This window comes from Serratia sp. AXJ-M, assembly GCF_046531865.1.
Lineage (GTDB): Bacteria > Pseudomonadota > Gammaproteobacteria > Enterobacterales > Enterobacteriaceae > Serratia > Serratia liquefaciens.
The window spans coordinates 115,343-173,013 of record NZ_CP059394.1 but is presented as its reverse complement, the minus strand read 5'-3'; the positions used below and the strand labels follow the sequence as shown (position 1 = coordinate 173,013).

The following is a 57,671-nucleotide window of genomic DNA, read 5'->3' as shown; positions in this document are numbered from 1 at the left end:
TCGTTATTGTTTTAATGAAAATAGCGTAAAACCTCTCCCGCCGCGTTGGCGGACACCAGCTTGTGATGGGACGATCTTACGGTGAGAAAAACGTCGTTAAGCGCTATCACGTTTTGCGCCAACGCTCAGGGATAATTTCCGGGCGGTATCGTTTCGCATTTTGCCGCTATAAGCAAACCGCAATTTAAAACTTTATGGAATAAATACAGGTGAGTTTATGGGCTGAGGTTATAGGGGTGCTGACGAATACGCCATAAAGCAGGTTATTTGAACAATTGGTTGCATCGGGGCGGGATCCTCCGCCCCAACGCAGAGATCACATCTTACCGCGGTAATAGTAGCCGACAAACTTCAGCAGTTTAAGTTGGCGCCCCAGGCGGCTCGGTTGGCTTAGCAGCCGATACAACCACTCCAGACCGAGGTTCTGCCAAATCTTTGGCGCACGCTTCACGTGCCCGGTGAACACGTCGTAAGTACCGCCTACGCCCATATAGAGCGCCTGCGGATGCACTTTACGGCAGTCACGCATCAGGATTTCCTGTTTCGGCGATCCCATGGCCACCGTCACAATGGCGGCACCGCTGCCGCGAATGCGTTCGAACAGCGCATCCCGCTGTTCAGGCTTGAAATAACCGTCCTGGCTGCCCACCAGGTTTACATTCCACTGGCTACGCAGCTTCTGTTCGGTTTCCGCCAGCACCGAGGGTTTGCCGCCAATCAGGAAGACCGGCGTACCCTCGCGTCCGGCGCGCTGCATCAACGCTTCCCACAGGTCGGCTCCCGCGACGCGCGATACCTCTGCCCGCGGGTATTTACGGCGGATTGAACGTACCATGCTGATCCCGTCCGCATACTTGTATTCGGCTTCATCCAGCAAGGCGTGCAGCGCAGTATCTTCTTCCGCCTTGAGGATCTTTTCGGCATTCATCGCGACCAGCGTGCCCTGCTTTACCCGGCCGCCATCAAACAGAAAATCCAGGCATTGCGCCATATCGCGAAATCCCCACAGGCTGAAACCGCGCAGCTCATATTGGGGAACCGAAATCTTTGCTTCCATCGTTATTATTACCCTTACAGAAGGCCGTCGACCCGAACGGATGATGGCGTCGATGCCAGCGTACGCGTACGCCGCACCCGTGCCTTAATCAACCCGGCAGTGTCAAACAGCCAGTACAACAACTTAGCCATCAGCAGGCAGGCGCCAAAAATAAGGCAGAAGAACACCACTCGCGAGACAAAGGAATCTACCCCTTCGCGCGCCAACACGATGATGTTGAAAACCGCACCGAAGCAGAAACTTTGCAATATCGCGGCCTTATACCGGTTAGGTTCGCTTTTGCCCATCTCATACAGCCAGTCGAACCACTTGATGATCATCCCGACCAGTACCGCGCCAACGGGAATAAACACCGCACCGCCCATCACCACCAGTGAGCCGATAAGCGTGGGTGATATCGCCAGGCCGGAATGGTTATTCAACACTTCCCAGGTGAAATAGTTGGCGCTATTGAGCACCGTGTCCGGTCGCCCCGGCCACAGCCAGGCCGGAATGAACACGTAGAAATCGCGCACTATCGGTGCCAGGCCCTGGAAGTCAATCTTGTCGTAGTTTTGCAGCAACAGCGCCAGGTTTTCCCATGGCGAGAAGGTATCGCGCGTCAGGTAAAGGAAGGTATAGAACGCTTCGGGACCGCTGACGTCCAGGCTGTAGCGCTTTAACGCCAGCCAGAACATGCCGACGATACCAAACACGCCGGCGGCCACCAGCATCCACAACGAGATCCAGCCGCGCACGATGCCGATAAACAGAAACAGCGAGAAGGCAATAATGATATTGGCGCGGGTACCGCCAACTATCACGTAAGTCAGGATGCCAAAGGCCACCGTCGCCGCCAGGAAAAAGAACCAGGCGCGCAGATCTTGCTTCAGGAAATACACCACCAGCATCGCCGGGATGAAGAAATAGAAGAACCGCTTGAGCGCCACCCCGGAGACATCACTGGAGAAAATTTGGCTGTAAGAGTTGAGCTTGAACAGCAGGAAACCGTTTTGCATGAAGAAAATGCCGACGGTCGCCATCGCCACCAGCGCCAGCAGCATCCAGGTCAGATGGGTTTCCACCCGGTTCATGGTGAACACCGGCTTACGCGGTTGCACGCTGCGCTTTCGCAGCCGGGTTTTATAGCTGACGTAATAAATCGCATAAAACGCAGTAGCGGAGAGGATCGCATAGAGTAAAAACTCTACCGGTACCACCTCGACGTCAAACTGAAACACCAGCAGACAGGTCAGCGGGAAACCGAAGTAAAACGTCAGCAAATACAGTAGCGTAAAGAAGACGTTAAAATTGAAACGAACGCGCCTAAACTCCTGGTAAGCCAGCGTCAGAATAAACAGCACGCTCACCAGATAAACGATAAACAACCCGCCAAATTGCGCCAGCGTCATACGTTGTCCCCTGCCGCCAGGGTTAATGCCTGCTGCCAACCATCAACGTAGTTAGGGTTGAAGAAAGCGATGGCCTGTTTATCGACGGATGCCAGTTGGCGTTGCGCTTCACGCACGACCGCCTCATCCAGCGAATCGCCATAGAACAGCACAGGCAGATGTTGCTCCGCCAGATCCTGCCAGAACGGGTTCTGTCGGCTCAGCACAAAGGGCACGCCAAACTGGATCAGAAGACACAGCGTGCCTATGCCCTGCTGGCGGTTAAAAATAAAGTAACCGAGATCGCACTCGCGCAGGATATTCAGATAATCGTCGAACGCCACCTGCTGCGTCAGCACCTGCAGGTTCCTGGCGCTGAACAGCTTTAGCCCGGCGCTGCGCACCTGTTCAATATAGGCGTCGTTATTGGCCGGGTAGCCCATCGGCAGGATCACCCGCACCTCGGCGCCAAACTGCTGATGAATCGCTTTCAACGCCTCAATATGACGGTTGGTACGATCGCCAGAGTTCCCCACCAGAATGGTCATCGGTCCGGCCAGGTTTTTCTCTACCTCAATGCCGGTTAACGCCGGATCCATCCGCGTCGGGAAATACAACAGAGAGGCCGGTACGCGGGCATGGCGCTGCTGGTAATGAATAATATCACCGCGGGTCGCGAACACGTGTCTCACTCTGCCCTGCGCAATACGGCGCAGCAAATAGAATAGACGGAATTTCCAACTGGTGGCGTTTTCATACAAATCAGCGCCCCAGATATGCCAACTCACCTGATCGGCCTTGATTTTACCGCTCAGCAACGCCAGCCACAGCGTAGGGTTAAACTGGCCGTGCAGGAAGAAACGCTGATTGCGATCGGCCTGCGCGCGGGCGATGACCGCCATCGCCAGACTTTTCTTGTCCGGATGGCATTCAATGCTCAGCTCGGGGAACCCCCCTAACGCAGCGGCATCTTTGGCAGCCACCATAAAATGACGCGTCTGTTCGGACGGCAGGCGTTTCGCCAACACATCGTTGAAGAAACGCAGCACCGTCTGATTGTGATGCGGGATGTCAGATCCCAATACGTGAATCAGTGTCGTCATACTCGTCTACGGTAAAGAATAAATACGCAGCTACAGAGCGTGAAGTACACGATGTAGGTTGCCATGTAGGCCTGTGCCGCTCCCAGCGCACCATGCAGCGGTATCAACCAATGCGAGAACAGCGTTAACAGCAGGAACTGACTGACTTCGGTCAGGATATAAAAACGCAGCGACGCCTTGGCAATCACCAGATAGCCGAACACATAGGCGCCCACTTTCAGTACGTCCCCTACCAGTTGCCAGGCAAACAGATCGCGCATCGCGACGAATTTGTCCGTGAACAGCAACCAGATGGCGAAGTCGCGCAGTAACCAGACCGTGAAACTCGCCGCCGCTACTGCGGGCAGTACAAATTTTAAGGAGCGCACAATCTCTTGAGAGATGGCGCTTTTTTCCTTCAATCGCGACAGCGTTGGCAGCAGATAAACGGTAAACGAGGCGGTGATAAACTGCAGGTAAGCGTCGGAAATACTGCTGACGCCCTGCCAAATCCCGACCTCATCCCAACTGTAATGGCTGGCCAGCAGGTTACGCATCATCACATAGGCTACCGGCAGCGTCACTGATGTGATCAATGCCATGATGGTGAACTTGCCAAGATGGCTGGCTAACGCCTTGTCCCATGCCAATGCCAAATAGCGCAGCGGCAAGGTTTTGCGCCGCCAAAGGATAAAACCTGCGGGCAACACCACCAAGGCCGGCACCAGTGCCAACCCCGCCAGCGCGCCTTCGTAGCCGTCCAGCTTAAAGCACAGGTAGTAAGCCACCACGCCAATCAGGCTACCGCCAATCACCGCCAGCGCGTTGCCCATCGCATCGCGGTAGCCTTTCAGCACCGCCATAAACAGGTTGGCATAGGCGATACCCATCTGAATAAAGGCTACCGCCCGCACCACGCCGACATAGTCAGCATGGCCGAACAACCCGATACTGATAGGCTCCGCCGCAAACAGAAAAACCAGCGCCAACAGCGTGGAAAAGCCCAGCACGATGCTTGACGCCGTTCCAACAGCCAGCCGTAACCGCTGCGGATCCTGATGATATTCAGCTACGTACTTGGTGATGCCGTTAAAAATCCCGGCACCGGACAGCACGCCCAGCACGGTAATCAGCTGACGGAAGTTGCCCGCCTGCCCAACCCCGCTGGGGCCAAAGGCCACCGCCAGCAGTTTCACCACCAACAGCCCCACGCCAATCTTGATCAGCGTGGAGCCCGCGGTCCAAATTGATGCTTTTGCCAACGACATATCAGGCGCAGAAGCTAAGAATGGTATTGATCACCGTACGTTGAGTGACATCAGACATATTGTAGAACAACGGCAGACGCACCAGACGCGCACTTTCCTGGCTGGTGAAGCGGTCTTCGCCGGAAAAACGGCCAAAACGATCGCCCGCCGGGCAGTCGTGCAGCGCGATGTAATGGAACACCGCCATGATTTCCGCTTCTTTCAGATAATCGATAAAGGCCGTGCGATCTTCAATATCACGCAGTTTGATATAGAACATGTGCGCATTATGCACGCAGTCCGCCGGGATGGTCGGCAGCACAATACGGCCGGCGTTTGCCAACGGCAGCAGGCTGTCATAATAGGTCTGCCACAGTGCCAGACGACGCTGGTTGATGCGGTCAGCCGCTTCGAGCTGGCCCCAGAGATAGGCAGCCTGCAAATCTGACATCAGATAGCTGGAACCGATATCGCGCCAGGTATACTTGTCCACCTGCCCACGGAAGAACTGGCTGCGGTTGGTGCCTTTCTCACGAATGACTTCTGCCCGGTCGATCAGCGCCGGATCGTTGATCAGCGTTGCGCCGCCCTCACCGCCGGCAGTGTAGTTTTTGGTTTCGTGGAAGCTAAAACAGCCAATATGACCAATGGTACCGAGCGCTTTGCCCTTGTAAGTGGACATCACACCCTGCGCGGCGTCTTCTACCACCCGCAGGTTATATTTTTTCGCCAGCGCCATGATGGTGTCCATCTCGCAGGCCACCCCGGCGTAATGCACCGGCACGATAGCGCGTGTCTTATCGGTGATAGCCGCTTCGATTTTAGTCTCATCGATGTTCATGGTATCCGGACGCAGATCGACAAACACCACGGTGGCCCCGCGCAGCACGAAGGCATTGGCGGTTGAAACAAAGGTGAAGCTCGGCATGATCACTTCATCACCCGGCTGAATATCCAGCAGGATAGCCGCCATCTCCAGCGACGCGGTACAGGACGGCGTCAACAGCACCTTCGGGCTGCCAAAACGCTGTTCCATCCACTGTTGGCAACGGCGAGTAAAACCACCATCTCCGCACAGCTTGCCGCTGTCCATCGCAGCCTGCATATAGTCAAGTTCAGTGCCAACAACCGGCGGAGCGTTAAATGGGATCATGTTTTCCTCTGTATAACCAATACGAGGTGCTTTCAATAACAGCACCCTGTCGTTGATAGAGCCGTAGTGCGGCGATATTGCCGAGCTGTGTCGCCACCCGCAGACGCATCCGCGAGTCTTTCCGACACTCTGCAATGGCCGCCGCCATTAATCGCGCACCAATACCTTTACCTGACGCGCCGGGGAAAGCTGCCAGCAGGCCGATTCTAACCTCTTGGCCGCCGATATCACGCAGGCTGACAAATCCCTCCGGCTGACCGGCTTCGTCCAGTGCCAACAGGCATTGGTGATCGAAGGTTCCCAGTACCGCTTTTTCGATCCAGGCGGCATAGAAACGCCCGCTATCCTGAACGTCGTACCAAGGGGCCCGAAAACGGCTGGCGGTGAACACATTGGCCGCTGCCGCACGCAATACTGGAATATCCTCCGGCACTGCCAGGCGAATCGCTGGCGGTAGCGCACTCTGCGACGATGCACATTCCGTGCCGATATTCAGCAACAGATCGACCTCAGCCTCAACCAGTTGGAAACCCAGACCCGACAATGCGTCCGCCCAGGCGGTTTGGTGCGCCGGGATTTTAGCTTGCACCAAGGCGTAGGCTGCCAGACCGGCCTCGGTCAACGCCGGGGCCGTGGTGGAAAAGTTGAGCCTGGCGCTGCCAAGAGCGAAAAATTCGCTTTCCCAGGCTAAGGGCTCAATATTGGCGTGGACGCGCATGCAATAAATCCAGCAGATACTTGCCGTAGCCGGTTTTGACCAGCGCCTGTGCGGCACGCTTCACACCGTCATCATCCAGCCAACCGTTGCGCCAGGCGATCTCTTCCAGGCAGGCAATTTTAAAGCCCTGGCGTTTTTCCACCGTCTGCACGAAGCTGCTGGCTTCCAGCAGGCTGTCATGAGTACCGGTATCCAGCCAGGCGAAACCGCGACCCAGCAGTTCAACGGTCAGTTCGCCACGCTCCAGATACATCTGGTTAATGCTGGTAATTTCCAGCTCGCCACGGGAGGAAGGCTTGACCTGTTTGGCAAACTCCACCACCTGACTGTCGTAGAAGTACAGGCCGGTCACCGCCCAGTTGGACTTGGGCTCGGCAGGCTTTTCTTCGATCGATAAAGCGCGGAAGTTATCGTCAAACTCCACCACCCCAAAACGTTCGGGATCCATCACCTGGTAGCCGAACACGGTAGCGCCCTGGGTACGTGCAGCGACCGTTTTTAGTTTCGGGCTAAACCCTTGACCAAAATAGATATTGTCGCCTAACACCAGACAGCTCGGCTCGCCGGCCAGGAACTCTTCACCGATCAGAAACGCCTGAGCCAGACCATCGGGGCTGGGTTGTTCGGCATAGCTGAGATTAATGCCAAACTCTTCGCCGTTACCCAACAGACGTCTGAATGAAGGGAGGTCTTCCGGTGTGGAAATAATCAGAATGTCGCGGATCCCGGCTAACATCAGCACCGACAGCGGATAGTAAATCATCGGCTTGTCGTAGATCGGGAGCAACTGCTTGGATACGCCGCGAGTAATTGGATGCAAACGTGTACCGGATCCACCCGCCAGAATAATACCTTTCATACTCACTCCAGAATCCACTGGGCCACCACTCAGGCAGCCCGGGTAAACTTAGTCGGATAAACCTAAACGCTCACCCGCATAGGAACCATCCTGAACGCGACGCCACCAGGTTTCATTGTTCAGGTACCAGGAAACCGTTTTGCGAATGCCGCTTTCAAAGGTTTCTTGCGGGTGCCAGCCCAGCTCCCGGTCAATTTTCCCGGCGTCGATCGCATAGCGCATATCATGGCCCGGGCGATCCTTGACGTAAGTGATCAGATCGCGGTATTGCGCCACGCCCTGCGGTTTGTTCGGCGCCAGTTCTTCCAGCAGATCGCAAATGGTATGCACTACTTCAATATTCTTGCGCTCGTTGTGACCACCGATATTGTAGGTTTCCCCTACCACACCTTCGGTAACGACCTGATACAACGCGCGCGCATGGTCTTCGACATACAGCCAGTCACGCACCTGCGCACCGTTGCCATACACCGGCAACGGTTTGCCGGCAACGGCATTGAGGATCACCAGCGGGATAAGTTTTTCCGGGAAGTGGTACGGGCCGTAGTTGTTGGAACAGTTGGTGACCAACGTCGGCAAGCCATAGGTCCGCAGCCAGGCGCGGACCAGATGGTCGCTGGACGCCTTGGAGGCCGAATACGGGCTGCTTGGCGAGTAAGGCGTGGTTTCGGTGAACAAGTCATCCGTACCGTGCAAGTCGCCATACACTTCGTCGGTGGAGATATGGTGGAAACGGAAGCTCTGCTTCTTCTCCGCATCCAGCGGCTGCCAGTAATGCCGTGCCGCCTCCAGCAGGGTGTAGGTTCCCACCACGTTGGTTTCGATAAAGGCCGCCGGGCCATCAATCGAACGGTCGACATGGCTTTCCGCCGCCAGGTGCATGACCACATCCGGCTGATATTGGGCAAACACCCGATCCAATGCCGCGCGATCGCAGATATCCACCTGCTCGAACGAATAGCGTTCGCTATCAGCAATCACCGCAAGCGATTCCAGGTTGCCGGCGTAAGTCAGCTTATCCACCACCACCACGCTGTCCCGCGTGGCTTCAATAATATGCCTGACGACCGCGGAACCGATAAAACCGGCGCCCCCAGTGACTAAAATACGTTTCAACGCCATACCCCTTTGGTATCTACTACCCAGGATTGCGTGATCTCTTCCGGCCTGATTGCCTTGAATTGCTTATGATCGACCAACATCACGATCACGTCCGCCTGCTGCAACGCGTCGGCCATCGCTTTCAGCGTCACATGGCCCGCCAGCGATTTCGGCAGTTGCTCAACGTTCGGCTCCACCACCAGGGTTTCACCCACGTGCCAATCAGCAATTAAATGCGCCACTTCCACCGCCGGGCTTTCGCGCAGGTCGTCGATATTCGGCTTGAATGCCAGGCCGAAGCAGGCAATTTTCACTTCCGACGCACGCTTATCGGTGGCAGCCAGACAATCAGCCACTGCGGCTTTCACACGATCAACCACCCACAGCGGTTTTCCGTCATTCACCAGGCGCGCGGTATGAATCAAACGCGCCTGCTGCGGATTTTGCGAGACAATAAACCAAGGATCGACCGCAATACAGTGGCCGCCGACGCCGGGACCAGGCTGCAAAATATTGACCCGCGGATGGCGATTCGCCAGGCGGATAAGCTCCCAGACATTGATGCCCTGATCGGCACAAATCAACGACAGCTCATTGGCAAAGGCGATATTCACATCGCGGAAGCTATTTTCGGTCAGCTTGCACATCTCAGCGGTGCGTGAATTGGTAATCACACACTCGCCCTCGAGGAAAATCTTGTACAGCTCGCTGGCGCGCTCCGAGCATTTTGGCGTCATACCGCCAATCACCCGATCGTTTTGAATCAGCTCAACCATCACCTGCCCCGGCAGCACGCGCTCCGGACAGTAGGCAATGTTCACATCAGCGGCCTCACCGGCCTGCTGCGGGAAACTGAGATCGCTACGCGCTTCTGCCAGCCACTGCGCCATCTGTTCGGTCGCGCCCACCGGCGAGGTGGACTCCAGGATCACCAGATCGCCTTTTTTCAGCACCGGCGCCAAAGATTTGGCGGCGGCCTCGACATACGCCAGATCCGGCTCATGGTCGCCTTTAAACGGCGTCGGTACCGCAATCAGGAAAGCATCCGCTGCCAGAGGTTTGGTCACCGCCTGCAGATAGCCGCCGTCGACCGCGTCTTTCACCACTCTATCCAGGTCGGGTTCAACGATATGGATCGCACCACGGTTAATGGTATCCACCGCATGTTGGTTAACATCTACGCCCACCACTTTTTTCTTGCGGGAGGCAAACGCCGCCGCCGTTGGCAGACCGATATAACCCAGGCCGATAACCGAAATAGTGTTAAAACTCATAGTGTCACCTGATGATTCTTCAAAGCTTCCAGAATACGCTGGCAGGCATGCCCGTCACCGTAAGGGTTATGCGCCCGGCTCATGGCGTGATATTCGTTTTCGTCCGTCAGCAGCCGGTTAACCGCATCAACAATTTTTGCTACGTCGGTACCCACCAGCCGCACCGTGCCAGAATCTACCGCCTCCGGCCGCTCGGTGGTGTCACGCATCACCAGCACCGGCTTACCTAATGATGGTGCCTCCTCCTGAATGCCGCCAGAGTCGGTCAGGATCATATATGACTTGGCCATCAGATAGACAAAGGGCAAATAATCCTGGGGATCTATCAGGATGATATTATCAATCCCTTTCAGAATGCGGTTGACCGGCTCGCTGACGTTGGGGTTGAGATGCACCGGATACACCACCTGCACTTCAGGATGAGTACGGGCAATTTCTGCCAGCGCGCTGCAAATTCGCTCGAACCCACCGCCAAAGCTTTCGCGGCGATGCCCAGTTACCAGAATCAACTTTTTGTTGTCGGCATCCAGGAACGGGTAGCGTTGAGCCAGGCTGTCATGCAAGGCCGCATCACCCATCACCCGATCGCGTACCCAGAACAACGCGTCGATTACCGTGTTGCCTGTGACGAAGATATGATCGTCCGGTAACAGTTCGCGCAACAGGTTCTGTCGCGAGTTTTCCGTCGGGGCAAAATGGTACATCGCCAGATGGCCGGTCAGCTTGCGGTTAGCCTCTTCCGGCCACGGGGAGTAAAGGTCGCCGGTACGCAGGCCCGCCTCTACATGCCCTACCGGGATACGCTGATAAAATGCCGCCAGGCTGGTGGCCAGCGTGGTGGTGGTATCGCCATGAACCAACACCACATCCGGTTTGAATTCCTCAAGAACGCCTTTCAGGCCTTCAAGGATGCGGCAGGTGATCTCACTTAATCCCTGGCCGGGTTTCATGATGTTCAGATCGTAATCAGGCACTATCTCAAATAACCGCAATACCTGATCCAACATCTCACGATGCTGTGCCGTCACGCAGACTCTTGATTCAAAGGCTTCATCCTGAGCCAGGGCATGTACCAGCGGTGCCATTTTGATGGCTTCAGGTCTGGTGCCGAAAACAGTCAACACTTTCACAGCGAATCTCTTTTGGTCGGTTAACCGCAGGCGAACCTGCGAATTGGGCGCTCTCACGCCCATCAGCGAATTATTATATTATTTTTATTTACGCGGCCGACGCACCAGGGCAACACCTGCGCCAACCAAAGCGCCCATCGCGCCCCACATGATCAACCAGAATACACGACGTGGGCTGTCACGTTTTACCGGCTCTTCCGGGGTCCGCAAATAGCGGTAAGTCTGAAATTTCTCGTCCAGCGTTGGGCCAACGTTCAGGGTCGCCAGCATCGCGCGATTTTGGTCGTAGTCCAAATCAAAGGTTGGGCCCGAAGCCTGTAATCCTTCCAGACGCGCCTGCAGCATAGGCTTGCCCAGCAGGAACAAATCGGAGTCTGGCAGCTGTTCTGCCGGGGTATCGGTCTGAGTCCGGCTAATGCCCTGCGTCTCGGCAATTTTTAACGCCTGTTGGATGGTGTTCAGCTCACGCTTGTACACGGCCTCTGCCACCGCTTCCTGGCGCTTAACCTGCGCCTTCATCGACGTGGTACGAGCCGCCCAGGCACCCTGGATCTCTTCGTTTAAATGCTGAGCCGCGCGGTGGCTGGCAAACGCTACGTACTGACGCAGCAGGCGATTGGCATCTACCGCCGTTTCCGCCGTCAGTTTCACACCGTCGTTCGGCACTTTTTTGTCGTCACGCGGCGTAAACTGGATATTGTTAATCAGCTCGTCGAGCAAGGCCGCATCGGCGCCAGCGTCGCCTTCCTGGCGCTGTTTGTAATAATCGCTCTGCAGCCAGAAATCTCGGCGCGTATCGTAAGCCGCCAGCTGCATAATAAATTCATTATAGGCTTCGTCAGCGATGCCCGGTTGCTCGGTAGCCGCCGCCGGCAGAGTGCGCACATCCAGATTACGCAGGAACTGTTGCTGGGAATAATACCCCCCCAACGCATTCACCGTTGGCCGATCGGTAATCGCCGCCGCGCTCCACTCCTGTTTCACCAGGTAGGACACCACCAGCGCCACTACGGCGAACAGTACCGCAATACCGATAATCCATGACTTACCGCGCCACAGGGTACAGCACAGGCCGCGAATATCGAGTTCGTTATCCACTGCCGGGATAGTCTTGTCAGACGTTGTTTCTGGATTCATCACTGCCCAAAAGCCTCTGGTTAGGATTCTTGCTTATTGTCGTTCGAACGGCGCAGGCGCCGTTTGATACGCTTAATGTAACGTGCAACACGCCAGGCGCGCTTAATGCAGTAATCGTACAAGAAGAAGGCAAGCAAAAATAATGCCAACATTACCCATTCAGGGATAAAAGTAAGACGTTCGCCGATCACGCCGATGGCCGCCAACAGCGCCGCCGCCAGGGTAATCAGCACGAAGGCCTGCCGTGGCGTAAAGCCAGCGCGCATAATCAGATGGTGAATGTGTTGACGGTCTGGGGAGAAGGGGCTCATCCCTTTGCGTAAGCGTCGATACATGATCGCAATCATGTCCATCAATGGAATAGCGATAATCCACAGGGCGGTAACAGGATTGATGGAATGGGCTTTACCCTGTGAACTTTGCAGCAGCAGCCAAATTGCGGTGAAACCGATCAGCGTACTGCCGGCATCCCCCATAAACACCTTGTAACGTCGGCCAAGAATACCGAGGTTAAGCAGGATATAAGGAACGATAGCGGCAATCATCGCGAAGCACCAGAAGGCCAAATCGGAGTGGCCGCTCAGGTACAACAGCACGCCCAGCGCACCGAAAGAAACGCACGAAAGCCCGCCCAGCAGGCCATCAATGCCGTCTACCATGTTAAAGGCGTTGATAGCCGCCCAAACGGCAAACAGCGTGACCAGATAGCCGAACGGCCCCAGTTGCATTTCCCAGTCGCCAAGCACATGACCAAAACTTCGCAGGTAGAGCCCGGCAAACACCATCATCGCAATGCCGACCAATGCCTGGACCAGCGCACGAATTTTAACGCTGATATCGAAACGATCGTCGAGAGCACCAACAAACACTAATAACCCCGCACAGGCGAGGTAGAGTTTTCCGTGCGCAATCGTTTGGTCAGAGATCAAGAAAGCAAAGCACAGCCCGGCGTAAACAGAAATACCTCCGACAAGCGGGATTAACCCCTGATGACGTTTGCGGTAATTAGGTTTATCAACCAGTCCAATACGTTTTGCTGCTTTGCGAGCAACAAAGAGAAAAGCCAAGGAAAACAGGAAAACAAATAGAATTTCAGTACTCATAGTGAGTAAGTTCACAGTTAACAAGATCTCTGTAGAAGATAAGGCAGCTTAACACGGGCGACAGGTCGCGCCATGAGGTCCCGCTACCTTTCAGTCATTTCCTATGACAACAGCCATTCATTCTTATTCCAACGCTTCTGTCTGCCGTTTAAACAGTAACAATGTGCGAACGACGAAACGCCGACCGCAAATAAGATGAATTCTCAGTAAGCCATGAAAATAACTTACGTTTCCATTTCTGTTACTTATCGTATCTGCCAAAAGCAAAAAACGCCACGACTAGGCGTGGCGTTCTCTGAATTTTTTACTCAATTATGAGCGCATCGTCATTTATGAGCGCTTCATCATATCGAAGAATTCATCGTTGGTTTTGGTCATGGCCAACTTGTTAATGAGGAATTCCATTGCGTCAATTTCGCCCATTGGGTGAATAATTTTACGCAGGATCCACATTTTCTGCAGTTCTTCAGACGTGGTGAGTAATTCTTCTTTACGGGTACCGGAGCGGTTGTAGTCAATCGCAGGGAATACGCGCTTCTCGGCGATTTTACGCGCCAGATGCAATTCCATGTTGCCGGTACCTTTAAACTCTTCGTAGATAACCTCGTCCATTTTCGACCCGGTGTCGACCAGCGCGGTAGCGATGATGGTCAGGCTGCCGCCTTCCTCAACGTTACGTGCCGCACCGAAGAAACGCTTGGGACGATGCAGGGCGTTGGCATCCACACCACCGGTCAACACTTTACCGGAAGCCGGTACTACGGTGTTGTAGGCACGCGCCAGGCGAGTGATGGAGTCGAGCAGGATGATAACGTCTTTCTTGTGCTCAACCAGGCGCTTGGCCTTCTCGATCACCATTTCTGCAACTTGGACATGGCGGGAAGCCGGCTCGTCAAAGGTAGAAGCGATAACTTCGCCCTTCACCAGACGCTGCATCTCGGTAACTTCTTCCGGACGTTCGTCAATCAGCAGAACCATCAACACGCAGTCTGGATGGTTGTAAGCGATGCTTTGTGCAATGTTCTGCAGCAGCATGGTTTTACCTGCTTTCGGCGGAGCAACAATCAGACCACGCTGACCACGGCCAATCGGCGAGGCCAGATCCAGCACGCGAGCCGTCAGGTCTTCGGTTGAACCGTTACCGCGTTCCATCCGCAGACGGGAGTTGGCATGCAGTGGGGTTAAGTTCTCGAACAGGATCTTGCTGCGGGCGTTTTCCGGTTTGTCGTAGTTAACTTCGTTAACTTTCAACAGGGCAAAGTAGCGCTCGCCTTCTTTTGGCGGACGAATCTTACCGGAAACGGAGTCACCTGTACGGAGGTTAAAACGGCGGATTTGGCTGGGGGATACGTAGATGTCGTCGGGGCCTGCAAGGTAGGAGCTGTCTCCAGAGCGGAGGAAACCAAATCCATCCTGCAATATCTCCAACACGCCATCGCCGAAGATATCTTCTCCACTTTTCGCATGCTGCTTAAGGATAGAGAAGATAATGTCCTGCTTGCGCATGCGGGCAAGGTTTTCCAGCCCCATATTTTCGCCGAGAGTAATCAGCTCAGAAACCGGCGTATTCTTTAATTCGGTAAGATTCATAGTGGTGGGTTCTTAAACTCGGGGTATGTCTCGAACTTGTATCGTGAATGGTATGGCAGCGGGATATATCTTTCGTCTTTCTGGTGGTTGCCTTGGCCTTCCTTGCTTACCCCGCCACTTAGCGGACTAAGCTGCAGAGATTCGTTCGGTTGCCGACGGGCCACACCTTGAAATCCTTTGGATATTCGTGCCTGTTTACTGGACGTTCGATCGCCGGGCGCTGAGCCGTCACGGTAAGAAATGGCTTACAGAGGACGCGCGCATTGACGGTTTAAGATCGAAGGTACCTTAAAATTGATTTTGCAAAACCGTTTGATTGTTAAAACACGGGCTGAGTTCATTTTTTCTTTCAACGCCAGCGGTTCAACACAGAGTAAAGCTTTAGATTTAGACTCTTTAGATTTAAAACTTCGGGCAAGTTCTATATGCAGTATGGTTAAACTTAACACGCTTCTTGGCAGGCGTCTAGCGGTGAATTGAACATCCCCGCTAGACGCCTGTATATCCCCGCAGTCTCTCACTTCGTGGCTTTTTTACCGCGACGTCAGACCCCTTGGGCATAGGGCATCCCGCCCGATTACAGATTCGCGTTAAGGAAATCTTTGAGCTGGCCTTTGGACAGCGCACCAACCTTGGTCGCGGCCACTTCACCGTTCTTGAACAGCAACAGCGTAGGGATACCACGGATACCGTACTTAGGTGCGGTTGCCGGGTTTTGGTCGATATTCAGCTTGGTGATGGTCAGCTTGCCTTCGAACTCCTCGGCAATCTCATCCAGAATCGGAGCAATCATCTTGCACGGTCCACACCATTCAGCCCAGAAATCGACCAGGATTGGCCCTTCAGCTTTCAGCACGTCGTTTTCGAAGCTGCCGTCAGTCAGGTGAATAATTTTATCGCTCATGTTCTACTCCAAAGGATTGTGTCTACCTTGTTGGTGTAGCATTAACCAACCTAAGGTGACTTTATTTCACCGGATACGCTTTCGTAAAGCAATAGTTAGCTGATATTCTACCACACTATGAGCAAAACACACTTGACCGAACAGAAGTTTTCCGACTTCGCCCTGCACCCGTTAGTCCTTGAAGCCCTTGAAAAGAAAGGGTTTCAACATTGCACGCCTATCCAGGCGTTAGCATTGCCGCTCACGCTCTCCGGGCGTGACGTTGCAGGTCAGGCGCAAACCGGTACCGGAAAGACGCTGGCATTTTTAGCGTCTACTTTTCACTATTTGCTTTCTCACCCGGCGAAACAGGATCGCCAGACCAACCAGCCGCGCGCCTTGATCATGGCGCCAACGCGTGAACTGGCGGTACAGATCCACTCCGACGCGGAAGCCCTGTCCCAATCCACCGGCCTGAAACTTGGCCTGGCGTATGGCGGCGACGGCTACGACAAACAGCTGAAAGTGCTGGAAAGCGGCGTGGATATCCTGGTCGGTACTACCGGTCGTTTGATCGATTACGCCAAACAGAACTATATCGATCTGGGCGCAATTCAGGTCGTGGTACTGGATGAAGCCGACCGTATGTACGATCTGGGCTTTATCAAAGACATTCGCTGGTTGTTCCGCCGCATGCCTGCGGTCGATCAACGCCTGAACATGCTGTTCTCTGCCACCCTGTCCTATCGCGTACGCGAACTGGCTTTCGAGCAGATGAACAACGCTGAATATGTCGAAGTGGAACCGGAACAAAAAACCGGCCACCGCATTAAAGAAGAGCTGTTCTACCCTTCTAACGAAGAAAAGATGCGTCTGCTGCAGACGTTGATCGAAGAAGAGTGGCCAGACCGCTGTATCATCTTCGCCAACACCAAGCACCGCTGTGAAGACGTCTGGGGCCACCTGGCCGCCGATGGTCACCGCGTAGGCCTGTTGACCGGCGATGTGGCGCAGAAAAAACGCCTGCGCATTCTCGACGATTTCACCAAGGGCAACCTGGATATTCTGGTCGCCACCGACGTCGCCGCTCGCGGTCTGCACATCCCGTTGGTGACGCACGTATTCAACTACGACTTGCCTGACGACTGCGAAGACTACGTCCACCGTATCGGTCGTACCGGCCGTGCTGGCGAAAGTGGCCATTCCATCAGCCTGGCCTGCGAAGAGTACGCGCTCAACCTGCCGGCGATCGAAACCTATACCGGCCACAGCATTCCAGTGAGCAAGTACAACAGCGATGCGTTACTGACTGACCTGCCTGCGCCGAAACGCCTGGCTCGCCCACGCGGCGGCAACGGTCCACGTCGTAACTCAGCGCCACGTCGTGGCGGTGCGCCGCGCAACAACCGTAAACGTTCAGGCTGATAGACAATGCTCAGTTCCAGCGCACTTTATGCCGCTATCGATCTCGGCTCCAACAGCTTCCACATGTTGGTGGTGCGCGAGGTGGCCGGCAGTATTCAGACCCTGGCGCGCATCAAGCGCAAAGTGCGTCTGGCGGCCGGACTGGATCAGAACAACCTTCTGTCGCATGAGGCCATGCAACGCGGATGGCAATGCCTGAAGCTGTTCGCCGAACGCCTGCAGGACATCCCTCGCGAGCAAATTCGCGTGGTCGCCACGGCCACGCTGCGGCTGGCGTCCAATGCCGATGAATTCCTGCAGACCGCCGAGCAGATTCTCGGATGCCCGATCCAGGTGATCAGCGGCGAGGAAGAAGCGCGCCTGATTTACCACGGTGTAGCCCATACCACCGGCGGTCCGGACCAACGTTTGGTGGTCGATATCGGCGGCGGCAGCACAGAGCTGGTCACGGGGACCGGTGCGCAGGCCGCTCAGTTGTATAGCCTGTCGATGGGCTGTGTCACCTGGCTGGAGCGGTTCTTCACCGATCGTAATCTGGGGCAGGAAAACTTCGAGCGGGCCGAACAGGCTGCGCGTGAAATGGTGCGCCCGATAGCACCGCAGCTGCGTCAGCACGGCTGGCAAATCTGCGTCGGCGCTTCCGGCACCGTCCAGGCGCTGCAGGAAATCATGGTGGCGCAGGGCATGGATGAACGCATCACCCTGTCCAAACTGCGCCAATTGAAACAGCGCGCCATTCAGTGCGGCAAGCTGGAAGAACTGGAAATTGAAGGGTTAACGCTGGAGCGCGCCTTGGTATTCCCAAGCGGGCTGTCCATTCTGCTGGCGATCTTCCAGGAGTTGGGCATTGAAAGCATGATGTTGGCCGGCGGTGCGCTACGCGAAGGTCTGGTTTACGGCATGCTGCATTTGCCGGTCGAACAGGATATCCGCAGCCGCACCATTCGCAACCTGCAACGGCGTTATCTGTTGGATACCGAGCAGGCCGAGCGCGTCAGCCAACTGGCCGCCAATTTCTCGCAGCAGGTGAGCAATGAATGGCAGTTGGACGCTCGATGTCGCGAGTTATTGCACAGCGCCTGTCTGATCCACGAAATCGGCCTCAGCGTTGATTTCAAGCAGGCGCCGCAACACGCCGCCTACCTGATTCGCCATCTGGATTTACCCGGTTTCACTCCGGCACAGAAAAAACTGTTAGCCACCCTGCTACAAAACCAGAGCAACACCCTCGACTTGCCACTGCTGAGCCAGCAAAACGCCCTGCCGCCACGTACGGCACAACGTTTATGCCGGATTTTACGCCTGGCGATCATCTTTGCCAGCCGTCGCCGCGACGACACGCTGCCTGCGGTGCGTCTGCGCGCCAATCATGATGACGAGCTGACGGTGATCCTGCCGCCTGGTTGGCTGGAGCAGCACCCGCTACGGGCAGAAGCGCTGGAGCAGGAAAGCCATTGGCAAAGTTACGTTCACTGGCCGCTGATACTGGAAGAGCAACGTTAAAATGACAAGGGCGCTAACCGCGCCCTTAGTCTGATGACAAACACCCGAAAACGTGGTTTTCGGATGTTTGGGGGTAAATCAGAAGACATAATCCTTTGTTTTTATTAGCCCCAAGGTCAGGACGTTTAACTGCAAAGGACTTTGTCAGCCATCTGAGGGCGCTAACCGCGCCCTTTTTTCTAGTTGCCGCCCTTGGCCTTGGCCAACTGAGCACGAATATTGGCCAGATGGCTCTGCCCTTTTTGCATCCTTTCCTGCGGACTGACCACTTTGCGCTCACTTTCCCACGCCAGGTCATCCTGCGGCAGTTCCAACAAGAAACGGCTCGGCTCCGGGCGAACCAACTCGCCATATTGACGACGCTCGCGGCACAGAGTGAAAATCAGCTCCTTTTGGGCGCGAGTGATGCCTACGTAGGCCAGGCGTCGCTCTTCATCAACGTTATCTTCGTCAATGCTGCTCTGATGCGGCAATAACCCTTCCTCCATCCCCACCAGAAACACATAGGGGAACTCCAATCCTTTGGAGGCATGCAGCGTCATCAGTTGTACCTGATCCAGCTCTTCATCGCTTTCACCGCGTTCCATCATGTCGCGCAGGGTAAAGCGCGTCACCACCTGGGTCAGCGTCATCGGCTCATCCAGCTCGCTGCCTTCCAGCATTTCCGTCATCCAGCCGAACAGCGTATTGACGTTTTTCATGCGCATTTCGGCGGCTTTCGGGCTGGGAGAGGTTTCGAACAGCCAGCTCTCGTAATCTACACCGTGGATCAGGTCACGCACCGCAGCCACCGGCTCGCGCTCCGCCAGTTGGGCGATGCCGTCCAGCCAGTGAGTGAAGCGTTGCAAAGACTCAAGCCCGCGTCCGGTCAGGTGCTGGCTCAATCCAAGATCAAAACTGGCACGGAACAGGCTTTTATTGCGTTGGTTTGCCCATTCACCCAGCTTTTGCAACGTCGCCGGGCCAATCTCGCGTTTTGGCGTATTGACGATACGCAGGAAGGCGCTGTCATCATCCTGATTGGTCAGGACGCGCAAGTAGGCCAGCAGATCCTTGATTTCCGGCCGCGAGAAAAACGAGGTGCCGCCGGAGATCTTGTAGGGAATGCGGTTCTGCATCAGCATTTTTTCAAACAGCCGCGACTGATGGTTGCCACGGTAGAGGATCGCATAATCGCCGTAGTTGGTTTTCTTCACGAAATGGTGAGCTATCAGTTCACCCACTACGCGCTCGGCCTCGTGATCCTCATTATTGGCGGTCACCACCTTCAGCTCTTCGCCGTAACCCAGTTCGGAAAACAGCCGTTTTTCAAATACGTGCGGGTTATTGGCGATCAGAATGTTCGCCGCCTTCAGAATACGCTCGCTCGAACGGTAGTTCTGCTCCAGCTTGATCACCTGCAGCGCCGGGAAGTCTTCCTTCAACAGCACCAGGTTTTGCGGGCGCGCACCGCGCCAGGAGTAGATTGACTGATCGTCATCCCCCACCACGGTGAAACGCGCACGGTTACCCACCAACAGTTTTACCAGCTCGTATTGGCTGGTGTTGGTGTCCTGATATTCGTCCACCAACAGGTAGCGGATTCGGTTCTGCCAACGCTCGCGCACCTCTTCATTGCGCTGCAACAGCAGGGTCGGTAACAGAATTAAATCGTCGAAATCCAATACGTTACAGGCACGCATGTGTGCGTGATACAGACCGTAGCAATGCGCGAACAGCTTGTCGCGTTCAGAGCGCGCCAGCTCCATCGCCTTCCTGGGATCGACCAGATCATTCTTCCAATTGGAGATGGTGGAAATCAGCTGCGCCACCAGCGTCTTGTCATTCTCCAGCCATTTTTCGGTCAGCTCTTTCAACAGCGCCAACTGGTCCTGATCGTCGAACAGCGAGAAGTTGGATTTCATCTCCAGCGCGGCATATTCCCGCTTGATGATTTCCAACCCCAGGGTGTGGAACGTGGAAATCATCAAACCGCGCGCCTCTTTGCGCCCCATGGTTTGCGCCACACGTTCTTTCATCTCACGCGCGGCCTTATTGGTAAAGGTCACGGCGGCGATGTGTCGCGCCTGATAGCCACAATTATGGATCAGGTGAGCAATCTTGTTGGTGATGACGCGCGTCTTGCCGGAACCTGCACCGGCCAGCACCAGGCAGGGCCCGGTAACGAATTCGACGGCTTGTTGTTGGCTGGGGTTTAATCGCATGGCGCTTTATTGCTCGACTTTATAACGTGGAAGGGGATTGTAGCAGAAAGCGCCGATGAGATTTAACGGGTATAATCAGCGCAATTTCTGTATCGATAAAGGCAATACCATGGCAAAGACGGCGTGCGCCCTGCACATTCTGGTAGATAACGAAAAACTGGCTGAAGAACTGCTGGCCAAGCTTAAACGCGGCGTCAGTTTTGACACGCTGGCGCGCAAATACTCAACTTGCCCGTCAAAGCGCAACGGCGGCTCGCTGGGCGAATTCAACAAGGGCACCATGGTGGCGGCCTTCGATAAAGCGGTGTTCAGCATTCCGCTGCTGAAGCCCTACGGCCCGGTGAAAACCCAGTTTGGCTACCACATCATCAAGGTGCTGTACCGCAACTGAGTGAGGGGGCAAACGCCCCCTCAGCCGTTATTGTGCGCTGGTTTCCGGGGCCGGTGCGGTATCGGCCGGTTTGACCTCCTCCGACACCACGGCCGGAGCCGGAGACATAATGCCGTTATAGGTTTCCTGTAACTGCTTCATGCTCATTTCCGGTTCGCCCTTCGGCTGCATCAACACCAGCGTCGCATCCTGAGAAAGCTGAAGTTTCAGCTCCTGATTCAGCGCTTCCAGCGTCAATCCGCTCAAGAACTCCTGGCGCAGTTTCTGATACTGCTCCGGTGCGATATCTACGACGCCGCTCTGCTGTGAACGCAGGCGTTGACTCATCAGCACGTCCGTATCGGTGCGGGCATAGGTTGCGAACAACTTGCTCAACTGATCGGTTTTCTGCGCCAGCAGGGCGTTAAACTCATCCTGCGACAGCCCGTTGTTACGCACATTAGCCAATTCGCGAGCGATAAAGCCCAGGCTGTTGTTCAGGTTGTTATTCGGCGTGTCGAGATGAATTGCGCATTGGGCACGCTGGTATTGCACGCGGCAATCAAAGCCCAGATGCAGGTTTTTCTGGTCACTCTTTTCCAGCACCTGCTGGAGATGCCAGAACAGCGCCTCGCGGGCCATATCACCACGCCAGTAGCGGCTCAAATTCTGCGAATCGCGGATCGGGTGCCATGGCGCATCCCACATGATCGACAGCGTATCCTGCTTGACCTGCTCGCTGATCAGGCTGACCGGCTGCGGTGGCAGCGGCGTCAGCGTCGGCATGGTGGCCGGCGTTTCACGCTTGCCCTTCAACGGCGAGAAGGCCTTGTTGATTTGTTCGCCCAGGCTGCGGCTGTCTACCTTGCCCACCACGTACAGCGTCATGGCGTCCGGGGTATACCACTGCTGGTAGAATTTTTTCAGTTGATCGACATTCACCGGTCGCTTCGGTGGCTGGGCCGGATCGTGCGCCAACAGCGTCGAGCCTTTCAGGCGGTATCGCCACCAGGCATCTTTCGGGTTCGGCGGGAAAGTGCCCACCGGATCGACATTGGAGTTTATTACCGCATGCACGGTATGTTCGTCGATCGCCAGTTTGCCGGTGGTGTCGGAAAGCCACGCCAGCGCTTCTTTCAGCAAGTCTGGGCGGTTATTCGGCAAGCTGAGATTATACATGGTGAAATCGTAAGAACTGATGGCCGGCGGCAAAGGCCGCTCAGGATCCACGCTCTGCTGCCACAGTGAACGCAACTGCGGTGGCGTAAAGCTTTCGCTGCGCGCTAAAGACAGGCGCGGCAGCAGATGGGCAAAGCCGATCTGCTGTGAGGACTCGACCAGCGAGCCGGTATTAACCATTAACCGCAGCTCTACACGATCGCTCGGCCGCTGCGGTGTATCCAGTATCTGCCATGAAAACCCGTTGGCCAGTGCCCCCTGCTGCCAGGCAGGATCGGGTTGCAGTGCTTCGGCCTGCACGCTGCTGTTGGCTGCAGCCAACAGCAGCCCACCTACGATGAGATGAATTCTGGTGCCCTGCATGTGAACCCCTACTTAATGACTATCCAATTTCTTTATGCAAATGCGGATATTCCATTCGCCGGAATATTAGGCCATAACGCACAGCCTATAAAAACGCCCTGAGTTTCACGGTGGGGCGGAAAGCAGAAAGTGTACCATCGAGTTAGACCGCGCGCCTTTGCGGATGTCACTCATTAGGGTGAAAAATAATGGATAACCGGTTTTTAAATGCAAGAAATCATTACGCGGGGGGATAAAACGTCACCGGCTGCGGCTGCAACCGGTGATTTGAGGATTAAATCAGGCTGAAGGCAGCGTTTTGTCGGCACCTGCCCCCGGCTTGTTGGACAGGGTGTCTTGCAGCTGTTTTTCGTCCAGCTGTTTACACCATTTAGCCACCACCACCGTAGCCACACCGTTACCGACCAGGTTGGTCAGGGCGCGGGCTTCAGACATGAAGCGGTCAATGCCCAGAATCAGCGCCAGACCGGCCAGCGGCAGGTGGCCCACGGCAGAAATGGTCGCCGCCAGCACGATAAAGCCGCTGCCGGTCACGCCCGCAGCCCCTTTCGAAGACAGCAACAGCACCACCAGCAGCGTCACCTGATGCACGATATCCATATGGGTGTTGGTCGCCTGCGCGATAAACACCGCCGCCATGGTCAGGTAAATCGATGTGCCGTCCAGGTTAAAAGAGTAGCCGGTGGGAATAACTAGACCCACCACCGATTTCTTACAACCCAGTTTCTCCATTTTGTCGAGCATGCGCGGCAGCACCGACTCGGAAGAAGAGGTCCCGAGCACGATCAGCAGCTCTTCTTTTATATAGCGAACGAATTTGAAAATGCTGAAGCCGTTGGCACGAGCAATGGAGCCCAGCACCACCACCACGAACAGAACGCAGGTGATATAGAAGCAGGCAATCAACTGGCCAAGCTGCAGCAGCGTGCCCACGCCATATTTACCGATGGTGAATGCCATCGCCCCGAAGGCCCCCAGCGGCGCCAGACGCATAATCATATTGATAATGCCGAAAATCACGCGGGAGAAACTGTCGATCACGTTGAAGATTAACTGGCCTTTCTCACCCAGGCGGTGCAGGGCGAAGCCGAACAGCACGGCAAACAGCAACACCTGCAAGATGTTACCGCTGGCGAAGGCGCCGATGACGCTACCCGGAATGATATCCAGCAAGAATGGAATGATGCCCTGCTGCTGAGCCTGCTCGGCGTAGACCGCCACCGCTTTGGCATCCAGCGTACCCGGATCGATGTTCATCCCGGCACCCGGCTGTACCAGGTTGACAATCAGCAAACCGATCAGCAGCGCAATGGTACTGACGATTTCAAAATAAAGCAGTGCGATCGCACCGGTACGGCCAACGGCCTTCATGCTTTCCATGCCCGCGATGCCGGTCACCACGGTACAGAAGATCACCGGAGCGATGATCATTTTAATCAGCTTAACGAATCCGTCGCCCAGAGGTTTCATCTGTGCGCCAATGTCAGGATAGAAATGGCCAAGCAGGACACCCAGCGTAATCGCCGTCAGCACCTGAAAATAGAGGCTTTTAAAGATAGTGAGTTTCATATGGACATCCTTTGGGGGAAGACACGCACCAGGCGGTGTTATGGTTATCTCGCCTGTTCATCGCTTGCGCGGAAAATAACACCCGCCTAACAACATGGAAATAATTTGTTGCACCAATAGATACATGTTGATACGAATTTAAGAGCTGAAACGCGCCAGCCCGAATGCAAGGCTGTAAAGGATGTAACCCTTTCTTTGCACTAACGCAAAAGGGGTAGATAAAGCGGGGGTATTTCAAGCCAGAAGGCCAGCGGGCAACGTGGATGCCGCCCGCCGCAAAAGGCTCAAGAGGGAAATCAGGCTGGCGGCGGGCAGAACTCGGCTTCAAATTCGCTGCGCGGCAACGGGCGGGCAAACAAAAACCCCTGACCGCTATAAATACCGTGCTGCAGCAGCCAGTCGCGTTGTTCGGCATTCTCGACGCCTTCGGCCATCACCGGCAGCGCCAGCACCTCGGAAATCGAACTGACGATGCGCACCATCGCGTCGTCCATCGGCAGTCCCTGAATAAAGCTCTTGTCGATTTTAATCAAATCTATCGGCAGGCATTTCAATCGATTGAGGTAATTGAGGCTGGAATAGCCCATGCCGAAATCGTCCAACGCGATGGAAAGCCCCAGATCGTGCAGTTCCCGCAGCAGCGCCAGCGCACGATCGAGGTCGTCAATGCGCACCGTTTCGGTAATTTCCAGCAGCAGCTTGCGCGGGTCAATTCGATGCTGGGCCAGCAGGTTTTTCAGATGCGGGACAAAATTCTCATGCTGCATCTGGATTGGCGACACGTTTACTGCCAGCGGCAGGGTGATCCCCCGAGTCTGCCAATCCGCCAGGATGCGGCAAGCCTCTTCCAGTACCCAGTTACCCAGCGGCACAATCACCCCGAGCTCTTCAGCCAATGGAATGACGTCTGCCGGCAAGGTAAAGCTGCCGTCGTACTGCTGCCAACGAAGTAATGCTTCCGCGCCGATCACCGCGTTGGACTGCATATCTATCTGCGGCTGCAGGAACAGGGTGAAACGACGCTGCTCAATGGCATGCAAGATCTCACTTTCCTGCGTCAGACGCTTTTGGGTGCGTTCCGTCAGGCTCGGTTCGAAGAACAACACCTGATTTTTGCCTTCGCGATGCGCCGACATCATTGCCGAGGTGGCGGTACGCAACAGCTGCTCCGCGCTCTCCCCTGCGTTCAGGTAATGGGCAATACCGATACTGGCGCTGGGCCGCAGCGGCATTTCCTGCAGGCTCAGCGGCGCATTGATCTGCGCCATGATGCGACGGGCCAACTGCATGGCGTGGAACGGCCGTTCAACGCCTTTAGCCAGAATGGCGAATTCGGTATTGCTTAACTGCGCCAGCACGCCGTTTTCATCAATGCATTCACGTAATTTCTTCGCCAGCGTCAACAACAGCGCTTCACGCATCGTCGGATTAAGTACGCCAGAGGCTTCGTGCAACGTTTCAATGCCGATTACCAGCAGATTGAAACGCTCGGGCCGCAGGCTGGAAGCAATGTGTTGTTCCAGCAGCGCGGTAAACAGCGCCTGATTTGGCAACTCAGTGACCGGATGGCGAGTGCTCATGCGGCTCAGTTCGGCATAGGCTTTGGCCAGCCGCTGCTGATTGCGGTTGTAGTTACGCACCAGCAAGCCCAACTCATCGTCCTGGTGCAGCGCCGGCAACATCAGTTGATGATAAGGCGCTTCTTCCTGGGAAATGTTTTCCAGCTCTTTGGCCATCGCGCGTAGCGGATGCACCATCAGCCGGTTCATACACCAGCTAATGGCGACCGACAAAATCAAGGCCAGCAGCAAATAGGTCGACAACATGGTCGACAGCATGCTGAGAATAAATTGATACATGCGGAACGAATCAGCCTGCAGCACCAGATAAGCCAATGGCTGCGGGTTGGCCGGCACGCGTTCCAGCGAATAGAGGGGAACGGAAATCTGGATCGGCAACTCGAACAGGCGGGCGATCATTGTCGGTACCGGACGTTCCGGCGGGAAGTTGGCGTGCAGTGCCTGAAATTCGTTCGGCAGCACGATATCCGCGCGCGTCAGGATGCCCACCGGCAACAGCGTATTCAGCACCTTCTTCGTTTCCGGCACGTCCATGCGCAGCACGGCTTCCGCCAGCGGCTGGCGTACCGAATGAGCGATATTTTCCAGTTGCTGGGCATAGTCATCCCTGCGCTGCTGCACAAAATGGAATAACTGGATCACGATAAAGATACAGATCGTCACCAGCGCCACACCGGACACCGTTGCCATCTGTTTAATCGTTAATGAGCGCCTGACCCGCAAACCTGCTCTCCGCTAATTCGGGCTGAAATAAAAAAGGGATGAATAATACCCATCCCTTGAACCGGTCTGAGTATACTCGATTGTTGACTGTTTTTATCTCTTCATGCCCAGGGCAAAACCAAGAAAAACGAGGGTTTCAGTCTTTTCCTAATGAAAGGCTGCGCGCCACAGCCAATTGTGGGACACAGCCTGTACACAGGGTAGCAAAACTCCTCTGTGCCGACACTCCGAATCTCCCTTAGCGGGGTTACTTGAAGTCGGCGTAAGGCGTCAGCGGTTGCGGCGGTAAATCCAGGTCACCCTGCCAACCGGCCAGCGAATAGCGCAGATAAATCAAAGCGTGGCTCGGGGTATAGTCTTTTGCCTGCTGGATGTCGATGCCGGCACCGAGTGTCCAGTGCGAACTGAGACGCCGTTCGACAATCGCCCGCAGGGTATAGCCGACGCCGGAAGAAGAGCTGCCATCCTCGACGGCAAACTTGTCCGGCAGCGAATCCGGGATCAGCCCCTGCAGCGGGTAACGCCGCTGGCTGTTGGTTTTCGAGTGGGACAACGACACCGACCCCCCCAGCTCCCAGGACCAATTATCAGTACGCTGGCGATAGTTTACCGGTATCGCCAGCGACATATATTGCTGCGGGCTGTAATAGCCCCCCTGACCGAGAGAATAACCGCTCAAATCCTTCTGGTAGTGCCACAGCATGGTGTTCAGACCGACGGTGACGCGGCGATTATCTTCGTTGATCAACTTATAGTAATAACCGGCCATAAAGCGTTCACGCTGATTATCTTCAACGTTTTTGCCGGTTAACTGATGTGCGCTGAGGTCGGCCCAGACACCGTGCGCTTCGCCGCGATCGTAACTGGCGCTAAGGCTGACCCCAGTCGCGCGCACGCCGCCCCAGGTGGTACCGGTATTTGGGTCTTTGGTACCGCCGAACGCCAGCAATGAGCTGGAAATGGGACGGCGCGAGGCCGCCAACGTCCAACCAATGTGGTTCCAGTCATTGCTGTAGGCCAGTCCACCGACCCAGTCAACCACCTCAAAGCCCATTGGTGTGGTGCCGATATCCCCCGCCCAGCGATCGTTTTTCCACCCCACGGCCACGCTGGTGCCGGTGGTTTTCTGACGCTCATCACCACTGCACCCCTGAGTATTGCAGGTACCGAAGGTTTCGTAATATTTGCCGCTGCCGTCGGTGGAGAAGCTGCCGGCATCCAACTGTACGGTATCGGAACGGAAAAACGCCCGCCCGTCATACAACGGCATATCGACCTGTAACATGGTGTCATGCGCTTTGTAATCGGAGATGCCACCCGTGCCGCTGGAGCTCCAATAATCATGGTCGAGGGTGACATTCACGTCTTGCTGCCGATACAGATCCGCCGCGTCCGAACGAATGCCCCGTTTAAGCCAGTCATCTGTCGGATTGTTGCGCGTCAGGTAGGTGTAACTGTCGTTATCCTGCGGCACACTCGGGGCAATACCGCTGGCGACCATCGCCTGTTTATAATCCTGCTGGGCCAGCACCGGCTGCTGTTGATCACGTTCGAGCCGTGCCGCGTCGCGGTAAATCAGCGCCTTCGCCTGGCTGGGTGGCGCTAGCTGCGCCGTCGTTTTCAGCCGGGTAAAAATCTCGGTCGCTTTTTGCGGTTCACCAACGGCATACCAGGCGTTAGCCACCCGCCGCTCGCTGTTGTCTGATTCGCTCGGGTCCGGCGCGGCGGTTTGCAGCCGCTGGCGTGCTTGACTCAGCTTGCCCTGCGCTACATAGGCTTCTATTTCACCCAACCTGGCATCCGGGTTGTTCGGCTCACGCGTCCGTACGCGCTGATAGTCAGCCAGTGCGGCGTCATATTCACCGCGCGCCAGCGCCCAGTCGGCCAACTGAAGATCAATGCGGGTATCCGCCGGCTGGCGGCGCAGATAAGCCACCGCCCCCGGCTCATCGCCCGCAGTACGTAACCGATCGGCATGTTCCAGCGTCGCCTGCATCTTCAAGCGCTGCGCCAGTTCACGCATATTGTCGTTCCACTGCGCGGCGGGCAGGGTATTCAACTGTGCCAACGCCTGAGTATCACGATCGCTGCCGGAGAGATACAGCGCATAGGCGTATGCCAACTGCGGATTCGCACGCTGTTTTTGCGCCAGTCGACCGAACAGAGCATCTGCCTGTTCCGGCTGCCCAGCCTGACGCAGCGTCTGCGCATAGTGGTAAGTCAGCCAGACGTCATCAGGATCCATCTGCTGGGCACGACGGTATTTCTCCGCCGCCTGATGCCACTGCTTTTGCTGTACGAGCTGGTCGGCCTGCTGCTTGAGCATATCGAGCTGCAAACCCTCCAGCGTGCTGCGCAGCTTGTTTTGCTGGCCGCGTGGCAGGCTGTTGAGATAGGCCAGCGCCTTTTCCGGCGACTGGCGCTGATAAATATTCACCAGACCGCGTACCGCGCTGCCGCTGCCGGGATCCAACCGCAGCGCCTGCTGGTAGAAACGTTCGGCGGCAGCATCATCTTTACGCGCCACCGCAACGTCGCCCAAGCCAATTACCGCACTGCTGTCACCGTTGTCTATCTGTCGCGCCTGTTGGTATTTTTGCTGTGCCAGCGCCAAATTACCGGCTTTCAGCGCCTTGTCACCTTCATCCACCACCAGCCAGTAACTGTTGCTCTTGATCAGGCTCTGCCATTTACTGCTGCCGTAGCCGCTTTTATCGGCCTGCAGGGCCTGACGAAACAGGCTCAGCGCCTGTGGACGATTACCGACGCGGGAATAGGCTTGCCCAAGCGCGCCCAGCACGTCGGCGTCGTTGGGTGAAGCCGCCAACGCTTTTTTCAACTCTGGAATGGCGGCACGACTGCCGCCCTTGTCCACCTGCGCCAGCCCGCGCACCCGCGCCTGGTAGGCAGGATCCGACAGCAGCGCCTGCTGCCGGGCCAGTTCTTGTCGGGCGCTGACCGCCTGATCGCCGGTTTCAAAAACGCCAAGAAAACGGTTAAGGGCCGCAACGCTCTGCGGACTGACCGGCATCGCTTTGACTTTCTCCAGCCACAGATCGGCGGCATCTCCGCGTCCGGCAGGATCGGCAGCCACTTTCTGCAAAAGATCATAGGCCTGCGCGTCGCGGTCCTGGCTAAATAGCATCCGCGCCAGCGACATGCGCAGCGGCACGTTGCCGGAATATTGCTGATCCAGCGTCTGTAACTGTTTCAGCGCCGCGGCTTCCTGCCCCGGCAATCGCGCGACCAACCGCCAGTATTCCACCGCCAACTCCAACGTCGGCGGATCGCCGTGGAACAGCTCGTCATACTGCGCTTTCGCCTCCGGCAAACGCCCGGCGGTCGCCATCAGCCGCGCCTGCTGCAGCTTTTGGCGGGTTTCCGGCTGGGTAAGCAGCATGTTCATTTCTGCCTGCCGATAGCTAGTTGACTGCGGCGCAATCTGTTTCAACTTATCCAACTGCTGCTGTGCCAATGCCAAATTGCCCTGTCGCAATGCCAAACGCATACGCGCGGAAATCACCTCCGGGTTATTCGGATCCATCAGTTCAAGCCGGTAGAGCGACTGGCGAACCAACTCATCTTTGTTGCCGGCCTCTCCAACCCGCACCTGCTCCAGCAGCCATTGTTCCGGCGCAACGGTTTCTGCTCCCTGCGCCTGTGGCAGCATCGCCAGGCTTAAAGGCACCAGGCCCAGCCAGTTTATTCGGAAGTTACGCATTGGCCGCCCCAGGAGGGTTGAAGTTCACCCTGCCGATTAAAACGATAACGTTGTTGATCCCATCCCTGACCAAACAGCGCCAACGAGGCGCTGAAATAGGCCCGATCGCCAGGCGGGTTTTGTTTGATACGTTGGCGCTGCACCTGCAAGGCCTCTGGCTCGTGCGCCAACATCGGCAACATCGACGCCGAGAAACCCACCGGACCATCGCCGTGGGTTTTACCGCTGGCAGTGTCGGTTTTCTCCGGCGGCACGCCTTGCTGAGCCGTTAGCTGCGCCATAGGTTGCAGTTGCTTGAGCAACGCCGCCTTATGTTCATCGTCGTCCGCCAGCATGCCGGCCCACAAATAAACCCGGATGGCGTCATAACTGCCGATATTCGGTTTGACGGTATCCGGTTGCCAGCCTTTGCCGACCTGCCACACCACCCAGTCCGGCGAAAAGCCGTGCGGCGCGGTTTCCAACCACAACCGCTGGTTGGTTTGCTGCATCTTCCGCCATGGGCCATTCAGCACGGCAAAACGTGCCAGCAGTTGCGGGGGTAAATAGCTCGGATTGAGGCGCCAGCGATCTTCCGCCACGAAGCCGACTTTGCCCGGTAACAGCATCAACCCCAGCCCCGGGATATCCGCCACTTCTTCACGAGCGATACGTTGCAACAACAGGGTGCCAAGGGTTTGATAACGGCGGCTTTTCCACAACCGACCGGCTTCCAGCAAATTGTAGGCAATCCACAGGTCGGCATCGGATGCCGAATTGCTGTCCAGCACCGTCCACTGCTTTTGTTCGTTTTCGCCCCACAACCAGGCGGGCAAATGCGCACTGAGGTCGCCCGCGGCCAGATTGTTTTCCGTCCATGTCAGCAATTGATCGAAAGCAGGCCGATCGTTTGCCACCAGCGCGAAGAACAGTCCGTAACTCTGGCCTTCCGAGGTGGTGATTCGGTTAGGACTGCTCGGATCGATCACTCGTCCCTGCTCACTGATATAAAACTGTTTGTACTGTTGCCAGGCCGGCCATTCACAGGCTGCCGCCGCGCTGAATGCGCACAGCAGCAGCATGCCGATGGTCAGACGCTTCAACCTCGCAGGCATGGCAATCAGTCCCGGTCTTCAGGTGACAGGCGACGGCGGCTGAAGGCCTTCAGGCCACGCCATAACATCAGCGCCAGCACCACCACGACCACCACGGCGATCACCGCCAGCCATACCGGATGGGTCGACAGCGCGTGCCAGATACGCTCCCACCATGGCAGATGGCCAACATAATAAACGTCGCCCACTCGCAGACTGTTCACGCCTGATTCACGGATCACCGCAACCGAGCCAAACACCGCGGCACGCTTGCCGCTGTCCAGCTGCGCCGTGTTCAACAGGTCGTAACCCCGCGCGCTGTCCGCCAGCAATGCCACAATGCTGCGCTGAGCGTTAAACGGCGACTGCACGCCGATAATTGCAGCCATCGCCCCTTCAGAACTGATGGTGGTTTTGCTGTCCGGCTTGGTGTCTTCTGCCAGCACGTCCATGGTCGGCAGCGGCAACTGCCGCGTCGGTTGTTTGACCCAGCTCTGGGTGGCGTCCACCAGCAGGCTGATCTTTTTATCGTCCTTCAGCTCCGGGGGAATAGTGCCGATCATCAAAATATCGGCATCCCGATCCTTGGCCTGCGACCAGTCGTCACTCAGCGTCATCGCCAACGCCGGGTAACCGGTTTGCGCGCCAATGATGCCCATCGCGTTCAGCAAAGCGCTGACCTGCGCCGGTTGCGGCTGCTTGTTCACCAACACCAGCGTTTGCGACAAATCGGCCAGGCGGCTGAAAGGGAAACCGGCATTGGCAAAAGCCCGCAGGTCCGGCATCGCCATAAAGTGACGGTAACCGGAGAAATCAATGGTCGATGCGCCGTCGATCACCGCATGGTTAGCGGTAAAGGAATAGGTTTCGCAACGACCTTCCGCGCCGCTGGCCAACAGCGTGGTGTAGTCAAAGTCGAAACGCAGTTGGTTGGTCGCCCCCAGACGCAGCGCCGGAATATTGACGTTCTTGTCCGAATCGATCAGCCCCTGGGTCAGTGGCAAGCGCAGCAACTGGGCCCCCTGCTCATGCTCCGGCACCAGCGAGTAAGCCTGCACGAACTGGTTGTTCAGGCTGACGCTCAGCCGCGAACCGTCCTGAATGCGCGGGGCGGTATAGCGGTATTTCAGGTGCATATCGATGCCGGTACTGCGGATCAGGAACAGGTCCGGCGGCAAATTCATGGTCAACGAAATGGGGCCCGGCTCGATACCGCTGGTTTGCAATTGCTCAGCGTACTGCTGCAGCTCGGCGAAGGTCATCGGCCGATCGGTGCGCACCCAGTTAGGCGCATCATAGGGCTGACGCGGAGCCAGCTGTTCGACCTTGTCCACCGTGACGTTTTGGCCACGGAACAGAATATTGCCCTGCGCGATACCTTTCACCGCGGTGATCAAATCGTTGTCATCGCGCCCCTGCACCAGCAGCAGTTTGATGTACGGGTTATCCGGATGGCTAATCATCTCCACCGTCGGCCCGTTGACCGCCGGATAATCCCGCAGGAAATCCGGACGCTGCTTGTTGGTGGCGAAGACGATGGCGTGCTGTTCCGGCAGCTTGTTGTACAGCGTCGGGAACGACTGACCGCGCCACTGTGCTTTGCTGCCGAACCACGAAGCCAAAATGCCTGCCGCGCGCTGCTGAGTGATATCCGGCTGGCCGGCAAACACCATCGGCAAGATCAGTGGGCGGTTATCGCGGCTGTCAAAAAACGGCTCCGGGAAATGCGACAGTTCGTTCTTCACCGGCAAGGTCTGGAAGCGCAGGTTCAACGAGCTGGATTTACTGACTTCCAACCACAAGGTCGTGCTGGCCGGGTTTTCGCAAATGTTTTGGTAATGGCCAACGAACACCAGCCGTACGCGGTTAAAATCGGTGATATAGCGAGGATCTATCGCCATTTGGATGCGATTTGGTTTACCGAGCTGCTCTTTGGCAAGGGTCGTCACCCCCATCAACTCATCATTAAGGTACACCTTGACGTGCGACTCCACCGGGATCAGCGACGGTGACGGCGTAAACTCCAGATCAAGCATCGCCTGCGACACCACCTCATCGCTGCGCACGCCGAATTCAACCTGGCCATCCGGCCGGGTACCGCGCAGGGTAAAGGTCCCCGGCGGCGGAGCAATAGTGGCGAACGGCAACTGCACATCACGAACCGGCGCATTCGGATCCACCGGCGCGGCCGATCCCATAGGGGTGGTGACCGACGCATCGGCGGGTATCGTCACCGGCGGCTGTCCGGTCGGCGCGGTGGCGGTTTCAGCCTGAGACAGGGTGCTGATGCCTAAGGCCAGGGCGGTAAACCAGGTTATTTTTCTCGTCATCGTATCATCATCAATGTTATAGCCTGGGGGCCAGGCGAGTGAGCGGGCGGTTTGCCTATACCACTGTCTCTTTTTGGCTGAAGGCCGGGGCTCTGCCAACGCCGTGTGGGATAAATGACACTCCCCACGCAATCAGCGTCGTGAACCCGACCAGCAGGCGGCGCACCATCGGCGGTGCATAATCCGCCATACGTACGTAACCCCGGAAGCCCAGCGCCAGAACGTCGCGCAGGCTTTCGATCGGTTTATCTTCAGGGAACCCGTCCTGCCACAACGCCCAGGTATCGGCGCGGGCAAAGGTGCACTGAATAAAATCAATGTGTTCGCGGGTGGTCATGGAAACCATACGGATCCCCACCTTGCTGCCGAAGGCTCGGGTCACCACACACGGAAAGCTGTATTCCTGCTGCCCGCGTTTGAGCAGCAGCGACACCTTGTCGCCATCTTTCAGCGCATCCGCTACGCGCATCTCAATGCCCACCCCTCCATCGGAATAATCGCGCAGCGTACAAGGGAACAGATGGCCGTCGGCACGAGCGATTGCGGCCGGCATCGCGATCTCTACCCGGTGCGCCTGACGCACCTGTTTGGCCTCTACCGCTACCGCCACCGCCCCACCGAGAATGGTCATGTTGTACAGCACCCACACCAGGCTGATGATCACCGTCATGACTTCATCGGCCGGGCCGTAACCCAGCCGCCAAACGCCGAAGAACAGCCCGGCCAGATTCAGGATCACCAGGAACATATAGGGCCGGGTGATCACCCAGTCGACGTGCTCTTCTTCCACCAGCCCGCCTTTGGCGGTGACGTTGAATTTGCCCTTGTGCGGATTGAACAGCGCCACCGTCGTTGGCCGGGCGATATACCAGGCCAATACCGTTTCGTAGATCTCACTCCAGAAAGAGTGCCGGTATTTCCCCTGAATACGCGAGTTGGTCAGACTGGCGTGGATCATATGCGGCAACACATACAGCGCGATCGCCAGCGCCGGGGCGAAAATGATGTAGGCATGCAGCAACAGAAAGGCCAAGGGTGCGGTCAGGAAGATCAACCGTGGAATACCGGACAAGAAGTGCAGCATGGCGTTGGCATAACATAACCGCTGCGCCAACTTCAGCCCCTTGCCTAACAGCGGGTTATCCAGCCGGAAGATTTGCACCATGCCGCGTGCCCAGCGAATACGCTGGCCAATGTGCGCCGACAGGCTCTCGGTCGCCAGCCCGGCGGCCTGGGGGATACGGATATACGCTGAGGTGTGTCCACGGCGATGCAAACGCAATGAGGTATGGGCATCTTCGGTGACGGTTTCCACCGCGATACCGCCGATTTCATCCAGCGCACTGCGACGCAGAATGGCGCAGGAGCCGCAGAAGAAGGTCGCGTCCCACATGTCGTTGCCGTCCTGCACCAGGCCATAGAACAGCGTTCCTTCGTTCGGCGTCTGACGAAAACGCCCCAGGTTGCGCTCAAAAGGATCCGGCGAGAAGAAGTGATGCGGGGTCTGTAGCATCGCCAGCTTTTTGTCTTTGAAGAACCAACCCATGGTCAGTTGCAGGAACGAGCGCGTGGGTACGTGGTCACAGTCAAAAATCGCGACAAACTCGCCGGTGGCCTGTTTCAGCGCGTTGTTGATGTTACCGGCCTTGGCATGCTCATGAGTTGGCCGGGCGATATACTTAACCCCCACCTCTTCGGCGAACGCTTTGAATTCTGGCCGGTTACCGTCATCGAGGATGTAAATACTGACCTTCTCTTTCGGCCAGTCGATGCCCAGCGCGGCGTAGATGGTCGGCTTCACCACCCCCAGATCTTCGTTGTAGGTCGGCACCAGCAAATCGATCGTCGGCCAGGTTGCGCTGTCGGCAGGCATCGGCACCGGCTGGCGATTCAGCGGCCAGACGGTCTGGAAATATCCCAACACCAGCACCACCCAGGCATAGGTTTCCGCTATCAGCAGCAGCAGGCCGCAGGTCAGGCTGAGCGGATCGTCCCAGTTCAAGGTGGCGGTATAGCGCCACCACAGGTAGCGGCAGGAAACGGTCAGCGACAGCACGATCAGCATCAGTCCCGGCAGACGGCCCGGTACCCGGCGCACCACCATGGCAATGGCCCACAGCAGCACCACAAACACAAACTGCGCCGGCAGATCGAACGGTTGAGAAATACAGAGTATGGCGAGGATTGCCGCCAATACGCCGACAATAATAAACAGCAGACGGCGCATGCGCTGGCTCATCCGGCCAAGGCGCTCAACCGAACGCTGCTCCAGCCCGGCATTTTCCAGCCGCTGTGGCAGGGTTTGCAGCCACTGGGCGTAGCGCAATTGCAACCGCCGCCAGCCGGCGAAACGATGATGGGTTACAGGTGCACGATCGGTGCGGAACACCAACAGCCACAACCCTTGCACCAGATAGCGCAGCGCGTCCGCCGGCCGCGGACGGCTGGAGGATAGATGGGGGAACCAATAGCTGCGCTCAGCCCGCAACCGTTGCCAGCCGGGGGATTCGAAACGCAGGAAAATCCAGCCCAGTGCCACCAGCAGCGTGGTGAAAAAGGCGGTAAACGCCGACGAACCATGCCGTCGGTAGTTACGGTAACGCGTCTGCACCGCCTGATGGACCGGCAGCACCAGCAGCAGGTTCATCACCCGGCTCATGGCGCCGTCCCCTTCAGGTTAATCAGACACCAGTTAGCCAGCGTCAGCACTTCATCCGCAGCCAGGCTTTCCGGCCGATATTCCCCCAAAGGCTGTTTCACCGCCAGGGCTTCGGCCATCGCCTCATCGCGGTGGATAACCACCGGCAACAATCCCCCCAGCGTTTGCAGCCACAGCTGGTGTAAATCCTGCTGGAGTCGGCTGGCGGCGAAATAGTGATTAATCAGGAAACGGCAGCCTTGCGGCAACGCTTGCTGATGCAGCCGCACCTGGCAGTTTGCGTCCGGAGCAATCAGGGTAAAGACGCAATCTGCTACCGCCAGCGCCTGCTGAGCCAGTGCTTCATCATCCGCCGGCAGATCCAACAGGATCCAGTTGTACTGCGCCGCGGCGTTTAGCTGCGCCAGATTGTTCTGCCAGCGGGCGGGCTGTTGCCGACAAGATTGTTGTACATTCACTCGTTCCGCCAGGGTGAGCTGGCCAAAGGGGAGAAAGTCGAGGTTTTCACAGTAGCGCATCGCGCCCTGTTGCCAATCGCCGCCGTCCTGCTCGGCCCGGGCCCAACCCCGCGCCAGCTCGAATGGGGTATTAAAATGCAGACGCAGCAGGTTATCCGGCGCAAAATCAATCGCCAATACCGACTCGCCCAGTTGCTGTAATGCCCACGCGAGCGCCGCGGTGACCGACGTCGCCCCCATCCCGCCTCGCAACCCCTGCAGAGCAATCACTGGCATAAACTAACGGCTCCCCGTGGTCTGCGCTAATTCGGCCAGCAGCGGCCAGTTGGCCATCATTTGCGTTAACCGCTCCTGACGTGCGATATCGACATAGCTTAATTTTGGCAGCGAAAATGCCTGACTAAGCGCCAGCAAATCGTCCTGAGTTTCCGATGGCACCACTGCGTGAAAGCGCGTTAATTGATCATTCATTCTGCCGCCTCAAAAAAATAGGCTAATGTTAATTACTATAGCAACGCTAAAAAAAAGACATGGCCAATAAGATGATTCTCAACAAATATTAGTACATGGCTGGTTTTAATTTTTTTATTATTGTTCCCAATGACAGGATGGCCGAATAGCTATACTCAGTTGGCCGCGATGACACTTTCAACGAAAGTAGAAAAATATCCTATGGCGCAATCTTTCTCATTAGGTGTTCGGCAGATTTGGGAAGAACTGTCTGTCATGCAAGCCCCGGGGCTGTATTGGGTGAATGTCGACCGTCAAACCGATGCCAACCTGCTCTGCCAGCAAACCTTGGCTGCCCAGGCTGCAACCAGCCAGGTCGCGTTGATATGCAGCGGAGAAAAACCTGACGGGTTGCTGGCGGCACTTGTCTCCCCCGCATTGAAAAAAATCCCGCTGTACCAGCTACCCGAGAAAAAAGCGGCACTGATGCACTTTAGCGACGACCTGATGCGCGCCCTAAAACCGCAAAATCGCCTATTGATTCTGTTGGCCCATGCCAGCTTATGGCAGACCTTCACCCGCGAAGAGTTGGGTGACTGGACCCGCGCCACCGGCGCCTGGCTGCGCCGACAAGGCTGCACGCTGCTGATCCTCAGCCACGGCGGCGGCGTGAATAAACTCAAAGGGCAACTCAGCACTCAACACCGCATCCTTAACGGGCTGGCCAGCCTGCAGTGGCAGCAGGACAGTGCACAGTATCTGGTTAACTGGTGGAGCACCGAAAACGGCATCAACGCCAACCAATTGCTGACGCTGTATGCCGGTGAGCACGGCTGGCAGGGTGACGACGACAGCAATAAACCTTCTCCGACCTCCATCCGCAGCGATGAAGGGCGCTACCTGGCCCAGCAGAGCATTCTTGAAGGCGCGCCGCCGCTATCGGCCAACTGGCAACTGCTGCAAACCAATGCGCAACTGGCGCAGCACGGCATGTTGACGCTTTCGGCTACGTTGATCTTCGCCCTGTACCAAAGTGATGAAATTGATGCGCTGGCGCATCAAATCCACAGCCTGCGCCGTCAGCGCGGCAACGGCCTGAAAATCGTGGTACGCGAGATGAGCGCCAGCCTGCGTTACAGTGACGAACGCTTGCTGTTGGCCTGCGGCGCCAATCTGATTGTGCCGCACGTGGCACCGTTGTCGCGCTTTTTGACCATGCTTGAGGGTATTCAGGGGCAACGCTTCTCGCGCCACGTTCCGGCAGATATTGATGCCCTGCTGGCCGGGCTGCGTCCGCTGCAACTGAAAGGTTATATGCGGCCGGACGATTTTAGTCAGGCGGTGATTTCGCTGATGGGCAACACGCTGCTGCCGGAAGACGGTAAAGGTGTGATGGTAGCGCTGCGCCCGGTGCCCGGGTTGCGCGCCGAACAGGCGATGACCCTGTGTTTTCTACGGCGCTTCGGCGACGTAATGACCGTGGTGCAAGGCCGACTGGTCCTGTTTCTCTCCACCTGCCGGATTAACGATTTGGATACCGCTCTGAAGTTTATTTTTCGTCTGCCGGTAGATGAAGCCTTCAGTAACCGGGTGGTGTGGCACCAGGACGTAGATATTATTTCTGAAATTAAACGGCTGGCGCACAACGCCAATATTCCGTTGCCTGCAGCGACCGCACAGGCCACACCGCGCCAGGCCGCCGCCGAGGCAGACCGCCCGCAGGAGCGCCGTCAACCGGTGGCTTTCACGCTGACTACCGGTGCGCAGGAGAATAAGCATGTTGAATCTTAACGACATTGTGCAACTGATTATTCTGTGCGCCATTATTTTCATCCCACTGGGTTACGCCTTTCACCGGCGTTTCCCGCACTGGCGTCAGTACTGGCAAAACCTGTTGTTATCACCGCGCTATTTAAAATCCATCGGATTATGGGTGCGCGAAGGTTCTTCATCTCAGATTAAGCGTAAGAAACAGCCATGAAGCCAACAAACAACCCGCAATCCGATAACTCCCTGTGGCGCTACTGGCGTGGGCTGGGTGGCTGGAACTACTACTTCCTGGCCAAATTTGCCCTGCTGTGGTTCGGTTACCTGAACTTCCACGCCTTGCCCAACCTGGTGTTCATGGCATTTCTGTTGATGCCGATACCGGCGATGCGTCTGCACCGCTGGCGTCATTACGTGGCGATCCCGATTGGGATTGCGTTGTTCTATCACGACACCTGGTTGCCCGGCATCAACAGCATCATGAGCCAGGGTTCGCAATTGACCGGCTTTAGCGCCCAATATCTGCTGGAGCTGATAAATCGCTTTATTAATTGGCAGATGATCGGCGCGGCCTTCGTGATGCTGATTGCCTACCTGTTCCTGGCTCAATGGGTACGGGTTACCGTATTCACCGTTGCCGCACTGGTGTGGTTGAACCTGGTCAACATTGCCGGGCCGGCCGTCTCCCTGTTACCGGCCAGTACCAACGCTTCTACCAGTAGCACCCCGGCAACGACGCAGCCGGCCACCGGGGGCGACAGCGCACCGGCGGACAGTGCGCCACCAACCAGCGCCAACCTGACGGCCTATCTGAATCAGTTCTACGACAAGGAAAAAACCCGCGCAACCGCCTTCCCGGCCAGCCTGCCTGCCGATGCTCAGCCGTTTGACCTGCTGGTGATCAACATCTGTTCGTTGGCCTGGGCCGACATGGACGCGGTAAAACTGGAAAACCATCCGCTGTGGTCGAAGATGGACATTATGTTCGACAACTTCAATTCGGCCACCGCCTACAGCGGCCCGGCGGCAATCAGGTTGTTACGCGCCAGCTGTGGTCAGCCTTCGCATCACGATTTGTATCAGCCGGTCAATCAGCAATGCTATCTGTTTGATAATCTTGCCAAGCTGGGCTTCAAAGAACAGCTGATGCTGGATCACTCCGGCGTGTTCGGCAACTTCCTGAAAGAGCTGCGCGAACAGGGTGATATGCAGGCACCGCTGATGTCTCAGGCCGGGATCGGCAATGAGCTGGCCTCGTTCGATGGCGAACCGATATACAACGATTTGGAACTGCTCACCCGCTGGCTGGATCAGCAGCAGAAAGCCGGTGATGCCCGCAGCGCCACCTTCTTCAATATCATTCCACTGCATGACGGTAACCGTTTCGTCGGTTCGAACAAGAGCGCGGACTATCAACCCCGGGCGCAGAAATTGTTCGACCAGTTGAACACCTTCCTGGATCAATTGGAGAAGTCTGGCCGCAAGGTGATGGTGGTGATCGTGCCGGAACACGGCGCGGCACTGGTGGGAGACAAAATGCAGATGTCCGGCCTGCGCGATATCCCAAGCCCGAACATTACCCATACGCCGGTAGGTATCAAACTGGTTGGTATGAAAGCGCCGCATCAGGGCAGCCCGCTGCAGGTCAAAACGCCAAGCAGCTACCTGGCGCTTTCCGAGCTGGTTTCTCGTTTGGTAGACGGCAAGGCCTTCACCGCACCGAGCGTAGACTGGCAGGCGCTGACGCAGAACCTGCCACAGACGGCGGTCATTTCCGAGAATGACAACGCCATCGTGATGCAATACCAGGGCAAGCCTTACATCCGGCTAAACGGCGGCGATTGGGTACCATATCCCCAGTAATTGCATTACCTGATGACTCAGGGGCATGCCTTCGGGCGTGCTTAGTCTGATGACAAACACCCGAAAAACGTGGTTTTCGGATGTTTGGGGTAAATCAGAAAACATAATCCTTTGTTTTTATTAGTCCCTAAATCAGAACTTTTAATTGCAAAGGACTTTATCAGCCATCTGGGCACGCCTTCAGGCGTGCTTTTTTTTGCAGCCATCAAGCTGCGGCGGAACCTTAATCCTTAACATTGGCTTTGGGCATTCCATTCCAATCGGCGTAATAATCCGGATAGAAAAAGCCAAGAGATTAATTATCAGTGGTTTGCGAAGATTCCTAATTCAGATTATTTCGTCAGGATTTCGCTAAGAAAAATAAGCGCCATTAATACAAATAAAAAATCCACTCAATAAACTAATTAATACGATCATAATTAAAAGCAAAAAAAATGCCGGCGTAAAAACCGGCATTTTTAGTTAATTTTCATGGATAACAAAGTTATGCCGCAGAATTTTCATCCTGATCGACCGCAAAGCAGGCCACCATCTGCTCGCCGTATTGCTTTAACTGGGGTTGCAGTTGGGTACAAGGCCCGAAAGCACGGCGGCAGCGAGCATTGAATGCACAACCTGGCGGCGGGTTCATCGGGCTGGGCAATTCGCCGGTCAGCTTGATGCGCTCGCGACGCATATCCGGATTCAGGCGCGGTGTCGCGGACAGCAACGCCTGGGTATACGGATGACGCGGATTATTGAAGATGGCGTCTTTACTGCCCTTCTCCACGCAGCGGCCGAGATACATCACCATCACTTCGTCGGCAATGTGCTCCACCACCGACAAATCATGGGAGATAAACACGTAAGACAGCCCCAAATCCTGCTGCAAATCCATCATCAGGTTCAACACCTGCGCCCGCACGGACACGTCCAGCGCAGAAACCGGCTCATCGGCAATCACTACGTCCGGGTTAAGCATCAACCCGCGTGCAATAGCGATACGTTGCCGCTGCCCGCCGGAGAACATATGGGGATAACGATCGTAATGCTCGGTTTTCAATCCGACCTTGGCCATCATCTCCAGCGCTTTCTCACGACGTTCTGCGCTGCTTAACGCGGTATTGATCTGCAACGGCTCCTCAAGGATCTGCCCGACCTTCTTGCGTGGGTTGAGCGATCCATAAGGATTCTGGAACACGATCTGGATCTTCTGGCGTCGCAGCTTCTCGGCAGTGACATCCGGCTTCAGCAAATCCTGCCCCTGATAGTACAACTCGCCGCCGGTCGGAACTTCAATCATCGTCAGCAGGCGACCCAGCGTCGATTTACCGCAGCCGGATTCGCCCACCACCGCCAGCGTTTTGCCACGCTCAAGCGTAAAGGAAACGCCATCCAGCGCTTTGACCAGCCGCTCCGGGGCAAATAGCCCCTTCTTGACCGGGTAGTGTTTCTTCAGGTCAATCGCCTGCAATAAGGGTTGGTTCTGGCTCATACGGTCGGCCTCCCCGCATCATCCAGCGGTGTGTGACATTTAACCTGACGGCCGGGAATGCTGCGCAGTTCCGGCTCTTCAGTACGGCAACGCTCATTGGCGTACGGGCAGCGTGGATTGAGCAAACAGCCGCTTGGGCGGTCATATTTGCCCGGTACCACGCCAGGCAGCGAAGCCAGGCGCGCTTTATCGGCGGCGAATTCCGGCAACGCGCGCAGCAGCGCCTGAGTATAAGGGTGACGCGGTGCGCGGAAGATTTCCGATGCCTTACCGGACTCCACCACCTGCCCGGCATACATCACGATGATGTGATGCGCCGCCTCGGACACCAGCGCCAGATCGTGAGTGATCAGCAACAGGGCCATATTTTCACGCTGCTGCAATTCCAGCAGCAGTTCGATGATTTGCGCCTGAATGGTCACGTCGAGCGCGGTGGTCGGTTCATCGGCAATCAGCAGCTTTGGTCGGCAGGCAATCGCCATGGCGATCATCACGCGCTGGCTCATCCCACCCGAAAGCTGGTGCGGATAAACGTCGAGACGCGAAGCCGGGTCGGGGATACCTACCTGGGTCAGCAAATCAACAGCCCGTTGACGACGAGTGCGGCGGTTGCCGCCCTGGTGCACCTTCAACGCTTCCATGATCTGGAAGCCGACGGTGTAGCACGGGTTAAGGCTGGTCATCGGATCCTGGAAAATCATCGCCACTTCCGAGCCCACCAGTTGGCGACGCTCTTTTTCGGAAATTTTGCGCAGATCCTGGCCGTTAAACTCCAGTTTTTCGGCCATCACCTTACCGGGGAAGTCGATCAGCCCCATAATCGCCAGCGAGCTGACGGACTTGCCGGAGCCGGATTCGCCGACAATGCCCACCACCTGGCCCTGCTCCACGCTGTAACTGATGCGGTCTACCGCGCGGAAGGGAGTGCCTTCGTCACCGAAGTGCACCGAAAGCTTGTCTACATTTAATAACGCCATCTCTCTCGTCCTCTGTTACTGCTTGAGTTTGGGGTCGAGAGCGTCACGCAAGCCGTCCCCCATCAGGTTAAATGCAAGCACCGTCAGCAGAATCGCCACGCCGGGGAAGGTCACGACCCACCAGGCGCTTTGAGCGAACTGCAGTACGTCGGAGAGCATGGTGCCCCACTCCGGCGTTGGCGGTTGCGCACCCATGCCCAGGAAGCCGAGAGCGGCCATATCCAGAATGGCGTTCGAGAAGCCAAGAGAGGCCTGGACGATCAGCGGCGCCAGGCAGTTTGGCAAGATGTTGATAAACATTTGGCGCAGCGCACCGGCGCCCGCCACGCGTGAAGCGGTGACGTAGTCGCGGTTCACTTCCACCAAGACCGCCGCGCGCGTAAGTCGCACGTAGTGCGGCAAGGCGACGAAGGTTAACGCCAGCGAAGCGTTGACGATGGAGGGGCCGAAGATAGCCACCAGCACCAATGCTAACAGCAGGCTCGGCAACGCCAACATGATGTCGACGATACGCATGATGATTGCATCTACCACGCCGCCGAAATAACCGGCCAGCAGGCCCAGCACCACGCCCATGATCAGCGAAAGCACCACCACCAGACAGCCGACCAGCAGCGACAGCCGCGCGCCGTACATCAGGCGCGACAGTACATCACGGCCCACATCGTCAGTACCGAGGATATATTGCCAGCTGCCGCCTTCCTGCCAGACCGGCGGTTTGAGCAGCGCGTCGCGGAACTGATCCGCCGGCGCATGCGGTGCCAGCACCCCGGCACCGATGGCGATAACGAACATCACAATGATATAAACCAGGCCGACAACGGCCCCTTTATTGCGCTTGAAATAGTGCCAGAACTCCTGAAACGGGGTCATGGGCTTCGGCGCACCTTTAACTACAGACTCAGTGACTTGAGACATTAGAGCGCCCCTTATTTCTTGTGGCGAATACGCGGGTTGACCACGCCGTAGAGCACGTCTACCAGCAGGTTAACCAGAATAATCATACAGGCGACCAGCAATACGCCGCCCTGAACTACCGGATAGTCGCGACGCTGCAACGCATCCATCAGCCAGCGCCCCAGGCCCGGCCAGGAGAAGATGGTTTCGGTCAGGATGGCACCGGCCAGCATGGTGCCGACCTGCAGGCCAATCACCGTTACCACCGGCAGCAAGGCATTGCGCAAAGCATGCACCACGATCACCCGCATGCGGCTCACGCCTTTGGCGCGCGCGGTACGGATGTAATCTTCGCCCAACACTTCCAGCATTGAGGAGCGCGTCATACGCACGATCACTGCCAGCGGAATGGTGCCGAGTACGATAGCTGGCAGGATCATATGCATCACGGCATCAGCGAAGTCGCCCGGTTCGCCCCAAATCAGGGTATCAATCAGCATAAAACCGGTTAACGGCAAGGTATCGTCGAGGAACACCGTGTCGCTGACCCGCCCCGATACCGGCGTCAGGTTTAGCTGCACCGAGACCAGCATGATCAGCATCATGCCCCACCAGAAAATCGGCATCGAGTAGCCGGTCAGCGAGATGCCCACCGCGGTATGATCGAATATTGAGCCTCGCCTGACTGCCGCCAGCACCCCGACCGGGATACCCACCAGCACGGCAAAAATCATCGCGCAGAACCCTAATTCCAGCGTGGCCTTGAAGCGTGGAACAAACTCATCCCAAACGGAGATGCGGCTTTTGAGGGACGTACCCAAATCACCCTGCAACACGTTGGATACGTAAGAGAAATATTGTTGATAGAGCGGTTTATCCAGCCCCATTTCCGCCATCAACTGCGCATGGCGTTCTGCGGAGATCCCGCGTTCCCCGGCCATGATGGTCACCGGGTCACCGGGGATCATATGGACGAATGCAAAAGTCAGCAAAGTTATGCCGATAAACGTTGGGATAACTAACCCCAAACGTCGGAGTATGAACTGCAACATATCCCGAACTCTCTGTATAAAGTGCCCGGCAGCTCATCGTCCGCCAGGCTTATTAAAGCTCACACACTTTGAACAATCCTGATGCCATACGCCGGAGACTGGTCAGCAGAAGCGCAACCTGTTGCGCCCCTGCCAAGTCCATTCGTGTGTCGCCGGCTTAACGGCCAGAATTAATCTAGAGAGACATTCTCAAAGTGATGCTTACCAAGCGGATCCACAACATAGCCCTTCACTTCTTTACGCACTGGCTCGTAAACGGTGGAGTGGGCGACAATCAGTGCCGGAGCCTGATCGTGCATCACTACCTGAGCCTGCTTGTACAGTTCGATGCGTTTGTCGTGGTTCGATTCAGCGCGTGCCGGTTGAATCAGATCTTCAAACGGCTTGTAGCACCAACGAGAGTAGTTGGAACCATCTTTCGCCGCCGCACAGCTAAACAGCGTGGCGAAGAAGTTGTCCGGATCCCCGTTGTCGCCGGTCCAGCCCATCATCACCGTCTGATGCTCGCCCGCTTTGGCGCGCTTGAGGTACTCACCCCACTCATAGGTCACGATTTTGGCTTTCACGCCGATTTTCGCCCAGTCAGACTGGATCATTTCCGCCATGCGGCGCGCGTTCGGGTTGTACGGACGCTGTACCGGCATAGCCCACAGATCGATGGCGAAGCCGTCTGCCATGCCCGCTTCTTTCAGCAGCTCTTTGGCCTTGACCGGATCGTAGGTGTAATCCTTCACCGCGTCGTTATAGCCCCACATGGTTGGCGGGATCAGGTTTTTAGCCGCCTGGCCTGCGCCCTGGTACACCGCGTCGATGATCGCCTGCTTGTTGACCGCCAGGGTCAACGCCTGACGCACCTTCAGGTTATCCAGCGGTTTTTTCTCAACGTTGAACGACAGGTAGCCAACGTTCAGCCCCGGTTGTTCCATCAGGTTGATGGTTTTGTCCTGCTTCATGCGGGCGATGTCAGCCGGGTTCGGGAACGGCATCACCTGACATTCGTTTTTCTGCAGCTTGGCGTAACGCACTGAAGCGTCTGGCGTGATAGAGAACACTAAACGGTCGATCTTCGGCTTGGTGCCCCAGAAACCGTCGAATGCCTTATAAAGGATTTTGGAGTCTTTCTGGTATTGCAGCAGTTGGAACGGACCGGTACCGATTGGGTTCAGGTCAACTTTTTCCGGAGTACCGGCTTTCATCATCACGTCGGCGTATTCGGCAGACAGAATGGATGCGAAGTCCATACCCAGGTCAGCCACAAACGGGGCTTCCGGACGGTTCAGCACGAAACGGACTGTGGAATCGTCCACCTTCTCGATTTTGGCGATCAGTTTCGGCATGTCCATGCCTTCAAAGTACTCATAGCTGCCGCCGGAGACTTTGTGATAGGCATTATTCGCGTCCAGCTGGCGTTCGAAGGAGAACACCACGTCGTCAGCGTTGAAGTCACGGGTCGGTTTGAAATCTTTGCTGCTCTGCCACTTCACGCCTTTACGCAGGTGGAAGGTGTAGACTTTGCCGTCTTCGCTAACGTCCCATTTTTCAGCCAGGCCCGGCTGCAGTTCGGTGGTGCCGATTTTGAATTCGACCAGACGGTTGTAAATCGGCACCGAGCTGGCGTCATAAGTGGTACCCGAGGTAAACAACTGCGGGTTGAACCCTTCCGGGGAACCTTCAGAACAGTAAACCAGAGTCTTGGCTTGCACGCTGGCCGCAACGGTCAACGCAATCAGCCCAATACCGAATTTCAGAATCCCTGTTTTTCCCAAGGAACTTGTCATCGCTAGTGCTCCATTATGTGATGTGATGTGTGTTTTACCGCCAGAGCCTGTATTTTTTATTGCGCGGCCTGTGCAGTGTGCCCGAAGGCTGGGAGGGATAATTGCGCGAGAGAGCCGGGTGGAACGCGTCCCGGTGGGGGCGTCTGAGCGCGTGGAATTCACTCAAACAACTCTCGCTCTTACCCCTGAGGCTACCAAATTGCCAACTGTTTGGGGTGTCGTCAATATAACCAGTAGGGATTTACACAGACTGTGAGAAACAGCAAACAAACATAAAAAAAACCTTTCTTTAACAGTTGCAGCATTAAAAATTATGCTACACGGTCATTTTTAGTTCGTTAGCCTGCACTGAAGAAAGTTACTGGTGTTTAACTCCGATAAAAAACTAAAAAAGTTTGTTTCTGAATGATGAATATCTGAACGGTTATTTTTGTGATCTGCGTTAAATACAGGATGAAATGCTGATCCCCTACCCGAAAGAGTGAGGCACTGAAGCCCTTTTTGATCGAGACGACTCCACAATCTATGCGCCGTTAAAAAACTTTCGTCTGTAAAAAGCCGGGGGCGAAAAGATATCCCCCGGCAACGTACTACAACCGATTTAAGGCGTACCGACGCTGTTGCCCAGGCTGCTGTTCATGTTATTCAGAATATCGCCGTTGTCGGCGTCAATTTCCCATGAGAACAACCCGCCCAGCTGCTTATCCAGCACATATTTGCCCTTCGCCTGCACCGAGCGCGCATCGTCGAAGGTGATCAGATCGCCAGTGGAAGGTTTGAAGACATAGGGTGCTTCAGCGGTAGCATCGTAGCTGTACTGCCATTCGCCGCTCATAAACTCATTGGCGATCTGGCGGTAATCCACGATGCCATTTTCCCAGGTGCCTTTCACCGGGCCAGTGGCGGTGCCGGTAAACGGAATGTTGTTCTGGTAACCGTTCACCCCGGTCCAACCACGACCGTACATGGCGGTGCCCACCACGATTTTGCCCGGCTTCACGCCCTGCGTGAGCAGTGCATTAACGCCATTCACCGTGGTATACGCCGTATCCGGTTTCCAGGCCGGCGCTTTCAGCGCAGTCTGGTGGCCCAGATTTTTCAGATCGAATGCCCCATAGAAGTCGTAACTCATCAGGAAAATGTGATCCATCGAGTTTTGTGCGGTGTTGTAATCCACCTTATCGATTTTATCCTTGCCGGCGCTGATCGCAGAGGTCAGTTCATACTTACGGCCCGTTTCCGCCGAAAGCTGATCCAGCATGGCGCGCAGCTCTTTCATCAGCTGCACATAGGTTGCCCCATCCTGCGTACTGCCCAGTTTCGGGTTAGCACCCTGCCCGCCCGGGAATTCCCAGTCGATATCTACGCCATCAAAGAACTTCCAGGTTTGCAGGAACTCCTTCACCGAGCCAACGAAGCGATCGCGCTTCACCTTATCGCCCATAAAGAAGAACGGATCGGATAACGTCCAGCCACCGATCGACGGCAGGATTTTCAGGTCCGGGCGCGCCTGTTTCAACGCCATCAACTGGCCGAAGTTGCCTTTGTAGGGGTCGTCCCAGGCGGTCACGCCCTTCTGACCTTTCTGCAGCGCAGCGAACGGATCGTGGATCGATACCTTAAAGTCTTCACGCCCCTGACAGGAACGCTGTAACGCCTGGAAGCTGCCTTCGATCTCTTTCAGGCTGTCGTTGATGCCGTCACCGCCACAGATAGGGATAAAGCCGTACAGCAGGTGCGTCAGGTTCTGAGCCGGAAGTTTATCGACGGTGAAATTACGGCCGTAAACGCCCCATTCAACGAAATAAGAGCCAACCACTTTGCCGGAGTCTTGTTTATAAGGCTTATTCTTTTCCAACAAAGGTTCTTTTAAAGGTGCCAAATGGCTACCGTCGGTATCTGCCACCACAATTTCGGTTGCATCGCTGGCGGTACAGCCGTCGGCGTTGCATAACGCCACCTGCATTTGATAACGGCCGCCTTTATTCACCTTAAAGTTTGCGGTTCCCGAACCACCGGTTGAGGCACCACTCCAAACTTCTTTGCCATTTAATAATACTTTTGCCGTGGTACCGGTATCGCCATTCCATAAATTCCATGAAACAGAAACGTCGGCGGCATTTTTTACTTTCACCAGATTATTATAAGCCGTCGCCGCTTGATCGACTTCGACAATGGCGAATTTGGTATTGCCCCAGGCCAACGTAGGTTTGCCCGGTGCAGCGGCCTGCGCCGCAGAGCACAGCGTGCTGCCGATCAGCAACGCCAACAGCGGTTTATTAAATTTGCGCATAACTGATTCCTTTATTCCGAGAGGATCAACATAAAATAATTAATCATGGCCACCCATTGTCGGAACAAAATAATCCCGCAATAATCCTGGCCGATTAAAGTCAATAAATAAGCATTCATCTTTCCACGCAACGGAAATCTATCATTCCCATTTCGTGTATTCAGACTATAGATAAAATAATCATTAAAACAAGATGGCTATCAAGCGGGTTTTATTGAGCAGCGATGAATTTATTTAATAATGAATCACTGCTGCCAATAGGAATAAGGAGTGTGAATTAATTTCTGGGCAAGGATCAATATTTGTCATGTCACACAGTGTTGTCATCATTGACAACACTTAAAACATGTTGTTATTTTAAACAATATGAAGGAGATGGAAGTGCCTTCTCAACTGATCTATCAGGACAGGATCCCACTGACAAACACTGAATTTATACAATTGGTTATTTGGCATGTCGAGCCACCTGTTCACGGCAGCACTCATCACTATAAGTACCGGTTTGCCTATGTGAAAGAGGGTATTTGCCGTTTGCGTTATGACAACGAGGCAGGTAAAGGCGATCACAAACATGTGGGCAACACTGAGCAGCCTATTGTTTTTACCCATCTCATCGAGCTGAAACGCAGTTTCTTCAGTGAAGTTGCTCAACTAAGAGGAGAAAGAGAATGAACAGAGTCACCATCCGTGTTGCTTCTCTTGATGAGCTTCAATGCAACATGGAAGAAGCCCTGCAGGGCAATAAACAGCAACAGGGAAGCTATATCACTTTTTTAGATTGGGAGAGCCTGTGGAAAACCCTGTCGCCCAAGAAAATGCAAATCCTGCACACCATGACCGGCGGTGGTGAACTTTCTATCCGGGAAGTGGCACGCCGCGTCAAACGGGATGTGAAAGCGGTGCATACCGATCTTCAGGCACTGCTGAGGTGCGGCATTGTTGATAAAAGCGAACAGGGGATTATTTTTCCCTTTGACGAAATCCATTTTGACTTCGTGGTCGGAAAAGCAGCCTGAAGGGCAAATAACAGGCGAAAAAAAACCTGCTTATAAAGCAGGTTTTCCGAATGTGGTCGGCGAGAGAGGATTACGCGCATCTTTGATGCTTGCCCTGCGGGCCGTTGCTAAAGCAACGTGGTCTCGCTGCGCTCGGCTCAAACCTCCTTCGGAGGTTCTCATCCTATATATAACAGGCGAAAAAAAACCTGCTTATAAAGCAGGTTTTCCGAATGTGGTCGGCGAGAGAGGATTCGAACCTCCGACCCACTGGTCCCAAACCAGTTGCGCTACCAAGCTGCGCTACTCGCCGATGCGGGGCGCATCTTACTGCTGGGGATAATACGCGTCAATCACTTTTTCAACCCAGCCCGCCAAGTGGCGATAAAAGCGTCATAAAGCGCGGTACGATGCCCTGTACCGCGCTTTTGCATCATGCCTTGGCGGTTTTCAGCGCCGGTGATTGCGCACGCAAGAACGGCAGCAGGAACAGCGCGGACAGGCAGGCGGCGATAGAGATCACCACGAAGAAACCATTCCAGTGCCAGATTTCCATGATGCGGGCAATCGGGTAGCCGGACAGTGCCGCCCCAAGATAGGCAAACAGACCGACGAAACCGGTCGCCGCTCCGGCGGCATCCTTATGCGAACATTCCGCCGCCGCCATGCCGATCAACATCTGCGGGCCAAAGATAAAGAAGCCGATGGCAAAGAAACAGGCAGCCTGCAGCAGGAAGGTCACGCCCGGCATGAGCCACAGCGCCGCCACCGACAGGAAGATACCGATGGCGAAGATCAGGTTCATTGGCCCACGGTTACCGCGGAACAGCTTGTCGGAGCCCCAACCGGCCACCAGCGAGCCGATAAAGCCACCCACTTCGAACAGGGAAATCGCCGAGTTGGCGGTCATCAGCGAATAGCCTTTTTCCTGCGTCAGGTACAGGTTGCCCCAGTCGTTGATCGCCGTACGTACGATGTATACCAGCACGTAAGACACTGCCAGCAGCCAGATGTACTTGTTGGTCAGCACGTAACGCTTGATGATTTCCCGATTGGTCAGGCCCTGGCCTTCCGATTCCTGCACCAGTTCCATGGCGTCGTTGCGCCATTTACCGACGCTAGGCAACCCTATGGATGACGGCTTGTCACGCAGACGCCAACACATCAGCAGGCCCAATAACACACCGATAATGCCCGGAATGATCATGCCGTAGCGCCAGCTGAAGTGCAGCGAGATAAAGCCGACCAGCAGCGGGATCAGCGCACCACCGAAGTTGTGCGAAGTGTTCCAGATAGCCCACCAACTGCCGCGTTCGGAGCGGGAATACCAACTGGTGAGGATTTTTGAACAAGGTGGCCAGCCCCAGCCCTGGAAGAAGGCGTTGAGGATCCACAGCGTACCCAGCATCAGCAACGAAGAGCTAAGCCCGAAGAAGATATTGAGCACGCCGGTCATGATCAGACCCAGGCCCATAAAATAGCGCGGATTGGAACGATCGCTGATCATGCCTGAGATAAATTTCGAGCAGCCGTAGGTGATGTAGAACAGCGTCCCCAGGATGCCGACATCGGACATCGTCAGGCCAAGATCGCTCAGCATAGCCGGCATGATGAAGTTGAAGCTTTTGCGCGTAAAGTAAAACGCGGCATAGCCGATGTACATCGTCCACATCAGCTGGATACGCCAGTATTTATAGCTGGCATCGATCTGTTTTTGATCGGTAACCGGCGGCACATCCTGGCGGCTTTTAAGGAAAGACCACATGTGAAACCTCAGAGAATAGGAAAAGTGCCGCTATCATGCTGCGCGCGCGCGCGAATGGCTTACGCCGGATTCCCGACGCAGTTAGGAGTATTTCCTAGTTTTACGCTTCTGCCGTTGAAACTGTGGGTAAGATCACATTCAAACAGGTGCCATGCTCCGACGTCAGCCGCAGTTGGCCACCCAGTGCGCTAATGCGCTCTTGCATGCCGCGCAGGCCGTAACCCGGCTCATGGTCGGCCAAATCGATACCGATGCCGTTATCGCGAATGGTCAGCAGGATTTGCGGCGGTCGCCCTTTACGGTGACGAAGACGCGCGTCCAGCTCAATGCGGCTGGCAGCAGCGTGGCGACAGACGTTGGTCACCCCTTCCTGACAGACCCGGTACAGGGTAATTTTCAGCGTTTCATCCAGCAGTTCATCCGGTACCTGCCACTGCATCGTACTCACCAGCGACGTATCCTGCGGTAGCGACTCACGCAACATCGCCGCCACCGCCGCCGACAGCGGCAGGTTATTCAGGGCGGCGGGCCACAGCTGAGTCAGCACGTCGTGAACGCCGTCATACACCCGCAGCGCCAGCGTATCTATCGCTTCTGCACAGCCGATCACCGGCGGCTGTGGTGCCAGACGCTTGATAATACTGGCCTGGGTACGGATAACGGTGATGGTCTGGCCGACTTCGTCGTGCAGCTCACGCGCGACCTCCCGCCGGGTTTGCTCTTCGGCCGTCACCAGCGCGCGCGCCAACTGGCGGTTTTCCGTCAATCGCAGCCGTAGCTGCTGGTTCAACTCACGCTGGCGTTGAATGCCGGCCCCAAGCAGCAGCCCGGTCAGGCTCTGGGCCAGCAGCGACAACAGCAGGTCGCGATGCGACTCGGGCTGCGGTGGCTCGTTGGCGACCAATACCACGCCGTTGAGCAGCGTCGCCAACAGCGCCCCCTGCCAACCGTAACGGTACGACATGAAGACGATCGGGATAGCCAGACAAAACGGCGCAAAGCGGCGCAGCTCGGCGGCATTCACCTGCTGTTGCAGCCAGATACTGAGCGCAAACAGCAGCAGATAGGTAGCCAGATGCCGTAACCGCAGCGTCACCGGTTTATGGATCAGGCCCGGTTCGAGCGGTACCCAGATTTGCCGCGCCAGATAGTGCCATAGCAGCAGGCAGGTCGGGGCGATGGTGAAGCCACCCGCCAGCCCAAGCAACAGCGCCCGTGCGCCCTCGCCGTTCACCACCTGCCACACCAGCGCCTGCAGCAGTGCGGCGACCGCCACCACCGCGCCCTGCATCAGCGGCCATTGCCATTCGCTGTCGTTTTGTTGATGACGCAGCAGCCAAGGGGAAGCGACCAGGCTAAGCAGCACCGTCAACACCAGCACCACCACCGAAGCCCACAGCGCCGGCCCGTAACCGAACTGATCCGCCAGCAATACCATCAGCAACAGGTCGGCCAGCAAGATCCCCGGCCAGAAGCGATAAGGGCTTTGCAGCAGAATGCCCAGGCGCAGGCCGAACGGGAACAGCAGCAGCGCCTGCCAGGGCGGGTCGATCAGCGCGGTGCCGATGCCCCACAGGCAAAACGCACTGGTGGCATAAATGAAAAACAGCGCCAGTTGGGTGATCAGGCGTTGCATCACAGATTCAGCATCCGCTTCGCCAGTTCGACGTTATTGTTAATGCCCAGCTTGGCGAACAGATTGGCGCGATGCACGTGGACCGTTTTCGGCGATAGCCCCAGGGCGACGGCAATCTCCCGTACCTCCTGCCCCTGGGCGAGTAACAGCGCGATTTCGCGTTCGCGACGCGTGAGGGGATCCACCTTCACCCGTGCCAGCTGTTGGGCGATTTCAGGCATCAGGTACACGCCGCCGCTGGCGACGGTGCGCACCGCGGTGATCAAATCTTCAGGCTTGCAGCGTTTGGACAAGAAGCCACAGGCACCACGCTCAAGCGCCATTTCCACCAGCGCCGGGTTGTCATGCATCGACAACATCACCACCCGAATACCGGAAGGGATGTCCGCCAGCAAATCCAACCCGCTGCCATCCGGCATCGAAATATCGCAGATGCAGATTTCCGCCTCCAGGCCTGGTAACCCAGCGCGCGCCTGAGCAGCACTGCTGAATTCCCCCACCACCTGAATATCCGCCTCAAGCGACAGCAGTTGCACAAAGCCCGATCGCACAATGTCATGATCGTCAATAAACGCCACGCGCAAGGTCATGGAAATCTCCGGTTCGAGGGGGAAAGTGCCCAAGTATACCCTATAGCTTTCAAGTTGCAGCTAGGCGCACAGCTCGTTCATCCCCAGGTATTGTAGGGGCGCCGCATGCTGCGCCCGCATTAATCGGGGCGAATTTATTCGCCCCTACAGTAACTGGGGTGAACAACAAATCTGTCGGGAACAGATTTGAACGCTGCTTGCAGCAGCCCCGAAGGGGCAAGACCCACGGACGGGTCTTGTAAGCAGGTAACAACGCTGCAAATTGAAAGATGACGGGTATATATCGCAAGCCTGAGCCGGATTAATTGATGAAGGGAAGGTATTAACAGATTTTACCGGGCGCAGTGCGCCCGGTATTGCAGAGGTTACAACTGTGCCGCCGGCGTTTTTTCCTGCGGAACATTGCACCAGTTGTTTTTCGCCACGATGCCGCCGTTCGGCGAGGTATATCCGAGGCAGCCGAGAATGGTATCGAACAGCTCTACATGACGGTGGGTTTTACCCACGCGCTGTTGGGCCTGAAGTTGTTCAAACGCCCCGCGATGCTGAGGATCTTCCAGGAATTTATCGGATGCCCATACCATCATCGGTACGCGGAACTGCTCCGGCGGTGCCATTTCACGCGGCGTACCGTGCAGGTGCGAATTCTCGCCGATAGATTCGCCGTGATCGGACGAATAGAACACAATTGCCTTCTTCTCACGCACCTGATCAATCACGTTGGCGATAAAGCTGTCGGTATACAACACTGAGTTATCGAAGGCGTTAACCAGCTGCTCTTTAGAACAGAAATTGTCGACGCCGGTACACTCCGGTTGATAGCGCGCATAGCTGCGTGGATAACGCTGTGAATAGAGATAATGCGAACCTTTGGTGTGCAGGATCACCATGTGCTTGCCCTGCGGATAGCGGGCCAGCGACTCTTTCATTTCGTCCACCAACAGCATGTCGTCAACCGATTTACCGTCATTGCGTTTCTCGGAGGCGATCATTTCGCGGAACGAATAGTTGTTCACTTCGGTATTGTTATAGAACCAGACTTCGCTCTGCATGGCGAACAGCTCCGAGGTGAAGCCCAGATCCTTCAGCACTGCAAACACGTTCTGCTCTTTCAACGTACGCTGCGGGTTGTCCGAGGTACCGCCTTCGCGCACGAACATGCAGCGCAGAGAAAGTTTGGTCGAGGTATCGCAGGATTCACCACGGAACGCCACCAGGTTTTTCTCTTTGGACAGGCGTGGCGTGGTGTCACGGTCGTAACCCAGTATCCCCATGTGATCCCAGCGCGTGGTTTCACCGATAATAAACACCACGTAGGTATCATCGATATCGGCCGGCGGCACATAGGTAAAGTTCTTGGCCGGGTCGAACAAATTGGCCTGATCCTGGCTTTCGTCATACCGGGTATAGGCAAACAGCCCCAGCGCAGACAGCCAGTTGGATGGCAAATAGGAGTGCGCCACTACGCCACCGTAGCTCGGCAAATCCACATTGGTGATTTTTTCCTGCGCGCTCTGTTCGCTGTCCAACATACGCAACGGTAACCACACCAGCGCCACCACCGCCACCAACACCACCAGCGGTTTCACCCGGTGCCCTGGGGTTTTCAGCTGTTCGATCAGCGTGTAGCGCAGGTTGTTTTTCCAAATGCACAACAGCGGTAAGGCGCTGAGCACCAGCATCCACAATACAAAGTGCAAGCCGACCACTTCTTTTGACAGGTCGATATCCGTAGTCATGACCGAGACCACAATGCCGTAGCCAATCACCACGTTGAAGAACGTCATGTAATAGCTGGCGGCAACGGAAATCAGCACCAGTAGCGAAGCAACGATACGGTAAAACAGCCGGCCACCAAGCGAGACCAGCCGCATGATAAAGAAGGTAAACAGCACGATAGCGATAACCTCGGTTACCGCAGAAATAACCTTAATCCCCTGAATGCCGTGCGAAAACGAATCAAAGCGACGATAGAAAACGGAAAGGTTTAAAAAGATGCCGATATAAATCGCTAACAATAACGATAAATTCTGCTGTGAAAGCGATTTAACTTTGTTCATGTAACGCGGTGGCTCCGGACGGTAACAGTTCTGAATCAGTCAGACATTCAATGCGGCTTCAGGTTCAGCCGATCGGCAATAAGCGCTATTTCGGGGGTAATAATCAAGAGAATTCTCAAGAAACGGATATTTTTTTTATTTTTGTGTGAAGTGTACAGGCGGGGCAGAACGAGAAAGGGAGGGATAACCCTCCCCTTTTTCCGTGACGTTGGCGAAAGTCTTACTTAACGTTAAGCGTTACATCAATATTGCCGCGGGTAGCATTGGAATAAGGGCAGACCACGTGGGCTTTTTTCACCAGGTCTTCCGCCACGCTGCGCTCGATACCCGGCAGGCTGATATCCAGTTGCACTTCGATACCGAAACCGTTGGGGATTTCACCGATGCCGACGGTGCCATCAATTTTGGCTTCGGCAGGAATTTTCACCTTTTCTTTCGCCGCAACAAACTTCAGCGCGCCGAGGAAACAGGCCGAGTAACCGGCAGCAAACAGCTGCTCCGGGTTAGTGACTTCACCGCCCGCACCACCCATTTCTTTCGGCACGCCCAGTTTGACATCCAACACGCCGTCGGATGAGGTCGCACGGCCATCGCGGCCACCGGTTGCGGTGGCATGAGCGCGGTAAACAACTTTTTCAATCGACATAAATCATTCCTTCTTTTGGTTGGAGGCATCACATCGGATCCAGTTGGCTGAACCCGATCATAGGTCTATCTCTCACGATTAAATCGTGCACTACTTAAATTACCCACTTACTTCAGTGTAGCGCAGGATCGCCGATCCTGCGTCTGGCTGCCGTTCTTCAAATCTGATCTATCAGCTTGCCGCGCAGCTTTTCGAGCTGCTGCTTGATATTAACGATTTCATCGAGGCTGCAATCGGTAGCGCACATCACGGCTTCCGGCACCGCCTGCGCTTTTTCACGCAGCGCGCGCCCGGCGTCGGTTAACGCGATAATCACCTGTCGCTCGTCGGTCGTGGCGCGGTAACGCAACAACAACCCTGCCGTCTCGAGCCGCTTCAACAGCGGCGTCAGCGTGGCGGAATCAAGAAACAGCCGCTCGCCGATGTCCGAAACCGTGATTTCGTCACGCTCCCATAGCACCAGCATCACCAAATATTGCGGATAGGTGAGATCAAGCTGGCTCAGCAGTTTGCGATACACCTTGTGCAACGCCAGATTGGCGGAGTACAGGGCAAAACACATCTGCT

Annotated in this window: 44 protein-coding genes, 1 tRNA gene and 1 other RNA gene (1 of these 46 cut by a window edge); 8 read left to right on the top strand and 38 right to left on the bottom strand. The window is 55.8% G+C overall.

Annotated elements, in window-relative coordinates; all coding sequences use genetic code 11:
• Positions 1–316: 316 nt before the first annotated feature.
• The 14 genes from wecG to trxA all read right to left on the bottom strand — a co-directional run bounded on the left by wecG (position 317) and on the right by trxA (position 15,725).
• On the bottom strand, positions 317–1,057 hold the full coding sequence (gene wecG, locus H0S68_RS00740) for a lipopolysaccharide N-acetylmannosaminouronosyltransferase (RefSeq protein WP_128864831.1): 741 nt from the start codon (positions 1,055–1,057) through the stop codon (positions 317–319).
• Between the two features lie 14 nt (positions 1,058–1,071).
• Positions 1,072–2,448 carry an ECA oligosaccharide polymerase gene (wzyE, locus tag H0S68_RS00735; protein ID WP_020824759.1) on the bottom strand — a complete coding sequence of 459 codons (1,377 nt, stop codon included), beginning with the start codon at positions 2,446–2,448 and terminating at the stop codon, positions 1,072–1,074.
• Positions 2,445–3,530, bottom strand: a complete 1,086-nt coding sequence (locus tag H0S68_RS00730; protein ID WP_130016598.1) for a TDP-N-acetylfucosamine:lipid II N-acetylfucosaminyltransferase — start codon at positions 3,528–3,530, stop codon at positions 2,445–2,447. The genes wzyE and H0S68_RS00730 overlap by 4 nt, the downstream gene beginning before the upstream one ends.
• Complete coding sequence (wzxE, locus tag H0S68_RS00725; RefSeq protein WP_401661621.1) at positions 3,527–4,777, bottom strand: lipid III flippase WzxE; 1,251 nt, start codon at positions 4,775–4,777, stop codon at positions 3,527–3,529. The genes H0S68_RS00730 and wzxE overlap by 4 nt, the downstream gene beginning before the upstream one ends.
• A gap of 1 nt (position 4,778) precedes the next feature.
• Complete coding sequence (rffA, locus tag H0S68_RS00720; RefSeq protein WP_122080554.1) at positions 4,779–5,909, bottom strand: dTDP-4-amino-4,6-dideoxygalactose transaminase; 1,131 nt, start codon at positions 5,907–5,909, stop codon at positions 4,779–4,781.
• The gene (gene rffC / locus H0S68_RS00715) at positions 5,896–6,627 is read right to left on the bottom strand and encodes a dTDP-4-amino-4,6-dideoxy-D-galactose acyltransferase (RefSeq protein ID WP_187962121.1); all 732 of its coding nucleotides are present in this window, start codon (positions 6,625–6,627) and stop codon (positions 5,896–5,898) included. Before rffC ends, rffA begins: the two co-directional genes overlap by 14 nt.
• On the bottom strand, positions 6,605–7,486 hold the full coding sequence (rfbA, locus tag H0S68_RS00710) for a glucose-1-phosphate thymidylyltransferase RfbA (RefSeq protein ID WP_020824754.1): 882 nt from the start codon (positions 7,484–7,486) through the stop codon (positions 6,605–6,607). Before rfbA ends, rffC begins: the two co-directional genes overlap by 23 nt.
• 48 nt (positions 7,487–7,534) lie before the next feature.
• Complete coding sequence (rffG, locus tag H0S68_RS00705) at positions 7,535–8,608, bottom strand: dTDP-glucose 4,6-dehydratase (RefSeq protein WP_170868539.1); 1,074 nt, start codon at positions 8,606–8,608, stop codon at positions 7,535–7,537.
• Entirely contained in the window at positions 8,599–9,861 is a 1,263-nt protein-coding gene (gene wecC, locus H0S68_RS00700; protein WP_122080552.1) for a UDP-N-acetyl-D-mannosamine dehydrogenase, read from the bottom strand. The genes rffG and wecC overlap by 10 nt, the downstream gene beginning before the upstream one ends.
• Entirely contained in the window at positions 9,858–10,991 is a 1,134-nt protein-coding gene (gene wecB / locus H0S68_RS00695; RefSeq protein ID WP_122080551.1) for a non-hydrolyzing UDP-N-acetylglucosamine 2-epimerase, read from the bottom strand. The genes wecC and wecB overlap by 4 nt, the downstream gene beginning before the upstream one ends.
• 84 nt (positions 10,992–11,075) lie before the next feature.
• A complete protein-coding gene (wzzE, locus tag H0S68_RS00690) occupies positions 11,076–12,128 on the bottom strand; it encodes an ECA polysaccharide chain length modulation protein (protein ID WP_041414104.1) in 1,053 nt (350 codons plus the stop codon).
• Positions 12,129–12,148: 20 nt separating this feature from the next.
• Complete coding sequence (wecA, locus tag H0S68_RS00685; RefSeq protein WP_142816127.1) at positions 12,149–13,246, bottom strand: UDP-N-acetylglucosamine--undecaprenyl-phosphate N-acetylglucosaminephosphotransferase; 1,098 nt, start codon at positions 13,244–13,246, stop codon at positions 12,149–12,151.
• 315 nt (positions 13,247–13,561) lie between these two features.
• Complete coding sequence (gene rho / locus H0S68_RS00680; RefSeq protein WP_004950874.1) at positions 13,562–14,821, bottom strand: transcription termination factor Rho; 1,260 nt, start codon at positions 14,819–14,821, stop codon at positions 13,562–13,564.
• Positions 14,822–15,398: 577 nt separating this feature from the next.
• Positions 15,399–15,725, bottom strand: a complete 327-nt coding sequence (gene trxA / locus H0S68_RS00675; protein WP_020824748.1) for a thioredoxin TrxA — start codon at positions 15,723–15,725, stop codon at positions 15,399–15,401.
• Between the two features lie 117 nt (positions 15,726–15,842).
• Here trxA and rhlB point away from each other — a divergent pair, with 117 nt between their 5' ends.
• Both rhlB and ppx read left to right on the top strand, forming a co-directional pair.
• Entirely contained in the window at positions 15,843–17,129 is a 1,287-nt protein-coding gene (gene rhlB, locus H0S68_RS00670; protein WP_020824747.1) for an ATP-dependent RNA helicase RhlB, read from the top strand.
• 6 nt (positions 17,130–17,135) lie between these two features.
• Positions 17,136–18,632: an exopolyphosphatase gene (ppx, locus tag H0S68_RS00665; RefSeq protein ID WP_020824746.1), complete on the top strand. Its 1,497-nt coding sequence runs from the start codon at positions 17,136–17,138 to the stop codon at positions 18,630–18,632.
• A gap of 179 nt (positions 18,633–18,811) precedes the next feature.
• Here the strand turns inward: ppx and rep are convergent, their stop codons facing one another.
• Positions 18,812–20,836, bottom strand: a complete 2,025-nt coding sequence (gene rep, locus H0S68_RS00660; protein WP_046374755.1) for a DNA helicase Rep — start codon at positions 20,834–20,836, stop codon at positions 18,812–18,814.
• Between the two features lie 109 nt (positions 20,837–20,945).
• Here rep and ppiC point away from each other — a divergent pair, with 109 nt between their 5' ends.
• Positions 20,946–21,227, top strand: coding sequence for a peptidylprolyl isomerase PpiC (gene ppiC / locus H0S68_RS00655; protein ID WP_041415145.1), 282 nt, complete (start codon positions 20,946–20,948; stop codon positions 21,225–21,227).
• Positions 21,228–21,254: 27 nt separating this feature from the next.
• Here ppiC and H0S68_RS00650 read toward each other — a convergent pair whose 3' ends face one another.
• The 9 genes from H0S68_RS00650 to bcsR all read right to left on the bottom strand — a co-directional run bounded on the left by H0S68_RS00650 (position 21,255) and on the right by bcsR (position 37,332).
• Entirely contained in the window at positions 21,255–22,748 is a 1,494-nt protein-coding gene (locus H0S68_RS00650; RefSeq protein ID WP_020824743.1) for a M16 family metallopeptidase, read from the bottom strand.
• Positions 22,749–23,027: 279 nt separating this feature from the next.
• Positions 23,028–24,317 carry a dicarboxylate/amino acid:cation symporter gene (locus tag H0S68_RS00645; RefSeq protein ID WP_020824742.1) on the bottom strand — a complete coding sequence of 430 codons (1,290 nt, stop codon included), beginning with the start codon at positions 24,315–24,317 and terminating at the stop codon, positions 23,028–23,030.
• Between the two features lie 296 nt (positions 24,318–24,613).
• Positions 24,614–26,620: a biofilm formation regulator HmsP gene (gene hmsP / locus H0S68_RS00640; RefSeq protein ID WP_410529093.1), complete on the bottom strand. Its 2,007-nt coding sequence runs from the start codon at positions 26,618–26,620 to the stop codon at positions 24,614–24,616.
• Between the two features lie 247 nt (positions 26,621–26,867).
• On the bottom strand, positions 26,868–30,341 hold the full coding sequence (gene bcsC, locus H0S68_RS00635; protein ID WP_410529092.1) for a cellulose synthase complex outer membrane protein BcsC: 3,474 nt from the start codon (positions 30,339–30,341) through the stop codon (positions 26,868–26,870).
• Positions 30,323–31,435: a cellulose synthase complex periplasmic endoglucanase BcsZ gene (bcsZ, locus tag H0S68_RS00630; RefSeq protein WP_048762510.1), complete on the bottom strand. Its 1,113-nt coding sequence runs from the start codon at positions 31,433–31,435 to the stop codon at positions 30,323–30,325. Before bcsZ ends, bcsC begins: the two co-directional genes overlap by 19 nt.
• A gap of 5 nt (positions 31,436–31,440) precedes the next feature.
• Positions 31,441–33,744 carry a cellulose biosynthesis cyclic di-GMP-binding regulatory protein BcsB gene (bcsB, locus tag H0S68_RS00625; protein ID WP_020824738.1) on the bottom strand — a complete coding sequence of 768 codons (2,304 nt, stop codon included), beginning with the start codon at positions 33,742–33,744 and terminating at the stop codon, positions 31,441–31,443.
• A 55-nt stretch (positions 33,745–33,799) separates the two neighbouring features.
• Positions 33,800–36,403 carry a UDP-forming cellulose synthase catalytic subunit gene (gene bcsA, locus H0S68_RS00620; RefSeq protein WP_410529091.1) on the bottom strand — a complete coding sequence of 868 codons (2,604 nt, stop codon included), beginning with the start codon at positions 36,401–36,403 and terminating at the stop codon, positions 33,800–33,802.
• Positions 36,400–37,137: a cellulose biosynthesis protein BcsQ gene (bcsQ, locus tag H0S68_RS00615; protein WP_130016588.1), complete on the bottom strand. Its 738-nt coding sequence runs from the start codon at positions 37,135–37,137 to the stop codon at positions 36,400–36,402. Before bcsQ ends, bcsA begins: the two co-directional genes overlap by 4 nt.
• Positions 37,138–37,140: 3 nt before the next feature.
• Positions 37,141–37,332 (bottom strand): cellulose biosynthesis protein BcsR, encoded by a 192-nt coding sequence (gene bcsR, locus H0S68_RS00610; RefSeq protein WP_046374762.1) that lies wholly within the window; start codon positions 37,330–37,332, stop codon positions 37,141–37,143.
• A 201-nt stretch (positions 37,333–37,533) separates the two neighbouring features.
• Here bcsR and bcsE point away from each other — a divergent pair, with 201 nt between their 5' ends.
• The 3 genes from bcsE to bcsG are packed head-to-tail and all read left to right on the top strand — an operon-like array spanning position 37,534 to position 40,941.
• Complete coding sequence (gene bcsE, locus H0S68_RS00605) at positions 37,534–39,102, top strand: cellulose biosynthesis protein BcsE (RefSeq protein ID WP_046374763.1); 1,569 nt, start codon at positions 37,534–37,536, stop codon at positions 39,100–39,102.
• Positions 39,089–39,292, top strand: coding sequence for a cellulose biosynthesis protein BcsF (gene bcsF / locus H0S68_RS00600; RefSeq protein WP_020824733.1), 204 nt, complete (start codon positions 39,089–39,091; stop codon positions 39,290–39,292). Before bcsE ends, bcsF begins: the two co-directional genes overlap by 14 nt.
• Positions 39,289–40,941: a cellulose biosynthesis protein BcsG gene (gene bcsG, locus H0S68_RS00595; RefSeq protein WP_130016587.1), complete on the top strand. Its 1,653-nt coding sequence runs from the start codon at positions 39,289–39,291 to the stop codon at positions 40,939–40,941. The genes bcsF and bcsG overlap by 4 nt, the downstream gene beginning before the upstream one ends.
• Before the next feature lie 484 nt (positions 40,942–41,425).
• Here bcsG and dppF read toward each other — a convergent pair whose 3' ends face one another.
• From dppF to H0S68_RS00565, 6 genes are all read right to left on the bottom strand, one after another.
• Positions 41,426–42,415 (bottom strand): dipeptide ABC transporter ATP-binding subunit DppF, encoded by a 990-nt coding sequence (dppF, locus tag H0S68_RS00590; RefSeq protein ID WP_020824731.1) that lies wholly within the window; start codon positions 42,413–42,415, stop codon positions 41,426–41,428.
• On the bottom strand, positions 42,412–43,392 hold the full coding sequence (gene dppD / locus H0S68_RS00585; RefSeq protein WP_020824730.1) for a dipeptide ABC transporter ATP-binding protein: 981 nt from the start codon (positions 43,390–43,392) through the stop codon (positions 42,412–42,414). Before dppD ends, dppF begins: the two co-directional genes overlap by 4 nt.
• A 15-nt stretch (positions 43,393–43,407) precedes the next feature.
• A complete protein-coding gene (gene dppC / locus H0S68_RS00580) occupies positions 43,408–44,310 on the bottom strand; it encodes a dipeptide ABC transporter permease DppC (protein ID WP_041414095.1) in 903 nt (300 codons plus the stop codon).
• Positions 44,311–44,321: 11 nt separating this feature from the next.
• The gene (gene dppB / locus H0S68_RS00575) at positions 44,322–45,341 is read right to left on the bottom strand and encodes a dipeptide ABC transporter permease DppB (protein WP_020824728.1); all 1,020 of its coding nucleotides are present in this window, start codon (positions 45,339–45,341) and stop codon (positions 44,322–44,324) included.
• A 170-nt stretch (positions 45,342–45,511) separates the two neighbouring features.
• Positions 45,512–47,119: a dipeptide ABC transporter periplasmic-binding protein DppA gene (gene dppA, locus H0S68_RS00570; protein WP_020824727.1), complete on the bottom strand. Its 1,608-nt coding sequence runs from the start codon at positions 47,117–47,119 to the stop codon at positions 45,512–45,514.
• Positions 47,120–47,720: 601 nt separating this feature from the next.
• Positions 47,721–49,412: a glycosyl hydrolase family 18 protein gene (locus tag H0S68_RS00565; protein WP_142816134.1), complete on the bottom strand. Its 1,692-nt coding sequence runs from the start codon at positions 49,410–49,412 to the stop codon at positions 47,721–47,723.
• A 381-nt stretch (positions 49,413–49,793) separates the two neighbouring features.
• Here H0S68_RS00565 and H0S68_RS00560 point away from each other — a divergent pair, with 381 nt between their 5' ends.
• Positions 49,794–50,084, top strand: coding sequence for a DUF6516 family protein (locus H0S68_RS00560; protein WP_046375102.1), 291 nt, complete (start codon positions 49,794–49,796; stop codon positions 50,082–50,084).
• A complete protein-coding gene (locus tag H0S68_RS00555) occupies positions 50,081–50,428 on the top strand; it encodes a glycosyl transferase family 1 (protein ID WP_217331725.1) in 348 nt (115 codons plus the stop codon). Before H0S68_RS00560 ends, H0S68_RS00555 begins: the two co-directional genes overlap by 4 nt.
• Before the next feature lie 53 nt (positions 50,429–50,481).
• On the opposite strand, the gene H0S68_RS00550 is transcribed toward H0S68_RS00555, so the two are convergent.
• The 8 genes from H0S68_RS00550 to H0S68_RS00515 form a co-directional block, all read right to left on the bottom strand.
• Positions 50,482–50,611: non-coding RNA, RtT sRNA (locus tag H0S68_RS00550), on the bottom strand.
• Between the two features lie 32 nt (positions 50,612–50,643).
• Positions 50,644–50,720: transfer RNA gene (locus tag H0S68_RS00545), tRNA-Pro, on the bottom strand.
• 120 nt (positions 50,721–50,840) lie between these two features.
• Positions 50,841–52,172: an MFS transporter gene (locus H0S68_RS00540; protein ID WP_410529090.1), complete on the bottom strand. Its 1,332-nt coding sequence runs from the start codon at positions 52,170–52,172 to the stop codon at positions 50,841–50,843.
• A 100-nt stretch (positions 52,173–52,272) separates the two neighbouring features.
• Entirely contained in the window at positions 52,273–53,808 is a 1,536-nt protein-coding gene (gene uhpB, locus H0S68_RS00535) for a signal transduction histidine-protein kinase/phosphatase UhpB (RefSeq protein ID WP_046374768.1), read from the bottom strand.
• Positions 53,808–54,398 (bottom strand): transcriptional regulator UhpA, encoded by a 591-nt coding sequence (gene uhpA, locus H0S68_RS00530; RefSeq protein ID WP_020824721.1) that lies wholly within the window; start codon positions 54,396–54,398, stop codon positions 53,808–53,810. The genes uhpB and uhpA overlap by 1 nt, the downstream gene beginning before the upstream one ends.
• A 365-nt stretch (positions 54,399–54,763) precedes the next feature.
• Positions 54,764–56,458: a kdo(2)-lipid A phosphoethanolamine 7''-transferase gene (eptB, locus tag H0S68_RS00525; protein WP_128864816.1), complete on the bottom strand. Its 1,695-nt coding sequence runs from the start codon at positions 56,456–56,458 to the stop codon at positions 54,764–54,766.
• A 220-nt stretch (positions 56,459–56,678) separates the two neighbouring features.
• Positions 56,679–57,104: an organic hydroperoxide resistance protein gene (locus tag H0S68_RS00520; RefSeq protein WP_004934114.1), complete on the bottom strand. Its 426-nt coding sequence runs from the start codon at positions 57,102–57,104 to the stop codon at positions 56,679–56,681.
• A gap of 157 nt (positions 57,105–57,261) precedes the next feature.
• Positions 57,262–57,671, bottom strand: partial view of a MarR family winged helix-turn-helix transcriptional regulator gene (locus H0S68_RS00515; RefSeq protein WP_020824719.1) — the 3' portion only. Its footprint extends 55 nt past the window's final position; only the last 410 of its 465 coding nucleotides appear in the window; its start codon lies off the right edge, out of view — the gene reads right to left on this strand; it ends in the stop codon at positions 57,262–57,264.

Coding starts and splice junctions, on each gene's coding strand:
- wecG (WP_128864831.1), bottom strand. CDS start 1,057: ATGGAAGCAAAGATTTCGGTTCCCCAATATGAGCTGCGCGGTTTCAGC.
- wzyE (WP_020824759.1), bottom strand. CDS start 2,448: ATGACGCTGGCGCAATTTGGCGGGTTGTTTATCGTTTATCTGGTGAGC.
- H0S68_RS00730 (WP_130016598.1), bottom strand. CDS start 3,530: ATGACGACACTGATTCACGTATTGGGATCTGACATCCCGCATCACAAT.
- wzxE (WP_401661621.1), bottom strand. CDS start 4,777: ATGTCGTTGGCAAAAGCATCAATTTGGACCGCGGGCTCCACGCTGATC.
- rffA (WP_122080554.1), bottom strand. CDS start 5,909: ATGATCCCATTTAACGCTCCGCCGGTTGTTGGCACTGAACTTGACTAT.
- rffC (WP_187962121.1), bottom strand. CDS start 6,627: ATGCGCGTCCACGCCAATATTGAGCCCTTAGCCTGGGAAAGCGAATTT.
- rfbA (WP_020824754.1), bottom strand. CDS start 7,486: ATGAAAGGTATTATTCTGGCGGGTGGATCCGGTACACGTTTGCATCCA.
- rffG (WP_170868539.1), bottom strand. CDS start 8,608: ATGGCGTTGAAACGTATTTTAGTCACTGGGGGCGCCGGTTTTATCGGT.
- wecC (WP_122080552.1), bottom strand. CDS start 9,861: ATGAGTTTTAACACTATTTCGGTTATCGGCCTGGGTTATATCGGTCTG.
- wzzE (WP_041414104.1), bottom strand. CDS start 12,128: ATGAATCCAGAAACAACGTCTGACAAGACTATCCCGGCAGTGGATAAC.
- rho (WP_004950874.1), bottom strand. CDS start 14,821: ATGAATCTTACCGAATTAAAGAATACGCCGGTTTCTGAGCTGATTACT.
- trxA (WP_020824748.1), bottom strand. CDS start 15,725: ATGAGCGATAAAATTATTCACCTGACTGACGGCAGCTTCGAAAACGAC.
- rhlB (WP_020824747.1), top strand. CDS start 15,843: ATGAGCAAAACACACTTGACCGAACAGAAGTTTTCCGACTTCGCCCTG.
- ppx (WP_020824746.1), top strand. CDS start 17,136: ATGCTCAGTTCCAGCGCACTTTATGCCGCTATCGATCTCGGCTCCAAC.
- rep (WP_046374755.1), bottom strand. CDS start 20,836: ATGCGATTAAACCCCAGCCAACAACAAGCCGTCGAATTCGTTACCGGG.
- ppiC (WP_041415145.1), top strand. CDS start 20,946: ATGGCAAAGACGGCGTGCGCCCTGCACATTCTGGTAGATAACGAAAAA.
- H0S68_RS00650 (WP_020824743.1), bottom strand. CDS start 22,748: ATGCAGGGCACCAGAATTCATCTCATCGTAGGTGGGCTGCTGTTGGCT.
- H0S68_RS00645 (WP_020824742.1), bottom strand. CDS start 24,317: ATGAAACTCACTATCTTTAAAAGCCTCTATTTTCAGGTGCTGACGGCG.
- bcsC (WP_410529092.1), bottom strand. CDS start 30,341: ATGCGTAACTTCCGAATAAACTGGCTGGGCCTGGTGCCTTTAAGCCTG.
- bcsZ (WP_048762510.1), bottom strand. CDS start 31,435: ATGCCTGCGAGGTTGAAGCGTCTGACCATCGGCATGCTGCTGCTGTGC.
- bcsB (WP_020824738.1), bottom strand. CDS start 33,744: ATGACGAGAAAAATAACCTGGTTTACCGCCCTGGCCTTAGGCATCAGC.
- bcsA (WP_410529091.1), bottom strand. CDS start 36,403: ATGAGCCGGGTGATGAACCTGCTGCTGGTGCTGCCGGTCCATCAGGCG.
- bcsQ (WP_130016588.1), bottom strand. CDS start 37,137: ATGCCAGTGATTGCTCTGCAGGGGTTGCGAGGCGGGATGGGGGCGACG.
- bcsR (WP_046374762.1), bottom strand. CDS start 37,332: ATGAATGATCAATTAACGCGCTTTCACGCAGTGGTGCCATCGGAAACT.
- bcsE (WP_046374763.1), top strand. CDS start 37,534: ATGGCGCAATCTTTCTCATTAGGTGTTCGGCAGATTTGGGAAGAACTG.
- bcsF (WP_020824733.1), top strand. CDS start 39,089: ATGTTGAATCTTAACGACATTGTGCAACTGATTATTCTGTGCGCCATT.
- bcsG (WP_130016587.1), top strand. CDS start 39,289: ATGAAGCCAACAAACAACCCGCAATCCGATAACTCCCTGTGGCGCTAC.
- dppF (WP_020824731.1), bottom strand. CDS start 42,415: ATGAGCCAGAACCAACCCTTATTGCAGGCGATTGACCTGAAGAAACAC.
- dppD (WP_020824730.1), bottom strand. CDS start 43,392: ATGGCGTTATTAAATGTAGACAAGCTTTCGGTGCACTTCGGTGACGAA.
- dppC (WP_041414095.1), bottom strand. CDS start 44,310: ATGTCTCAAGTCACTGAGTCTGTAGTTAAAGGTGCGCCGAAGCCCATG.
- dppB (WP_020824728.1), bottom strand. CDS start 45,341: ATGTTGCAGTTCATACTCCGACGTTTGGGGTTAGTTATCCCAACGTTT.
- dppA (WP_020824727.1), bottom strand. CDS start 47,119: ATGACAAGTTCCTTGGGAAAAACAGGGATTCTGAAATTCGGTATTGGG.
- H0S68_RS00565 (WP_142816134.1), bottom strand. CDS start 49,412: ATGCGCAAATTTAATAAACCGCTGTTGGCGTTGCTGATCGGCAGCACG.
- H0S68_RS00555 (WP_217331725.1), top strand. CDS start 50,081: ATGAACAGAGTCACCATCCGTGTTGCTTCTCTTGATGAGCTTCAATGC.
- H0S68_RS00540 (WP_410529090.1), bottom strand. CDS start 52,172: ATGTGGTCTTTCCTTAAAAGCCGCCAGGATGTGCCGCCGGTTACCGAT.
- uhpB (WP_046374768.1), bottom strand. CDS start 53,808: ATGCAACGCCTGATCACCCAACTGGCGCTGTTTTTCATTTATGCCACC.
- uhpA (WP_020824721.1), bottom strand. CDS start 54,398: ATGACCTTGCGCGTGGCGTTTATTGACGATCATGACATTGTGCGATCG.
- eptB (WP_128864816.1), bottom strand. CDS start 56,458: ATGAACAAAGTTAAATCGCTTTCACAGCAGAATTTATCGTTATTGTTA.
- H0S68_RS00520 (WP_004934114.1), bottom strand. CDS start 57,104: ATGTCGATTGAAAAAGTTGTTTACCGCGCTCATGCCACCGCAACCGGT.